Origin of the sequence: Methylobacterium sp. J-001, assembly GCF_022829565.1 — a bacterium.
Classification (GTDB): domain Bacteria; phylum Pseudomonadota; class Alphaproteobacteria; order Rhizobiales; family Beijerinckiaceae; genus Methylobacterium.
This window is the reverse complement of the sequence record NZ_JAKSYN010000200.1, coordinates 223,098-279,314: the sequence shown is the minus strand read 5'-3', so window position 1 is coordinate 279,314 and position 56,217 is coordinate 223,098. Positions and strand designations below refer to the sequence as shown.

The 56,217-nt window shown below is 68.4% G+C and carries 53 protein-coding genes (2 of these 53 running past the window's edge); 26 read left to right on the top strand and 27 right to left on the bottom strand.

Annotated features, from left to right (window positions below):
* Positions 1-555, bottom strand: the 5' portion of a protein-coding gene (locus MKK65_RS25660) for an alpha/beta fold hydrolase (RefSeq protein ID WP_243960846.1). 210 nt of this gene lie to the left of the window's left edge; 555 of the gene's 765 nt are visible here — the first part of the coding sequence; the start codon lies at positions 553-555; its stop codon lies off the left edge, out of view.
* A 116-nt stretch (positions 556-671) separates the two neighbouring features.
* Here MKK65_RS25660 and MKK65_RS25655 point away from each other — a divergent pair, with 116 nt between their 5' ends.
* A complete protein-coding gene (locus MKK65_RS25655; protein ID WP_243960845.1) occupies positions 672-1,517 on the top strand; it encodes an FkbM family methyltransferase in 846 nt (281 codons plus the stop codon).
* Here MKK65_RS25655 and sfsA read toward each other — a convergent pair.
* A complete protein-coding gene (gene sfsA, locus MKK65_RS25650) occupies positions 1,504-2,217 on the bottom strand; it encodes a DNA/RNA nuclease SfsA (protein ID WP_243960844.1) in 714 nt (237 codons plus the stop codon). The genes MKK65_RS25655 and sfsA overlap by 14 nt on opposite strands.
* Positions 2,218-2,374: 157 nt before the next feature.
* Here sfsA and MKK65_RS25645 point away from each other — a divergent pair, with 157 nt between their 5' ends.
* Both MKK65_RS25645 and MKK65_RS25640 read left to right on the top strand, forming a co-directional pair.
* A complete protein-coding gene (locus MKK65_RS25645; protein WP_243960843.1) occupies positions 2,375-3,115 on the top strand; it encodes a competence/damage-inducible protein A in 741 nt (246 codons plus the stop codon).
* 42 nt (positions 3,116-3,157) lie between these two features.
* Positions 3,158-4,027 (top strand): formate/nitrite transporter family protein, encoded by an 870-nt coding sequence (locus tag MKK65_RS25640; RefSeq protein WP_243960842.1) that lies wholly within the window; start codon positions 3,158-3,160, stop codon positions 4,025-4,027.
* A gap of 8 nt (positions 4,028-4,035) precedes the next feature.
* On the opposite strand, the gene MKK65_RS25635 is transcribed toward MKK65_RS25640, so the two are convergent.
* On the bottom strand, positions 4,036-5,316 hold the full coding sequence (locus MKK65_RS25635) for an NAD(P)/FAD-dependent oxidoreductase (protein ID WP_243960841.1): 1,281 nt from the start codon (positions 5,314-5,316) through the stop codon (positions 4,036-4,038).
* 332 nt (positions 5,317-5,648) lie between these two features.
* On the opposite strand from MKK65_RS25635, the gene MKK65_RS25630 reads away from it, so the two are divergent.
* Positions 5,649-7,571, top strand: coding sequence for a Hint domain-containing protein (locus MKK65_RS25630; protein ID WP_243960840.1), 1,923 nt, complete (start codon positions 5,649-5,651; stop codon positions 7,569-7,571).
* Between the two features lie 17 nt (positions 7,572-7,588).
* Complete coding sequence (locus tag MKK65_RS25625; protein ID WP_243960839.1) at positions 7,589-7,918, top strand: hypothetical protein; 330 nt, start codon at positions 7,589-7,591, stop codon at positions 7,916-7,918.
* Positions 7,919-8,009: 91 nt separating this feature from the next.
* On the opposite strand, the gene MKK65_RS25620 is transcribed toward MKK65_RS25625, so the two are convergent.
* The 7 genes from MKK65_RS25620 to MKK65_RS25590 all read right to left on the bottom strand — a co-directional run bounded on the left by MKK65_RS25620 (position 8,010) and on the right by MKK65_RS25590 (position 12,208).
* Complete coding sequence (locus MKK65_RS25620) at positions 8,010-8,495, bottom strand: ATP F0F1 synthase subunit B (protein ID WP_243961012.1); 486 nt, start codon at positions 8,493-8,495, stop codon at positions 8,010-8,012.
* 16 nt (positions 8,496-8,511) lie between these two features.
* The gene (locus tag MKK65_RS25615) at positions 8,512-9,090 is read right to left on the bottom strand and encodes a F0F1 ATP synthase subunit B' (protein WP_243960838.1); all 579 of its coding nucleotides are present in this window, start codon (positions 9,088-9,090) and stop codon (positions 8,512-8,514) included.
* 150 nt (positions 9,091-9,240) lie between these two features.
* On the bottom strand, positions 9,241-9,468 hold the full coding sequence (locus tag MKK65_RS25610; RefSeq protein ID WP_007566773.1) for a F0F1 ATP synthase subunit C: 228 nt from the start codon (positions 9,466-9,468) through the stop codon (positions 9,241-9,243).
* 107 nt (positions 9,469-9,575) lie between these two features.
* A complete protein-coding gene (locus MKK65_RS25605; RefSeq protein ID WP_243960836.1) occupies positions 9,576-10,331 on the bottom strand; it encodes a F0F1 ATP synthase subunit A in 756 nt (251 codons plus the stop codon).
* Positions 10,332-10,404: 73 nt separating this feature from the next.
* The gene (locus MKK65_RS25600; protein WP_243960834.1) at positions 10,405-10,779 is read right to left on the bottom strand and encodes an AtpZ/AtpI family protein; all 375 of its coding nucleotides are present in this window, start codon (positions 10,777-10,779) and stop codon (positions 10,405-10,407) included.
* Positions 10,780-10,965: 186 nt separating this feature from the next.
* A complete protein-coding gene (locus tag MKK65_RS25595; RefSeq protein WP_058194342.1) occupies positions 10,966-11,610 on the bottom strand; it encodes a DsbA family protein in 645 nt (214 codons plus the stop codon).
* Positions 11,611-11,725: 115 nt separating this feature from the next.
* Positions 11,726-12,208 carry a DUF721 domain-containing protein gene (locus tag MKK65_RS25590; protein WP_243960832.1) on the bottom strand — a complete coding sequence of 161 codons (483 nt, stop codon included), beginning with the start codon at positions 12,206-12,208 and terminating at the stop codon, positions 11,726-11,728.
* Positions 12,209-12,334: 126 nt separating this feature from the next.
* Between MKK65_RS25590 and mutY the strand changes: the two genes are divergently transcribed.
* A complete protein-coding gene (gene mutY, locus MKK65_RS25585; protein ID WP_243960830.1) occupies positions 12,335-13,675 on the top strand; it encodes an A/G-specific adenine glycosylase in 1,341 nt (446 codons plus the stop codon).
* 141 nt (positions 13,676-13,816) lie between these two features.
* Here the strand turns inward: mutY and MKK65_RS25580 are convergent, their stop codons facing one another.
* The gene (locus tag MKK65_RS25580) at positions 13,817-15,007 is read right to left on the bottom strand and encodes a site-specific DNA-methyltransferase (RefSeq protein ID WP_279596951.1); all 1,191 of its coding nucleotides are present in this window, start codon (positions 15,005-15,007) and stop codon (positions 13,817-13,819) included.
* 573 nt (positions 15,008-15,580) lie between these two features.
* On the opposite strand from MKK65_RS25580, the gene MKK65_RS25575 reads away from it, so the two are divergent.
* From MKK65_RS25575 to MKK65_RS25555, 5 genes are all read left to right on the top strand, one after another.
* Positions 15,581-15,931 (top strand): septal ring lytic transglycosylase RlpA family protein, encoded by a 351-nt coding sequence (locus tag MKK65_RS25575; protein WP_058194338.1) that lies wholly within the window; start codon positions 15,581-15,583, stop codon positions 15,929-15,931.
* A 119-nt stretch (positions 15,932-16,050) separates the two neighbouring features.
* A complete protein-coding gene (locus tag MKK65_RS25570) occupies positions 16,051-16,365 on the top strand; it encodes a polyhydroxyalkanoic acid system family protein (RefSeq protein WP_058194337.1) in 315 nt (104 codons plus the stop codon).
* 80 nt (positions 16,366-16,445) lie between these two features.
* Complete coding sequence (locus MKK65_RS25565; RefSeq protein WP_082643402.1) at positions 16,446-16,682, top strand: hypothetical protein; 237 nt, start codon at positions 16,446-16,448, stop codon at positions 16,680-16,682.
* 61 nt (positions 16,683-16,743) lie between these two features.
* On the top strand, positions 16,744-18,543 hold the full coding sequence (locus tag MKK65_RS25560; RefSeq protein ID WP_243960826.1) for an ATP-binding cassette domain-containing protein: 1,800 nt from the start codon (positions 16,744-16,746) through the stop codon (positions 18,541-18,543).
* 103 nt (positions 18,544-18,646) lie between these two features.
* Positions 18,647-20,137 carry a carboxypeptidase M32 gene (locus tag MKK65_RS25555; protein WP_243960825.1) on the top strand — a complete coding sequence of 497 codons (1,491 nt, stop codon included), beginning with the start codon at positions 18,647-18,649 and terminating at the stop codon, positions 20,135-20,137.
* A gap of 404 nt (positions 20,138-20,541) precedes the next feature.
* Here MKK65_RS25555 and MKK65_RS25550 read toward each other — a convergent pair whose 3' ends face one another.
* Positions 20,542-24,018 carry an ATP-binding protein gene (locus tag MKK65_RS25550; protein WP_243960823.1) on the bottom strand — a complete coding sequence of 1,159 codons (3,477 nt, stop codon included), beginning with the start codon at positions 24,016-24,018 and terminating at the stop codon, positions 20,542-20,544.
* Positions 24,019-24,028: 10 nt separating this feature from the next.
* Complete coding sequence (locus tag MKK65_RS25545) at positions 24,029-25,267, bottom strand: exonuclease SbcCD subunit D (RefSeq protein ID WP_243960821.1); 1,239 nt, start codon at positions 25,265-25,267, stop codon at positions 24,029-24,031.
* Between the two features lie 164 nt (positions 25,268-25,431).
* On the opposite strand from MKK65_RS25545, the gene MKK65_RS25540 reads away from it, so the two are divergent.
* Entirely contained in the window at positions 25,432-26,211 is a 780-nt protein-coding gene (locus MKK65_RS25540) for an endonuclease/exonuclease/phosphatase family protein (protein WP_243960819.1), read from the top strand.
* Here MKK65_RS25540 and MKK65_RS25535 read toward each other — a convergent pair.
* The 4 genes from MKK65_RS25535 to MKK65_RS25520 form a co-directional block, all read right to left on the bottom strand.
* A complete protein-coding gene (locus MKK65_RS25535; protein WP_243960817.1) occupies positions 26,129-27,565 on the bottom strand; it encodes a phospholipase D-like domain-containing protein in 1,437 nt (478 codons plus the stop codon). The genes MKK65_RS25540 and MKK65_RS25535 overlap by 83 nt on opposite strands.
* Positions 27,566-27,631: 66 nt before the next feature.
* Positions 27,632-27,946, bottom strand: coding sequence for a hypothetical protein (locus tag MKK65_RS25530; protein WP_058192903.1), 315 nt, complete (start codon positions 27,944-27,946; stop codon positions 27,632-27,634).
* A 120-nt stretch (positions 27,947-28,066) separates the two neighbouring features.
* A complete protein-coding gene (locus MKK65_RS25525) occupies positions 28,067-28,873 on the bottom strand; it encodes an enoyl-CoA hydratase (RefSeq protein WP_243960815.1) in 807 nt (268 codons plus the stop codon).
* Positions 28,874-28,966: 93 nt separating this feature from the next.
* Positions 28,967-29,428, bottom strand: coding sequence for an AMP-binding protein (locus MKK65_RS25520; protein WP_058192905.1), 462 nt, complete (start codon positions 29,426-29,428; stop codon positions 28,967-28,969).
* Between the two features lie 274 nt (positions 29,429-29,702).
* Here MKK65_RS25520 and MKK65_RS25515 point away from each other — a divergent pair, with 274 nt between their 5' ends.
* Positions 29,703-30,131: a hypothetical protein gene (locus MKK65_RS25515; protein ID WP_243960813.1), complete on the top strand. Its 429-nt coding sequence runs from the start codon at positions 29,703-29,705 to the stop codon at positions 30,129-30,131.
* Positions 30,132-30,135: 4 nt separating this feature from the next.
* Here the strand turns inward: MKK65_RS25515 and MKK65_RS25510 are convergent, their stop codons facing one another.
* The gene (locus MKK65_RS25510) at positions 30,136-30,825 is read right to left on the bottom strand and encodes a uracil-DNA glycosylase (RefSeq protein WP_243960811.1); all 690 of its coding nucleotides are present in this window, start codon (positions 30,823-30,825) and stop codon (positions 30,136-30,138) included.
* Between the two features lie 246 nt (positions 30,826-31,071).
* Between MKK65_RS25510 and hemH the strand changes: the two genes are divergently transcribed.
* A complete protein-coding gene (gene hemH, locus MKK65_RS25505) occupies positions 31,072-32,154 on the top strand; it encodes a ferrochelatase (RefSeq protein ID WP_058192908.1) in 1,083 nt (360 codons plus the stop codon).
* Between the two features lie 94 nt (positions 32,155-32,248).
* On the top strand, positions 32,249-32,407 hold the full coding sequence (locus MKK65_RS25500) for a hypothetical protein (RefSeq protein WP_201025772.1): 159 nt from the start codon (positions 32,249-32,251) through the stop codon (positions 32,405-32,407).
* Between the two features lie 223 nt (positions 32,408-32,630).
* Here MKK65_RS25500 and MKK65_RS25495 read toward each other — a convergent pair whose 3' ends face one another.
* Complete coding sequence (locus MKK65_RS25495) at positions 32,631-33,539, bottom strand: peptidylprolyl isomerase (protein WP_243960810.1); 909 nt, start codon at positions 33,537-33,539, stop codon at positions 32,631-32,633.
* 249 nt (positions 33,540-33,788) lie between these two features.
* Between MKK65_RS25495 and secA the strand changes: the two genes are divergently transcribed.
* The 7 genes from secA to MKK65_RS25460 all read left to right on the top strand — a co-directional run bounded on the left by secA (position 33,789) and on the right by MKK65_RS25460 (position 46,553).
* Positions 33,789-36,683 carry a preprotein translocase subunit SecA gene (gene secA, locus MKK65_RS25490; protein ID WP_243960809.1) on the top strand — a complete coding sequence of 965 codons (2,895 nt, stop codon included), beginning with the start codon at positions 33,789-33,791 and terminating at the stop codon, positions 36,681-36,683.
* Positions 36,684-36,696: 13 nt separating this feature from the next.
* On the top strand, positions 36,697-37,368 hold the full coding sequence (gene bioD, locus MKK65_RS25485; RefSeq protein ID WP_243960808.1) for a dethiobiotin synthase: 672 nt from the start codon (positions 36,697-36,699) through the stop codon (positions 37,366-37,368).
* Positions 37,369-37,633: 265 nt separating this feature from the next.
* Positions 37,634-39,580, top strand: a complete 1,947-nt coding sequence (locus MKK65_RS25480) for a potassium transporter Kup (RefSeq protein ID WP_243960807.1) — start codon at positions 37,634-37,636, stop codon at positions 39,578-39,580.
* A gap of 137 nt (positions 39,581-39,717) precedes the next feature.
* Positions 39,718-41,118: an adenosylhomocysteinase gene (gene ahcY, locus MKK65_RS25475; protein WP_058192913.1), complete on the top strand. Its 1,401-nt coding sequence runs from the start codon at positions 39,718-39,720 to the stop codon at positions 41,116-41,118.
* A 393-nt stretch (positions 41,119-41,511) separates the two neighbouring features.
* Positions 41,512-44,064, top strand: coding sequence for a sensor histidine kinase (locus tag MKK65_RS25470; RefSeq protein ID WP_243960806.1), 2,553 nt, complete (start codon positions 41,512-41,514; stop codon positions 44,062-44,064).
* A gap of 67 nt (positions 44,065-44,131) precedes the next feature.
* Entirely contained in the window at positions 44,132-45,364 is a 1,233-nt protein-coding gene (locus tag MKK65_RS25465; RefSeq protein WP_243960805.1) for an MFS transporter, read from the top strand.
* Between the two features lie 130 nt (positions 45,365-45,494).
* Complete coding sequence (locus MKK65_RS25460; RefSeq protein ID WP_243960803.1) at positions 45,495-46,553, top strand: nucleotidyltransferase domain-containing protein; 1,059 nt, start codon at positions 45,495-45,497, stop codon at positions 46,551-46,553.
* 24 nt (positions 46,554-46,577) lie between these two features.
* Here the strand turns inward: MKK65_RS25460 and tolB are convergent, their stop codons facing one another.
* The 4 genes from tolB to tolQ form a co-directional block, all read right to left on the bottom strand.
* Positions 46,578-47,924, bottom strand: a complete 1,347-nt coding sequence (gene tolB, locus MKK65_RS25455) for a Tol-Pal system beta propeller repeat protein TolB (protein WP_243960801.1) — start codon at positions 47,922-47,924, stop codon at positions 46,578-46,580.
* 65 nt (positions 47,925-47,989) lie between these two features.
* A complete protein-coding gene (tolA, locus tag MKK65_RS25450; protein WP_243960799.1) occupies positions 47,990-49,291 on the bottom strand; it encodes a cell envelope integrity protein TolA in 1,302 nt (433 codons plus the stop codon).
* Between the two features lie 10 nt (positions 49,292-49,301).
* On the bottom strand, positions 49,302-49,748 hold the full coding sequence (locus MKK65_RS25445) for an ExbD/TolR family protein (RefSeq protein WP_058192919.1): 447 nt from the start codon (positions 49,746-49,748) through the stop codon (positions 49,302-49,304).
* 25 nt (positions 49,749-49,773) lie between these two features.
* Positions 49,774-50,490, bottom strand: a complete 717-nt coding sequence (gene tolQ, locus MKK65_RS25440) for a protein TolQ (protein ID WP_007566854.1) — start codon at positions 50,488-50,490, stop codon at positions 49,774-49,776.
* Positions 50,491-50,808: 318 nt separating this feature from the next.
* On the opposite strand from tolQ, the gene MKK65_RS25435 reads away from it, so the two are divergent.
* Entirely contained in the window at positions 50,809-51,597 is a 789-nt protein-coding gene (locus MKK65_RS25435) for an HpcH/HpaI aldolase family protein (RefSeq protein ID WP_243960796.1), read from the top strand.
* Between the two features lie 10 nt (positions 51,598-51,607).
* Here MKK65_RS25435 and ybgC read toward each other — a convergent pair whose 3' ends face one another.
* The 3 genes from ybgC to ruvB all read right to left on the bottom strand — a co-directional run bounded on the left by ybgC (position 51,608) and on the right by ruvB (position 54,346).
* A complete protein-coding gene (gene ybgC, locus MKK65_RS25430) occupies positions 51,608-52,060 on the bottom strand; it encodes a tol-pal system-associated acyl-CoA thioesterase (protein ID WP_243960794.1) in 453 nt (150 codons plus the stop codon).
* Positions 52,061-52,200: 140 nt separating this feature from the next.
* A complete protein-coding gene (locus MKK65_RS25425) occupies positions 52,201-52,929 on the bottom strand; it encodes a DUF4142 domain-containing protein (RefSeq protein WP_058192922.1) in 729 nt (242 codons plus the stop codon).
* A 367-nt stretch (positions 52,930-53,296) separates the two neighbouring features.
* Positions 53,297-54,346, bottom strand: a complete 1,050-nt coding sequence (gene ruvB / locus MKK65_RS25420) for a Holliday junction branch migration DNA helicase RuvB (protein WP_243960792.1) — start codon at positions 54,344-54,346, stop codon at positions 53,297-53,299.
* Between the two features lie 254 nt (positions 54,347-54,600).
* Between ruvB and MKK65_RS25415 the strand changes: the two genes are divergently transcribed.
* Together MKK65_RS25415 and MKK65_RS25410 are read left to right on the top strand one after the other, a co-directional pair.
* Positions 54,601-54,840, top strand: coding sequence for a hypothetical protein (locus MKK65_RS25415; protein ID WP_243960790.1), 240 nt, complete (start codon positions 54,601-54,603; stop codon positions 54,838-54,840).
* A gap of 124 nt (positions 54,841-54,964) precedes the next feature.
* Entirely contained in the window at positions 54,965-55,306 is a 342-nt protein-coding gene (locus tag MKK65_RS25410; RefSeq protein WP_243960788.1) for a hypothetical protein, read from the top strand.
* On the opposite strand, the gene MKK65_RS25405 is transcribed toward MKK65_RS25410, so the two are convergent.
* Positions 55,278-55,634: a hypothetical protein gene (locus MKK65_RS25405; protein ID WP_243960786.1), complete on the bottom strand. Its 357-nt coding sequence runs from the start codon at positions 55,632-55,634 to the stop codon at positions 55,278-55,280. The two genes, MKK65_RS25410 and MKK65_RS25405, sit on opposite strands and share 29 nt — an antisense overlap.
* Positions 55,635-55,711: 77 nt before the next feature.
* Between MKK65_RS25405 and MKK65_RS25400 the strand changes: the two genes are divergently transcribed.
* Positions 55,712-56,217: the 5' portion of a GGDEF domain-containing protein gene (locus MKK65_RS25400; RefSeq protein ID WP_243960785.1), read on the top strand. It continues 391 nt past the right edge of the window; the window shows 506 of its 897 coding nt (coding positions 1-506); it begins with the start codon at positions 55,712-55,714; its stop codon lies beyond the right edge, outside the window.

The window sequence follows — 56,217 nt, the reverse complement described above, 5'->3', positions numbered from 1 at the left end:
CTGCCGCGAGCCGCGCATGCAGGCGGCGAGTGCGCGGAGATCGCTTCGGGTCTGCTCCGCAAACGTCCGGAAGGCGGCGGCGGTCGGGTTCGGGGCCGGTGTACCGGGGGGAGCCTCAAGCGCTTCCGAGATCCCGGAGGGGAGACCCTTGCCCTCGATCAGATGCATGCCGAGACCGCCGATCAGGGCGGAGCGCACCCGATCGGCATGGTCGAGGGCGATATGGGCGGTAATCCGTCCGCCCATCGAGTAGCCCATCACATGGGCGCGCTCGATCCCGAGATGGTCGAGCAGCCGCACCGCGTCCCAGGCCATGGCCTCGGAGCTATAGGCTGCCGGATCGTACAGTTTCTGGCTCTCGCCGTGGCCGCGATTGTCCAGCGCGATCGCCCGGTATCCGGCCTGGGTCAGGGCCCGAACCCATTGGGTGTTGACCCAATTGACCGCATGGTTGGAGGCAAAGCCGTGGATCAGCAGGACCGGCGTCCCGGCCGCGGCAGCCGGCGGGACATCGATATAGGCGATCCGCACCCCGTCCGAATCGAAGAAGTCCATACCACGCAACCTATGCCGTCGAAGCTCGGCCCCCGCTTAGACCAGCCAACCGCGCATGGGCAACGCGGATGCGTCCGCTTGCCGGACGGGGCACGGGCTGGCACACCGCCCCGGTTATGACCGATACCAAGCCCTACGGCACCTACGAACCGGCCGGACTCGTCGCGGCGATCACGCGTCGAACGAACCGGATCCCGGCCGAGTCCTGGTACGGGCGGCGCCTGGCACTGTTCCTGCGCCGGATCGCCATCTCGCGGCTGGGCGGCAAGCCCCTCGACGTGACCCGCTACGGGGCCCGGATGCGGCTGCACCCCTACAACAACAACTGCGAGAAGAAGGTGCTGTTCACGCCGCAATTCTTCGACCCGCAGGAGCGGGCGATGCTGCAGCAGCGGCTGGCACAGGACTGCGTGTTCCTCGATATCGGGGCGAATATCGGGGCCTACGCGCTCTGCGTAGCGGCATTCTCGGGCCCGGCGGCCCGGATCGTCGCGGTCGAACCGCAGCCCGACGTGTTCGAACGTCTGACCTACAACATCGCCCAGAACCCATTCCACACGGTGAAGGCGGTCGCCTGCGCGGTGGCCGACAAGGCCGGCGAGCTGACCCTGTTCATCGACCCGCGCAACCGCGGCGAATCGAGCCTGCGAATCGTGGGGACCAACGAGGGTGCCCGGATCACCGTGCCGGCGATGACGCTCATCGCCCTGCTGCGGGCCGAGGGCCTGACCCGCGTCGACGCGATCAAACTCGACGTGGAAGGCGCCGAAGACCTGATCCTTGAGCCGTTCCTGCGCGAGGCACCGGAAGCGCTTCTTCCACGCATCCTGCTGATCGAGAACGGGACCGGTCAGTGGCAGATCGATCTTCCGAAGCACCTTGAGGGATTTGGCTATCGCGAGATCTCGCGCTCCCGGCTGAACCTGATGTTCGAGCGCGACACCCCCATCAGCGCGGCGTGATCACAGGGATCTCGTCGGTGATCGCGACGCCCGCGGGGCTCACGGCGCAGCGATAGGCGCGGACCTCCACGCCCGCGGCGCGCGCTTCGCGGAACGCCCGGTCGAAGGCCGGGTCGATGTCCCGGGCGACGTCGAACGCCTCCGCGTGCATCTGCACCACGATGATCACCAGCGCTTGGCCGCCCTCGGCGACCACCTGAGCCAGATCGCGCATATGCCGGGCGCTGCGGGCGGCGACGCAATCGGGAAACTCGGCGAGGCCCGGGCGGCGCATCAAGTGGCAATTCTTCACCTCGACGTGGCAGGGACCGGCGGTCGCGCCGCTCGCGACGAAATCGACCCGGCTGGCCTGCGCATAGCGGACCTCCGGTCGGAAGGTGTGATGGCCGGCGAGCGAAGCGATCAGACCTAAGTGAAATGCCTCGGCCACCAGCGCGTTCGGGCGCAGGGTGTTGATGCCGACCCATTGCGGGCCGCCCGGCAGGTCGGCCTGCACCAGTTCCCAGGTCAGCGGGAGCTTCCGGGCCCGATTGGTCGAATGGGAGAGCAGCACCGGTCGGCCAGGCTGCTTCAGGCCAAGCATCGCGCCGGGATTGGGGCAATGGGCCGTAACAACTCCGTCTTCCGTCTCGACATCCGCCAGAAAACGCTTGTAGCGCTGCACGAGCCGTCCCGGTGTGAGCGGCGCGGCGAAGAGCATCGATATCTCCGGGTTCGTGTGGTCCGAGCGGGCGACCGCGCTATCTGCAGACCATCCGCCGTCGAAGGTGTCACCGCTGCGGCGGCGAGACCGATGCGCGCAGGATCGTCAGCCGGAGCCGAACCGGCCGCGGCCATCCCTCCCACCTCAGAGTCCCATGGACCAGCCTTCCGATTCGATCACGGCCGCGATCCTCGTCATCGGCGATGAGATCTTATCGGGGCGTACCAAAGACAAGAATATCGGCACCATCGCCGACTTCCTCACCGCCGCGGGCATCGACTTGCGTGAAGTGCGGGTCGTGCCGGACGAGGCCGCCATGATCGTGGAGGCGGTGAACGCCCTGCGGGCGCGCTACAGCTACCTGTTCACCACCGGCGGGATCGGCCCGACCCACGACGATATCACCGCCGATTGCGTGGCAGAGGCGTTCGGAGTCGGCATCGACATCGACGAGCGCGCGCGGGCGATGCTGCTGGAGCGTCACAAGCCCGAGGATCTGAATGCGGCGCGGCTGCGCATGGCCCGGATCCCGTTCGGTGCCGATCTGATCCCCAATGCGGTCTCGAAAGCTCCAGGCTTCCGCATCGGCAACGTCCACGTCATGGCTGGCGTGCCGAGCGTGATGCAGGCCATGCTCGACGCGATCGCGCCGACCTTGAAGGGGGGCGCCGCGATGATCTCCGAGACCGTCGAAGCGGGGGGATTGCCCGAGGGTCAATACGCTGCGGACCTTGGCGAGATCGCCAAGGCGCGGCCGGCCGTGTCGATCGGCTCTTACCCGGCAATGACGCCGGAGGGTTTTCGCAATCGGATCGTCGTTCGCAGCCGGGATACGCAGGCCCTGGCGGAAGCGCGGGAAGCGGTCGCGGCGCTGGTGGCACGGCTGTCGGCCTGAGATCCCACCGTCACGATCGGATTGCGTCACGGAGCTGAGTGAATGATCCAGGACCAGAACGACCGTGCCGATAAGGAAGCCCGGCGCAACGAGTTGCTGAAGGAAGTGTCAGAAATCGGCCGCCCGGACGCCTACGTGTTGCACGAGGTGATCCGGCTTGAAGGCGACGAAGAATTGCGCCGCCACAGCCTTGCGCTGTTCCTCTCAGCTTTCGCGGCAGGCCTGAGCATCGCCCTATCGCTGATCGTGCCCGGGGTCCTGAAGAGCCGGCTGCCCGAGGCCGACTGGGCGAAGGTCGTGACCACGATGGGCTATTCGGTTGGCTTCCTGGTTGTCGTCCTGGGTCGCCAGCAGCTGTTCACCGAGAACACCGTCACGCCGATCCTGCCGCTGCTACACGACCGCTCGATCAAGACGGCGTTGCGCGTGGTGCGGCTCTGGCTCATCGTTCTCTGCGGCAACATTCTGGGAACACTAGCCATCGCCACGGTGGTGGCCCATGCCGGTGCCTTCGAGCCGCCTGTGCTCAAGGCCTTCGCGGAGATCAGCCATGACGCGATCGCGCATGGGTTCTGGTCCACCTTCGTGAAAGGGGTGTTTGCCGGCTGGATGATTGCCCTGATGGTCTGGTTCCTGCCAGCCACCGGCAGCGCAGCCCCCTTCGTGATCCTGCTGATGACTTGGCTGGTCGCGCTCTGCGGTCTTGCCCACATCGTCGCCGGTTCAGTTGAGGCCTTCTACCTGCTGGTGACCGGCGCGGCCTCGCTGGAGGATTACGGGCTGCGCTTCTTCCTGCCGACGCTTCTCGGCAACACGATCGGCGGCGTCACCCTGGTAGCGGTGCTGAACTACGGCCAGGTCGCGCCGCAAGTCGAGGAGACCAAGGAAGTCGAGGGCGAGCGCACCGATTGACGGGCACGTCAGTCAAGACTCACCGCCGGACTGATGAGGTGGTCGAGATCGTCGAGGATCCAGGTCATCGTTCCGCGGAGAGGCCCATAAAGGCCAATCTGGTGCTGCCGGTACAGCAAGTCATGGGTGAGCCGCGCGGAAAGGCCGTTCAGCCGGCCTCCGCCAAACGTGTAGCGCCCGAGAGTGCCCCAGCCGTTGAAATCGGCCAGGGACACGATGGCCCCCTTTTCCACGTAGTGGAAGGCTGGCAGCTCCCCCGCGACCGTATCGCCCCGAGCCAGCGCGCGCCCGAGATGGGACGCGAGATACTGTGCTTGCTGTCGCGCCGCCTGGGCGGTAGCCGGGACCGCTTTGCCGGTCTTGAGGTCGACCTGACTGGCACAATCCCCAAGGGCCAAGATCGCCGGGTCCCGGGTTGTGCGTAAATCGGGACCGACCACAAGTTGGCCGGTGCGCGAGCGTTCCAGTCCCTCGACCGCGCCCAGCACGTCTGGCGCCTTCACGCCGGCCGCCCAAACCTTGAGCCCGGCCGAGATGCGGCTGCCGTCCTTCAGGGTAAAACCCGCCGCGTCGGCCCCCGTGACCATGGCGTCGGTCCGAACCTCCACGGCAAGATCTGACAGGGTCCGTGACGCCGCGCGGGAGACCCGCTCCGGAAACGCCGGCAGGAGGCGTGGTCCGCTCTCGATCAGGGTCAGGCGTAAGCGTTGCGGCAGATCGGGAGAGCCGTAGGCCGAGGCCAGGTTGATCGCGTGCTTCAATTCTGCCGCCAACTCGACGCCGGTCGCGCCACCGCCGACGATCGCGATCTCGAGGCTCTCCGGGCTGTCGAGCCGAGCCAGAAGATGGCGCCGCAAGTGCCGGTGGAACGCCTCGGCCTCGGTAAGATCGTCGATGGTCAGGCAGTGCTCGGCCACCCCGGGGGTACCAAAATCATTGGCCCGGCTACCGATGGCGAGCACCAGGAGGTCGTAGGCAAGATCGGCCTGCGGCTGTCCCTGCGCCGCCTCGACTGCGAGCCGAACCCTGCGGATCGACCGGTCGATCCCCATCAGGGTACCCGGCTGGAACCGGAAACCGTTGCGACGTGCCTGCGCAAAGAAATCGACTTTCTGCCGGTCGGGCCGGGCCGTGCCGGCCGCGAAGGTGTGCAGCATCGGTTTCCACACATGGGACAGGCTGCGATCGGCCAGCACAACGTCGGCCTTGCCGCCACGGCCGAGGCTGGTCGCCACCTCGATCCCTGCGACCCCGCCGCCAATGATCACGATCCGCGCTTTGTCCGCCATGCCGTCTCCAGGATTGCGTGTTCCCGGTGAACGCGGGGCGGAAGCCGATGTTCGTGGCGCACGGCCTGGCCCGGACTGAAATCCGGCTGGAGTTCAAAACAGTCCGTTCAGCACCGAAAATGCGCAGGGAGACCGCCGCAATAACAGCGCCCCGCTGGCAATCCGGAATGCCTGACACATGCCTTTGATTGAGGGCCTTTAAACGCGTTTTCTGGCTGCACGCACCACTGCGAGATACCAATCATTAACCATTTAATTATTGATTTAGATAAGTGTTACACGCGCGTTTCTGTCCAATTTAGCGGAATATCTGCCTAGAAGGGGCGGTTTGAATGGTCGATCTCACCGGTTACCGCCTGACGTTCGACGACGAATTTAACACGCGCAGCATTTCCCTGACCGGCGCGGGCACCACCTACGCCGACACGCGCGCCGAGTGGCGGACGACCGACGACAGGTCCGATATCGGGTTCGGACGGTCATCCTTCGTCGATTCCTCCTCAGGCTACGATCCATTCAGCCTCCAGAACGGCGCGCTGTCGATTACAGCCGTGCCGGACCGGACCGCGTACGGCTTTCCCGGCAGCTGGGAATCCGGCCTGATCACCACCCAGGGCAACTTCTCACAGACCTACGGTTACTTCGAGATCCGAGCCGACTTCTCGAACGATTCGAATGCTTGGGACGCGTTCTGGTTGCTGCCGAACCAGCAAAGCTCGAAATCGAGCAATACCAATGGTCACCAAGAGCTGGATGTCGTCGAGCATTATGGCAACAACGACAAAGGCGTCTACAGCACGATCCATACGACCGATCCGCAGAACGGCATACCTTGGCAGGCAAATCGCCAAGTTTACAGTGAGATGGCCAATCCATCCGGCTATCACACCTATGGGGTGAACTGGCAGGCGGACAAGATCAGCTTCTACGTCGACGGTCAGTTCACCGGGTCACAGGATACGCCCTCTGACCTTCACAGCCCAATGTATCTGATCGCCGACCTCGCGGTCCGCAGCGAGGGGACGGCAACGGGCAGCCCGATTACGTCGAACATCGACTACATCCGGGTCTATTCAAACAGCACGAACGCAGTCGCCGTCCCGCAGGGCCGGGTTTCGTCTCCGGATGGGTACGATCCGGGCCTCTATGGCGCCACCGCCGCCCGCCAGAACGCGACGACATCGCTTGGGTCATCACCCGTGAGGGGAGGGGCATCTGCGGCGTCAACCGCGTCCGGCGCCACCACATCGTCGCCCGCAACCGGTACAGCTGCATCCGCCCCTGCGAGCGGTGTTGCTACGGAACCGGCGGGGACAGGAGCCTCAACCGGATCGTCGTCGTCGGCCAATCCCGCACCGTGCTACTGCACCGGCACCCGAATCCTCACCGAACACGGCGCGATAGCCGTCGAAAACCTTCAGGTCGGCCAAAGGGTGGTGACCGCGTCGGGACAGCGCCGCCCCATACGGTGGATCGGGACGCGCCACTACCCGGGCCCGACCGTGCCTCGAGCCGACCGGCGGGTACGGATCCGGGCAGGAGCCCTGTCGGACGGCGCACCCGCTCGCGATCTCCGGGTCTCGCCAGACCACGCGTTCTTGCTGGACGGCATGCTCGTCGCCGCTGGTCATCTGGTCAACGGCAAAACCATTACCCGCGGAGAGGCGGCCACCGACCTGACCTACTGGCATATCGAACTGGACGCCCACGACATGCTGCTGGCCGAGGGCGTTCCGGCAGAGAGCTTTTTCGCGGCGGCCGGCTTGCGCGCGCAGTTCGACACCGCATTCGCGCAGCCGAGCACGCCATCACTGAACACACCTTATGCCGAACGCGTGGAAGAGGGCCCCGCGCTGAAAGCCCTCGTCCGCCGCCTGATTCTCCGCGCAGGCCTCTCGGTGGAAGCGCCTCGATTCGGTGCGCTGCGCGGCAACCTCGATCTCTGCGAGGTCCGCAACGGCGATGTGCGCGTCGCCGGCTGGGCGCAGGATACCGCGTATCCCACCGGCCCGGTCTGCCTCGACGTCGTGGTGGATGGGACCGTCGTCGCGATGACACTGGCTGATCTCGAGCGACCGGATCTCGGTGCGGCCGCGATCGGGCAGGGCCGGCACGGCTTCGACCTCGGGCTGGAGGAGCGTCTTGCGCCGGGGGTGACGCACACCGTCATCGTCCGCCGTTCAGCGGACGGCGCGATGATCGGCACCATGGTGCTCGATGCCGCTGGCGCATGGCACCGAGCACAGGTCGCCTGACCTCGGAGAGGGCCGCCATGACACTGCGTGGCAGTATCGACGTGCTTAGCCATCGTCGCGTCATCGGCTGGGCTTGGGAGACGGATACGCCGGACATCCCCGTGGTGGTACTGATCGCGGTCGAACGGCGCGTCCTCGGACGATGCCGGGCAGACCTCTTCCGAGAGGATCTCGCCGTGGAAGGCCTCGGAACCGGCCGTTGCGGCTTCACACTGGTCCTGCCGGTCGGCTTGCTCTCACCGCGTCAGGACTACGCGATCAGCGTCCGACGCGAGGGAGACGGGGCGCATCTGCCTGGCTCCCCCTACGTGCTGGCGGCACCGCTGAGAATTGTTCGCGCGCCGTAGCCCCGCATCGAACCTGAGGAAATTTCGCCTCAGAGCGCACGAAAAAAGCCGCCCGAAGGCGGCTTTTCATCGGCTGATCTGTTCTTAACGATCAGGATCGGAGTCGGGTCCGGACCTCACCGAGGCTGGCACGGATCAGGCCTTGTGCCGCATCCCCCTGCATGCGCTCCCGCAGGATTGTCGCGGAAACCTTCACGGCGGCATCAGCCGCCGCAGCGCGAACCTGGGCCTCAGCCTGCGCTTCAGCCTGGGAGATCTTCAGCTCAGCGGCCTTGGTGCGGCGGGCCAGGAAGTCGTCGAGCTTGCGATGACCTTCCTCGGCGGCGCGCTTGGCCTCCTCGCGGGCGCCAGCCACGATCGACTCGGCCTCCTTCTCGGCCTCGGCGCGGCGGCGCTTGTAATCCGCCAACACGGCGGCGGCCTCCTCGCGCAAGCGCTTGGCCTCGTCGAGCTCGTGACGGACGCGGTTGGCGCGGCCGTCCAGGCCCTTGGTCATGGCCGAGAAGGCGCCGGCCTTCCAGGCGATGCCCATGAAGATGACGAACGCGACGGCGACCCAGAATTCGGCTTCGAGCAGCATCGTGGGTTCCCGTCTAGTGTGCGGTGGCGTCGAGGGCGCGGTTCAGCGTCGCCGGATCGGGCGCCTGACCCGTCAGGCGCTCGACGATTGCCGTCGCGGCCTCACCGGCGATGCTACGGACATTGCCCATGGCAGCCTCAGTGCGAGTGCGGATCGTCGCCTCAGCGGTGGAGAGCTTGGTGTTCAGCTCTGCCTCAAGCGCCTTGCGCTTGGTTTCCGCCTCAGCAGCCAGCTCATTCCGGGTCGTCTGGGCGATGTCGCGGGCCTTGCCCTGCGCCTCGCGGAGAGCGGTCTCGTAGGCGAGGCCGGCAGCATCCGCTTCGGCCTTCATCGCCTGGGCCTGGTCGAGGTCGGCCCGCAGACGCTCGGACCGGGCATGCAGGATCGCCTGAATCCGCGGCAGCGCGACCTTGTCCATCAGGTAATAGAGGAGACCAAAGGCCAGCGCGAGCCAGATCAGCTGCGACAGGAACCCGGAGGTCTCGAAGGGTGGGAACGCGCCGCTATGCGCTTCCGCGTGCTCGACATGGCCGGGCACGACTTGCGTGTCGGCGCCCGGGGGCGGCGTGGTGAGGGGATTCGGCTGCGCCATGAGACCGCTACACTGACACCGTTCGCTTAGGTCACCGCCGACGCGGTGACGGAAGAAGGCGGACGCCTCGTTCGCGAAGCGTCCACCTGGTGGTCGGGCGGTAGAAGCCCGGTGGAGGCCGCGTCGACCGCGGCCCCCGAAGCGCGTCGATCAGACGGCGAAGAGCAGCAGCAGCGCGATGAGCAGCGAGAAGATGCCCAGCGCCTCGGTCAGGGCGAAGCCCAGGAGCAGAGTGGCGCGCTGGCCGTCGGCCGCGGAGGGGTTGCGAAGGGCGCCGGCGAGAAACTGACCGAACAGGTTGCCGAGGCCGATGCCCGCACCCGCCATGCCAAGGCAGGCGAGGCCGGCGCCGATGTACTTCGCAGCGACGGGATCCATGATAACTCCTGAGGTCTCTTCAGATCGAAACGTGCGGTGACGTTCGCGGCGGGTGGAGCCGGCCAAGTGCGGAGGCCGGGGTGAAGCTGAGCGGCCGGGGCGTGCGCCTAGTGGCCGGGGTGGAGAGCATCGTTGAGGTAGATCGCGGTCAGCGTCGCGAAGACGTAGGCCTGAAGCGCGGCAACGAGGAACTCGAGAGCGGTCAGCGCGATCGTCAGGAACAGCGGAAGCGGCGATAGCACGCTCCAGGCACCTGCGAGAAGAAGCTGGACCACGAAGAACGCGAAGATCTTCATCGCGATATGGCCGGCGAGCACGTTGGCGAACAGACGCACCGACAGGCTGATCGGCCGCGAGATGAAAGAGATGATCTCGATCGGGACCAGGATCGCCAGCAGCAGCTTCGGCACGCCCGACGGCACGAACAGGCCGAAGAAGTGGGTGCCGTGCTTCATGACGCCGAAGATCACCACCACCGAGATCACCAGGGCGGCGAGGCCGAACGTGATGATCAGGTGGCTGGTCACCGCGAAAGCGTAGGGGATCATCCCGAAGAGGTTCAGGATCAGCACGAACATGAACAGCGAAAACACCAGCGGCATGAACCGCTTGCCGCCATCGCCGGTCGCTTGGTGGAGCGTATCCGCGATGAATTCGTAGAAGATCTCGGCCAGAGACTGCATCCGCCCCGGCACCACCGAGCGCGAAGCCGTCGCCACCACGGTGATCAGCGCGATCACCCCGACGGCGGCGAACATGTACAAGGCAGATTGTGTGAAGGCGAGTTGCTGATGGCCGATATGGCCCAGCGACACGAGCGGCTTCAGCTCGAATTGATGGATCGGGTCGATCGTGACCGCCATTCCCGCTTCCGCCCCTCTTGATCCGGCGCATCGACAGTGTCGATCGCCTCAAACCTCTATCGACCGGCGTGCCTTATGGCTCCTGCCCGTCGTCTCGTCCGGGACGCGCGCCGGCAAAACCTGACAGCCGCATCACGTTGTAGATCCCCGCCACGAACCCTAGCATCAGGAGGACGATCAGACCCCAGGGTTTCGTCCCCAAGACATGATCGACGATCCAGCCGAGTATGCCCCCCGCGATCACGCCCGCGACGAACTCCGTGGAGATCGTCATGGCCTGGCCAAGCGAGGAGGGCCCGGTACCTCGAGGCCGCAAGGAAGGATCGGGAGCGGCCTGCGGACGCTTCCGTTCAATCTGCGTCTCGAGACGTCTGAGCCTCGCGGAGAGTTCGCTGTCCGTCGGCGTGCCTTCGGTCTCTTTCCCGTTCCTGGAATCGTCGCCGATCACGGCTGAAACTCACAGGGCGGGAGGATCTGAAACCGGCTGGACGCCCCCATCAAGCGGGCGCACCATAGTTTCGCCTATCTTGGGTGTCAAGGCGACCTCGGTGCGCAGTAAGTTGTTGATTGCGATACAGTTTTTCGGTTGCAGCCGAAGCTTGGCGGCGCTGCTTCGCGCATCGCCCAGAGACGATCAAGCGCCAAGGATCGGCTTGATCACTTTCTCCATGCCCTCGATCGTCATCTCGCCGGTGTAGCGCTCACCGTTGATGAAGAACGTCGGCGTCGAATCCACCTTCAGGATATCCAGCCCACGCTGCTTCACGGTGTTGACGGCACCGTAGACCTTCTGGTCCTTCAGGCACGCCTCGAACGTCTCCTTGGTGTAGCCAGCCTGACGGAGCATCTGCTCGAGCGCATCGACGGGCTTCTGGGTGAAGGCCCAAGCGGATTGCTGGTCGAACAGCAGATCAGTGATCGGGTAATACTTGGCATCGCCCTGACAGCGCGCCAGCATGAAGGCTGCGGTCGCCAGCGGGTCCAGCGGGAACTCGCGCAGGGTGAAGCGCACCTTGCCGGTATCGATGTACCGCTCCTTGAGCACCGGCCAGGTGGTGCGGTGGAAGGCGGCGCAGTGCGAGCAGGTCATCGAGGCGTATTCGATGATCGTGCACTTGGCGTCGGCCGGGCCGAGCCAGACATCGCCGAGCGGGCCCGGCTGCATCAGAGCTGCCAGGTCGGCGTTCTGAGCCCAAGCCGTGCGCATCAGGGAGGGGAGGACGAGGCCGGCGCCGAGCGCGAGGCCTGTGAACTTGAGAGCGTCGCGTCGCGTGGTCATGGGCAGGCTCCGCCGGATTTAGTCGGTCTTGGCATCTTGGGCTTGGCGTCCCGGTTCGGGTACTCGGGCACGGCTTTCCTGGCAAGATGACGCAATTGCCGCTGAAACCGGCCGATCATCGCTCCGGCCGCGTCGCCACGGCAGCGATACCGAGCCGATCCAGAGCGGCACGCAGACCATCATCGTCGATCGCCGCCACCGCGCGCTTCACCTCGACGGCCCGGGACGGGTCGATGCCGGTACGTGGCGTCGGTCGGCCACCGCGGCCGACCCGGTCCTGCTGCAGCACGATGCGCGAGACGCAGGCCCAGCCGTAATGCGCGTTGATACGTTGGATCACCACCGGCGCCAGATGCTGGAGTTCGATCGCGAATACACCTTCGACTCGGACGACTAGCGTCCCCGATTCCGGCGTGTCGGCATCCTTACGACGGCGCTTGGGCCACTCGAGCTTCGAAGGCCGGCAGTAGCGCGCGAGCCGCTCGCCCACGATCTCCGGCCAGGCGGCCAGGATATCGGTCGACGCGAAGCCCTGCGCCGCAAAGGCGGGCCCGATGCAACTCTCGATCAGCTCGGCCAGCGGTTTGACGCGCGCCATGGTGGTTTGGGCCTCGCCCCTGATAAGTCGCCGCACGTTAGCGCAGCTTCGTTTATGAAGGGAGCACGGCCCCGGCGTTAAGGGGCCCTATGATCGCCCGATCCCTACGGTTATGCAGCCTGGCCCATGCAGACCTGCTCAGCCACGGATCCCGGGTCCACTCCCGGACCACGCGCCGACGACCTGCTCGCCTGGTACGACCGGCACCGCCGGATTCTGCCGTGGCGCGCGCTCGCGGGGGAAGTGCCCGATCCCTACCGTGTCTGGCTGTCCGAAGTGATGCTGCAGCAGACCACGATCGCAGCAGTGCGGCCGTATTTCGAGCGCTTCCTGACGCGTTTCCCCGACGTGACCGCGTTGGCTGAAGCCCCCGAGGAGGCGGTGATGTCGGCCTGGGCCGGGCTCGGCTACTATTCCCGGGCGCGCAACCTCCATGCCTGCGCGAAAGCGGTGGCGGCTGCGGGCCGCTTCCCCGACACGGCCGAGGGCCTGCGCAAGCTTCCGGGCATCGGCGCCTACACGGCCGGGGCGATTGCCGCGATCGCATTTGAGCGGGCGGAAGCCGCGGTCGACGGCAATGTCGAGCGGGTCCTGAGCCGGGTCTTCGCCGTGGAGGCGCCGCTGCCCGGCAGCCGCCCGGAGATCCGCCGGCTGACCCAGGCCCTGGTGCCGCACGATCGGCCCGGCGACTTCGCGCAGGCGCTCATGGATCTCGGCGCGACGATCTGCACGCCCAAGCGCCCCGCCTGCGCGCTCTGCCCCTGGATGCTGCCCTGCCAGGCGCGGGCGCGCGGCACGCAGGAGACGTTTCCCCGCAAGATCAAAGTGGCGAAGGGCGCCCTGCGCCGCGGGGCCGCCTTCGTGGCGATCCGCAGCGGCGACGAGGCGGTCCTTCTACGGACCCGCCCGCCGGAAGGGCTGCTCGGCAACATGGCCGAACCACCGGGCAGTGCCTGGGAGCCAAATTATGACGCCGCCGCCGCCCTGTTGGATGCGCCCATCGACGCCCGCTGGAAGCGCCTGCCGGGGCTCGTCCGCCATGGCTTCACGCACTTCCCGCTTGAGCTGACCGTGTTCTCGGCCCGGGTCGCCCTTTCGACCCCGACGCCGCCCGGCATGCGCTTCACACCGCGCGCCGCGCTGGACGACGAGCCGCTGCCCGGCCTGATGCGCAAGGTACTGGCTCACGCCTTCGACCCGAAGCCGGAGCCCGAGAAGAAGCCCCGTGGTCGCCCGAAGAAGGATCCGCCGGCGATGCCGCTGCTCGCGGCCATGGAGGCGCCGATCTCGATCGAAGATCCGGAGCCGCGACCGAGCGTGCGCGCGGTGCCCAAGCCCCGGCCCAAACCGGCACCCGAGCCGCCGCCGGAGATGGACGATTTCCTGGACGCCGAGCCGGAGGCACCCGTCGCGCCGGGGCGCGCCCGGCCGACGCCGCGTCGACCAGGCGCCGCGCGACGTCGCTAGCTCCGAGTAGGGAACGGGTTCCCAAAGGACGAGCCCTTTGGTTGGGTTCGGGGCAAAGCCCCGAGAGTTTCGCAGGGCTCTGCCCTGCACCCGCCAAAGGGCTGAGCCCTTTCGGATCTCATGACCAACACGGAGAACGGCTCAGCCGTTCGCCATCGCCTGGCGCAGCCCAGCCCGGTAGCTGTCGATCACCAGCGGCTTGCCGGCGCGCTCGACGTGCCAGAAGGTCCAGCCGTTGCAGGCCGGCAGCCCCTGGACCAGGGCGCCGATCTTGTGGATCGAGCCGATCACCAGACCATTGTCGAGTTGGCCGTCCGGACGCACCGTGGCGCGGAAGCGGCGGCGCTCGTCCGTGACGATCTCACCCGGGCGGATATGCCCAGCCTCGATCACCGAGAGGAACGGCACCCGCGGCTCGGCCCGCTTCGTCGGCGCAACCATGAGCGCGGCCTTCGACAAAGGCTGAACGGCCGCGATCCGCTCCCGTGCAGCCTCCGCGTAGGTGGCCTCGCGCTCGATGCCGATGAACCGCCGGCCGAGACGCTTGGCGACGGCCCCGGTGGTGCCGGTGCCGAAGAACGGATCAAGCACCACGTCCCCGGGATTGGTCGCCGCCATCAGGGTACGGGCGAGCAGAGCCTCGGGCTTCTGGGTCGGGTGGACCTTGTGGCCCTCCGCATCCTTCAGCCGCTCATCGCCGGTGCAGAGCGGGATGAACCAGTCCGAGCGCATCTGAAGGTCTTCGTTGCCCCCCTTCAGCGCGTCGTAATGGAAGGTGTAGCCCTTCGAGTCCGCCGAGCGCGAAGCCCAGATCAGGGTCTCGTGGGCGTTGGTGAAGCGCTTGCCGCGGAAGTTCGGCATCGGGTTGGCCTTGCGCCAGACGATGTCGTTGAGGATCCAGTAACCGAGATCCTGCAACGCGCTCCCGACCCGGAAGATGTTATGGTATGACCCGATCACCCAGAGGGTTGCGTTCGGTTTCATCACGCGCCGGCAGGCAGCGAGCCAGTCCCGGGTGAAGGCGTCGTAGGCCTCGAAGGTCGCGAACTTGTCCCAGTCGTCGTCGACCGCGTCGACACGGCTTTGGTCCGGACGCAGAAGGCCGGCTTCGCCGAGCTGCAGGTTGTAGGGCGGGTCGGCAAAGACGCAGTCGACGCTGGAGGCCGGCAGCGCGTTCATGGCCGCAATGCAATCCCCGACCAGCACTTGGTCGAGGGGGAGGGGACGCTGGGTGGGTACGAGACCCATCCGTGGCGCCGACGCGGGCCGCCCGGCACGCGAGACTTGTTTCCGGGCGACGGCGTCGGCAGCCACGGTACGCGGGGAAGCCATGGCAAACACCGGTTACGCGACTGACCGGCAGACCATGCGTCGGACACGGTAAAGGTCGCGTTGTCGAAATTGCCGGGCCGTCGTCCCGTTCTGGGGCTGCACTTTTTGCCTAGCACCAGCTCCACCAACCGTTCATCAGACAAAGTGCGTGTCGGGCACGGCCTTTACGCAGGCCAACTCTCGTAGCGCGGCGGCTGATCTCGCCGCCGAAGCGGATTGGAGCGGCCAATCTTTTCCCTCCGCACAAAACGACACGTTCCGGCCGACGAAGCCTCCTGCATCCAGCTGAGCGGGATGCTGGGTCACACCCAGCGCACAACTTAGGTAAATATGCCGATCGAAGGAATGGCGGCGAGCCGGAGAAGAAGACTTGCCCAGCACCATACAAGACTGTCGGCCATACACATCGCAGTAAGGACGAAAATAGATCGAAATAGAATACCAAGTATTCCGCACGATCAGAACAAAAACGGCCAAAATGTGACCTGAACTCCCCTAAAACGCTCGCCATATTCCGGCCGATTTCTGAAACGACTGGCGCCGTCCCGGAAACAACAAGGGAATGCGGGAAGAATGACATCTGGTTTCGGTAAGTTCGTGGCCACCGTTGGAATGCTATCTGCCTTCGTCGGAACGACCCTCCCGGCTGTTGCCCAAAGCGGCGCTGCCTCTTGGTACGGGAGCGGCCAGCGCACCGCGAACGGTGAGCGTTTCAACCCCAACGGACTGACCGCTGCCCATCGCAGCCTGCCGTTCGGAACCCGCGTCCGCGTCGAGAACCGCCGGACCGGCCGCTCGGTGGTGGTGCGCATCAATGACCGCGGCCCCTTCGTGCGCGGCCGCATCATCGATCTTTCGAAGGGTTCGGCCCGCGCGCTCGGCATGGGCGGCACGAGCTACGTCTCGCTCCAGGTCTTGAACTGAAGATCCCGCACTGAGGGCTTTCAGGCCGAAGAGCTTCTGAAGCCGTCCGACCTCCCGACGTTGTCTGCAGCATCGGGAGGCCCCATGTGGTGGATGAGCAGACCGGATCCAGCCGCCCCATGCCCAAACCCCTGATCGTTGATATCCCGCACGACCTCGGCCGCGACGAGGCGAAGCGGCGCCTCGAGCATGGCACTGACCAAGCGCGGGCCTTCCTGGCCAAAAGCGGCGTCACGGTCGACCAGCTTGCCTGGACCGGCGACCGCCTTGATTTCGGCGTTTCCGCGATGACCCAGAAGATCGGCGGTACGATCGATGTCGGCCCTGAGAGCGTGAGGCTCGAGGTGAAACTGCCGTTCCTGCTCGCCCTGTTCGCCGAGAAGATCCAGAAGGTGGCGAGCAAGGAGGGGAACCTCTTGCTCACCAAGAAATAGCGCGCCGGAACTCCAGCCGCAGGCCCTCGTTGCTGCCCGAACGGTGCGGGACAGCACCGCGAGCCCTCTGGAGGATATCCGTGCCAGACTTCACTCTCGCCGACCCGGGGCAAGTGCCGGAAGTTCCGCCCCAACCCGCTCCGGCGCCCGAGACCCCATACGATCCGCCGCAGGCGCCGACGCAGCCCCCCGGCCCCGAGATCCCCGGTAATACGCCCGCCGAGGCGCCTGGCATCCAACCCCCGGAGATCCCGGTCAACGATCCCGGCCCGCCAGAGATCAGCCCGCCCACCGGGCCGGCCAATCCGATCGCCTGAGGCTTGAACGGCGGGGGCGACCCGGTTTGAACCGAAAGCCCGGCGCTGCCATAAGCCCGGTATGGCCGCTCCCCCCCTTCTGACCCTCCAGGACATCGCGCTCACCTTCGGTGGCACGCCGCTGATCAACCGTGCCGACCTGACCATCTCGCCCGGCGAGCGCACCTGCCTCGTCGGGCGAAACGGCTCGGGCAAGTCGACCTTGATGAAGATCGCCGCCGGCCTGGTCGAGCCAGACAAGGGGCGGTTGTTCGTCCAGCCGGGCACCACGATCCGCTACCTGGCGCAGGAGCCGGATTTCTCCGGCTTTTCCAATACCTTGGACTTCGTCGAGGCCGGCCTGCCGCCGGGTGAATCCGCCCATCGCGCCCGGTACTTGCTCGAAAGCTTGGGCATGACCGGCGTCGAGGATCCCACGAAACTCTCGGGCGGCGAGGGACGGCGGGCGGCGCTGGCCCAGGCGCTTGCCCCCGAACCCGACGTGCTACTTCTGGATGAGCCGACCAACCATCTCGACCTGCCGGCGATCGAGTGGCTGGAAGCGGAACTGCGCGGAACCCGCGCAGCGATGGTCCTGATCAGCCACGACCGGCGGTTTCTCTCCGCGTTATCCCGCGCCACGATCTGGCTGGATCGCGGAGAAACGCGAAGAATTGAGCAGGGCTTCTCGAATTTCGAGGCTTGGCGCGACGCGTTCTTCGAAGAGGAGGAACGCGACCAGCACAAGCTCGACCGCAAGATCGCCGCCGAGGAGCATTGGCTGCGCTACGGCGTCACGGCTCGCCGCAAGCGAAATGTCCGCCGTCTCGGCAACTTGCACGAGTTGCGCCAGAATCGCCGCGATGTCCGCCGTCCGGTGGGCAGCGTCAGCATGAACGCCTCCGATGCCGAGTCCTCGGGCAGCCTCGTGGTCGAGGCCCGGGATATCGCCAAGGCCTATGGCGAGCGGACCATCGTGGATGGGCTGTCGCTGCGGGTGATGCGCGGCGACCGGCTGGGGATCGTCGGGGCCAACGGCGCCGGCAAGTCGACGCTGATCAATCTGCTGATGGGCCGGCTCGCCCCCGATTCGGGGCAGGTCGTGCTCGGCACGAACCTGATGCCGGTGGTGCTGGATCAGGCCCGGGCGACGCTGGAGCCCGGGATGACCGTCACGGAAGTGCTCACCGGCGGCAGCGGCGACAGTGTCACGGTGAACGGGCAAAGCCGCCACGTGATCGGTTATCTCAAGGACTTCCTATTCAGCCCGGAGCAGGCCCGGACCCCGGTCTCGGTACTCTCCGGCGGCGAGCGCAACCGGCTGTTGATCGCCCGTGCGCTGGCGCAACCGGCCAACCTGCTGGTTCTCGACGAGCCGACCAACGATCTCGACCTTGAAACCCTCGATCTGCTCCAGGAAATGCTCGGCGACTACCAGGGCACCCTGATCCTGGTGAGCCACGACCGCGACTTCCTCGACCGGGTGGCCAGCAGCGTTCTAGTCTCGGAGGGGGCCGGCCGCTGGGTGGAGTATGCCGGCGGCTACAGCGACATGCTGGTCCAGCGCGGGCAGGGGGTCGAGGCGCGCACGGTCGCCCCGACCAAGAAGGAACCGCGCGAGCGCACGGCCTCGGCCGCCCAGCCCGCCGGAAAGCCGAAGCTCGGCTTCAAGGACCAGCACGAGCTGAAGACGCTGCCCGCCCGCATCGCGAAGCTGGAGGCGGCCATCGCCCAGCTCAAGGTGATGCTGGCGGATGCCGACCTCTACGCCCGCGACCCGGCCCGGTTCGACAAGGCCACCGCCATGCTGGCCCAGGCCGAGACTGAGCTGTCCCAGGCGGAGGACCGGTGGCTGGAGCTGGAGATGCTGCAGGCGGGGTGACGCCCGCCCTTGACATATTATAGGAAATATGTCTTATAAGACCTCCGCGGGCCTGATCCCGCGGGGCCGCAACGATCGCGAACCGACCGGAACGGATGATCGCATGACCGCCTATCAGACCCTCGAACAGCGCTTCTCCCGCCTCGCGGCCCTGGAAGGCGCGGCCGGGATCCTCGGCTGGGATGCGCAGACGCTGATGCCGGACGGGGCCGCAGAGGCGCGGGGCGACCAGCTGGCGATCCTGCGCGGGCTGGCCCACGAGATGCTAACGGCCCCCGAGACGCGGGACGAGCTCGCCGCCGCCGAGCGGCAGGGCGGCCTGGATGCCTGGAATGCGGCCAACTTGCGGGAGATGCGGCGGGCCCAGGCCCATGCCGGCGCCGTGCCCCGGGACTTGGTGGAAGCCAGCTCCCGGGCCGTGTCCCGGTCCGAGATGGTCTGGCGCGAGGCGCGCCGGGACTCCGATTTCGCCCGGCTGGCGCCGTACCTCGCCGAGGTGCTGCGGCTCCAGCGGGAGATCGGGCAGGCCAAGGGCGCGGCGCTCGGGCTCGACCCCTACGACGCCCTGCTCGACAGCTACGATCCCGGCATGCGCCGGGCCGTGATCGACCCGCTGTTTGCCGACCTCACCAGTTGGCTGCCGGACCTGATCGCCCGCGCCCGGGAAATCCAGGCCTCGCGCCCGGCGCCGCTGCCCCTGGAGGGGCCGTTCGACACGGGCACGCAGCGCGCCCTCGGCCTCAAGCTGATGACCGCGCTCGGGTTCGACTTCACCCGCGGCCGTCTCGATATCAGCCTGCATCCGTTCTGCGGCGGCGCCACCGACGACGTGCGCATCACCACCCGCTACGACGAGGCCGATTTCGGCCGCGCCCTGATGGGCGTGCTGCACGAGACCGGCCACGCCCTCTACGAGCAGGGCCGCCCCGCCGCCTGGCGCCACCAGCCCGTCGGCGCCGCCCGGGGCATGAGCCTGCACGAGAGCCAGTCGCTCATCGTCGAGATGCAAGCCTGCCGCAGCCGGGCGTTCTTCACCTATCTGGCGCCGCTGCTGCGCGAGGCGTTCGGCCGGTCCGGGCCGGAATGGTCGCCGGAGAACCTGCACGCCCTGAACACCCAGGTCCGGCCGGGCTTCATCCGGGTCGATGCCGACGAGGCGACCTACCCGGCCCATATCCTGCTGCGCTACCGGCTGGAGACCGCGATGATCGCGGGCGACCTCGCCGTCGCCGACCTGCCCGGCGCCTTCAACGACGGCCTGCGCGACCTGCTGGGCCTCACCGTGCCGGAGGACCGCCTCGGCTGCCTGCAGGACATCCACTGGCCGAGCGGTGCCTTCGGCTACTTCCCGACCTACACGCTGGGCGCGCTCGCCGCGGCCCAGCTGTTCCGCGCCGCCCGGGCGGCCGAGCCGGCCCTGCCGGGCTGCCTCGCCGCGGGCGATTTCGCGCCGCTGCGCACCTGGCTTCGGGCCAACGTGCACGAGGTCGGCAGCCTGCTCGGGACGGATGAGCTGCTCGTCCGGGCAACCGGGGCGCCCCTGGGGACGGCGGCGTTCCGGGCGCATCTGGAGGGGCGGTATCTGGGGGGCTGAATGCCGGACGCGGCACAGGTCCCTGTTTCCCCACCGGCGAGGAAGGTCCCGTCCCGGCCTGTGTTAGGCGCGACGTGCCCCTCTCCCGTGCGGGCTAGCGGATTCACACTTCAACAAGCTTTATCGCAAGTCTCTGAAACACAACGCGTTTCTCCTCCCCCTTGCGGGGAGGGGTCAGGGGTGGGGGTGGTACCGGACAAGGCGCAGTGGTGCCTTCTGAGCGACCCCCACCTCCAGCTCCTCCCCGCAAGGGGGAGGAGAGCGCGCCGCGCTTTCCGCAAGCCGTTGTGTGAATATTGTAGCCCGTGCGGGAGAGGGGATCCGTGCCTCGTGCGGTCAACGATGAGGCAGTGCGTTAGCCGGCAGGGCAAAAAGCGTTCGTCCGCGCCCGCGCAAACCGCCCCCTACAGCTCCAGCACATCCACCGCATCCCCCAGCCGATCCCGGGCGATCTCGGCCACATGGCGGTGGTGGGTGAACAGGATCGGCTGGACGCTGGCGCCGATCTCGGCGAGCGCGTCGAGGCCGTAGCCGGTGCGGGCCTCGTCGAAGGTGGAAAACAAGTCGTCACCGATGAACGGCGCCGGCTCGGCGCGGCCGGCGTAATCCTCTAGATAGGCCAGGCGCAGGGCGAGGTAGAGCTGGTCGCGAGTGCCCTCGCTGAGCGCCTCGATCCCGACAAGCCCGCCGCCCGCGCGTTGGCCCGCGAGCTTGGGGGTGTCGGCCTCGTCGTAAGTCTGGGCGAGGCCGGTGAAGGCGCCGCCGGTGAGGGCCCGGAACAGGGCGCCGGCCCGGGCCACCAGGGGGTCCTGCTGCCCGGCGCGGTGCCGGGCCACCGCTTGGCCCAGCATCAGGCCGGCGAGCCGCAGCACCGCCCAGGAGCGGGACGCGGCCTGGAGGTCGGCTTCCGCCGCCTTGCGCTCGGCGGCGGCCAACTCGGCACCGCTGCCGCCTTCGAGCTCAGCCCGGCGCCTTTCCGCCCGGTCCCGCTCGGCGAAGATGACCTGACCGCGCTCGGCCTGCTCCTCGGCCTCCAAGGCGAGGCGAGCGAGTTCCGCTTCCACGGCCTCGGGGGGGAGGGCGTCGAGACCGGCGCGGATCTCGGATTCGGGCAGGCCGTCGGCGGCGCCCGCGAGGCTGCCGCGCAGGCGCAAGCGCTCGGCCCGCAGCATCTCCCGGGCGTTCAGCCGGCCGAACACCTCTGCGATGGCGGGGGTCGGGGCCTCGGCCAGATCCGGCATGGTGTCGGCGACCTGGCGGGTCAGGTCCGACCGGGCGACGTCGCGCAGGCCGACGGCGTGGCGCAGGGCCGTTTCCGCCTCCTCCAGGCGGCGGTCCAGCTCGGCCCGGCGGGCCTCCCGGGCCTGGGCAGCGACCAGGCGGGCCTGAAGCGTGCGGATCGCGCCGGTGGGCGGCGTATCGGCGAGGTCAGGCGCCAAAGCCTCGACCAGGGCGGCCGCACTAACCCGGAACGCCTCCATGTCCCGCCGCAGCCCCGCCGCCCGGCGCTGCAGGGCGGCTCGCTCGGCGAGCCGGTCCGGCACCGTGCGCCAGGCTTCCAGCGCACCCTCGGCCTCCTCGGGCCGGGCGGTGGCAGGCAGACCGAGGGGACGCAGCGCCTCCGTCCAGTCCGACTGCCAGGCGGCGCGGCGTGACGTGGTCTCGGCCAGAGCCGCCTCCAGCTTCTCCGCCGTCGCGGCGGCGGCGCGCAGCCGCCCGCCGGTCTCGAGATTGGCCTCCCAGCGGCTCGCGAGCGTCGCGACCCGGGCCTCGAGCCGTTCGAGCGCCTGGCCGATATCGCCATCCGGCGCCGGATCGAGCCCGGCCCGGGTGAACAGGTCGGCCAGCGGCGCCCGGGCGGATTCGATACGGGCCTGCAGATGGTCCCGCTCGATCCGCTGCTCGGCCAGCTGCTGCTCCCCGTCGATCAGGCTCTCGGTCTCGGCGAGCCAGGCCGCCATCTCGGCCGGGGGGCCGGGGACGAGGCCGGGGGGCTGCCAGGCCTCGCACCAGGCTGCCTCGCCGTCGGCGATCTCGTCCGCGATCCCGGCCAGCACCCGTTCGGCCGCGGCCAGTGCCGCATCCTCGGCGGCGAGGCGGTCGAGATCGGCCGCGTGGGCCGCAACCCGTGCGGCGTCGGTGGCGCGCTCGTCGGCGAGGCGGTCCGCCTCGAACAAAGCACGCTCGTAGGCGGCGAGCGTGCCAGGCTCGCTGGTCCGGCCGGCCGCGAGGGCGTCGCGCAGGGGTGCGAAGGCGGCGTCGCGCGCCGCCCGCACGGAGTCGAGCCGCTCCTGCGTGGCGATCGGCCGGCCGGCCTCGCGCTCGCGCAGGCGGGTGCGGGTGGCGTCGGCCTGAGCCCGCGCCGCGTCCCGGCGGTCGGCGGCGCGTTCCTGCTCGCGACGCTTGCCATCGAGCAGGCCGCGATAGCGCGCGATGGTGTCGGCGCTGGGCAGGGGCATGCGGGCGAGGGCGGCGGTGTCGGCCACCGGCGGCGACAGACGCGCCGCCTGGTTGCGCAGCAATGCCGTCTCCCGCCGGATCGCGGTGTCCAGCGCCTCGTGGGCGGCAAGGCGCTCGTGCAGCTTGGCGAGCGGCTTCAGCGCCTCGCGCAAAGGCGTGGGATCGTGGGTGGCGCCGGCGGCCTCGACCTCCCGGGCCAGACGGTCGCGCTCGGCCCGGGCGGCGGCTGCGTCCCGGGCGAGCTGGTCCTCCGTGGCGGCGAGCGTCCGTCCGTCGCGGATCAGCCGCTCGACCCGGGCGCGGGCGGCGTCGGTGGGCTGGTTAGATTCCAGGGACGCGAGATCCGGGGCGCCGATCCGGGCGCGCAGGCGCTCCAGGTCGAGCCCGACCTTGTAGGCGTCGCCCTCGATCCGGGGCAGGTCGGTGCCGCCCTTCTCGAATTCCTTGGTGCCGCTGAACGCCGCCAGGATCTCGTCGGCGCGCAGGATCAACGCCGGCTCCACCGGCACCGATTCGGCTTCGCCGCGCGCCCGGGCGAGGGCAGCGTCGGCGCGGGCCGCCTCGGCCTCGGCGGTGCGGCAGTGGTCGAGGGCAGCGCCCAGGCGCTCGATCCAAGCGGCATCCGCCTCGGCGAGGCCGGCATAGGCGGCGATGCGGTGGTCCAGCACGTCGATCTCGGCGACGATCGGCCGGGCGCGCTTCAGGCGTTCCAGCCGAGCGCGCTCGGTCGCCACGCGCTGATTGTCGGCCCGGAGCGCGTCGAGCTGCTCGGCGGCGGCCGCAATCTCGTCGTTCAGCGCCCGCCAATCGCCCGCGCGGAGGCCCTTCTCGCGGATCGCCTTGCGGGCGGTCTCGTGCCGCTCCAGCGCCTGATAGAAGGTCCGGTGCTTGGCCTGGCGGGGCGCGAAGATGCCCTCGGCCTCCGCGTCGAGGGCGGCCTGCAGCTCGGTGAGGCCGCGCAGGCCCGACCCCGCCGCGAACAGGCTGGCCCCGACCTCGCCCTCGACATCGACCATCTCGCGCCCCCCCGCCCGCAGGCTGCCGGCGTCGAGGCCGAAGGCACGGCAGAACACGGGGCGGGAGATGCCGCCGAGGAACGGCGCCAAAGCGTCGTCGGGGAGCGGCGCCTCGGCGGCGTCGATCAGGGTCCGGGCGTTGCCCTTGCGGCGGCGGAAGGCCAGGCGGCGCCCGTCGGCGGCCTCCACCTCCGCGCCGAGGCGCAAGAGGGGCATGTCGTGCAGGAAGGCGTAGCGTGTGGTCTTCTCGAAACCGAACAGCAGGTCGGTGACCGCCGCGAGCGCCGTGCTCTTGCCGGCCTCGTTGGCGCCCAGCACGACGTGCAAGCGGGCATCGGGCCGGAAGGTCACGGTCCGGTCGGTGAAGGCGCCGTAGCGCTCCAGGGCGAGGCGGATCAGCCGCATTGTGCGCGCCTCAGCAGTGCCGGCCGCCGAGGCGGCCCAGGATTAGCGCCTCGGCCTCGGCGCAGAGCGCGTCGAACTCGGCCTCCAGGTCGGCCTCCGCGGCGGCGGATGCCGGCATGCGGGCGCCGATCTCGGCGAGCACCGCCTTGGCCCGGGTGCGGAAATCCGGATCGCGGTCGAGATCGGCGAGGAGCGCCGCCGGGTCGATCGCCGCCCCGGAGGCCTCGACCGGCGCGCGGGGCCTCCGGGTCTCGATCTTCAGGCGCTCCAGCCAGATATCCTCGTGCAGCCGGTGGGCGGCGGCCTGGATCTCGGCGGTGACGTTGTCTCTGTCTGCCGAGAGCGCATCATGGGCCGCGGTCGTGCCGGCCAGATGCACCCGCACCAGGACGAGGCGCTGCGCCGCCACCTCCGCCAGGGGCCGCAGGGCCGCCTCCACAGTCTCGAAGGCGGCGCGGGTGTCGGCGGCTTCGCTCAGGTCGACGGTGACCTGCTCGAAGCGCGCCCGGTCGAGGGGAAAGCGGCTGACCCCCGTCACCCGCCCGTCGGCGACCTCGACCAGGACCGCGCCCTTCGCGCCGCATTCGCGCACGCTCCGGCCCTGGATGTTGCCGGGGAACACGATCCAGGGATCCCGGGACAGTTCCGCGTACTCGTGGATGTGGCCCAGTGCCCAGTAATCGTAGCCCCGGGCGGTGAGGTCGGCCACCGAGCAGGGGGCGTAGGTCTCGTGGGCGGCGTGGCCGGTGCAGGAGGTGTGGAGCACGCCGAGGTTGAACCAGCCGGGCAGGGCGGCCGGGTAGGTGAGCGACAGGTTCTCCTCCACGGCCCGGGCCTGGAAGCTCCGGCCGTGCACGGCGACCCGCAGGGATTCGAGGCGCAGCGTCTCGGCCCGGGCCGCCGGGAAGACGTGCACCGAGGGCGGCAGGGTGATCGCGCGGGTGATCACGCTCTCGGCGTCGTGGTTGCCGCGGACCAGGATCGTCGGGATGCCGGCCCGATTGAGGCGGGCCACCTGCCGCGCGAAGAACAGCCCGATCGTGTTGTCGGCCCAGTCGCCGTCATAGATGTCCCCGGCCACCACCACGAAGGCGACCTGCCGCTCGATCGCCTGGGTGACGAGATCCTCGAAGGCCTGCCGCCCGGCGGTGGCAAGGCGGCGGGCGAGCTCCGCGTCGCGGGTGGCGAGGCCCGAGAGCGGGCTGCCGAGATGCAGATCCGCCGCGTGGATGAAGCTGAAGCCCGACATCGGTCTCCGGTGAGCGATCGGTGAGCGGGGGTCTTAGGCCGCCGGGGCGTGCGGCCTCAAGCGCCATGCCCCGATTGCTGCACAGGAGCGAACGTCCCGGGCTCCGACGCGTTGAAGCGCGGCGGTGGCGTCAGAACCACCCGGTGAGGTACGAGCCCGGCCCGATGAACAGCTTCGCCCCTCCGGACCGGTCCGGCCTCGCCTCGGCGCTCCCGATCCGGCCGACAGAGCGCGCGCATGCGCCGTTCAAGATCGTGAGCTGGAACCTGCTGCGGCGCACCGGCGCGGCGGTGGACGACGTGGTCGCCCTGGTCGCGCGGGAGAAACCGGATCTGTTGCTCATGCAGGAGGCGACCCGGGGGATCGGTTTCCTGCGGGACCGGATCGGCGGCCATTACGCCTGGGCGCCGCTGCCGGGGCGGATCCACGGGCTGGCCATGTGGAGCCCGACTCCGTTCCCGAACGCGCCGCGGGTGATCACGCTTCCCGCCGGCGCCGTGGTGCATCGGGTCTGCCAGGTGCTCGACCTGGGCGAGTTCGGCATCGCCAACGTCCACCTGTCCCACGGGCAGATGCTGAACCGCCGCCAGCTGCGCTGCATCGTCGGCGAATTGCCGCCGCGGGCCGCGGTGCTGGGCGACTACAACATCGTCGGCCCGGCGCTGATCCCGGGGTTTCGCGATGTCGGCCCGCGCCGGCCGACCCACGCCATGGTGGACGTCCTGCCGCTCCGGCTCGACCGCTGCCTCGCCCGCGGGCTGATCTGCCACGAGCACGCCGTGCTGCCGCGCGGGCCCTCCGACCATCGGCCGATCGTGGTCCATCTCGGGCCGGCCCCGGAGGCGCACGCCCCCGCGCGCTTCAAAGGTATGGCAGCAGCAGTCGCACGCCTGCGTCGCGCAGACGGATCGGCAAGGCGCGCGCGGCGAGATCCTCCCGGCTGAGGCGTGCCTCCATCTTGCCCTGCATGAATCGGTCGAGCTGGGCGGCGAGATCCGCGTCGATGATCTCGACGTTTAGCTCGAAATTCAACCGGAAGCTGCGCATGTCCCAGTTCGCACTGCCGACGAAACACCAGATGTCGTCTACCACCATCGCCTTGGAATGGTCGAAGGGCGGCTCGTCGAGCCAGACCCGCACGCCGGCTTTCAGCAGCGGGTCGAGATGCGCCCGCGTCGCCCAGTCGATGAACGGATGGTCGCTCACCCGCGGGATGATCACATCCACGGCGATCCCCCGGATCGCGGCCTGGGCCAGGGCGCCGGTCACCAGCTCGTCGGGCAGGAAGTAGGGGGTGACGAACCGGACCGTCCGACGGGCGCAGGCGAGCGCCTGAAGGACCACCTGCTCGATCTTCTCGACATCCGCGTCCGGCCCCGAGGTGACCACCCGGGCGACGCTGTCTCCGACCGGTTCCAGGCTGGCGAGCCACGGCTCCGCATCGAGGATCTCGCCGTCGACGAAGGCCCAGTCGGCTGCAAACGCCACGGCGAGTTGCTCCACCACGGGGCCCCGCAGGCGGAAATGCGTGTCGCGGATCGGATGCTCAGGCTTCAGCGCCACGCGGTTCGGCTGCGAGATGTTGAGGCCGCCCGTGAAGGCAATGCGCCCGTCGATGATCAGCAGCTTCTTGTGCGAGCGCAGGTTCAGGAACGGCATCCGCCAGGGCAGGGCAGAGTGCATGAACAGGGCCGCCGGCACCCCGAGGCTTTTCAGCCGGTGGTAGATCGGCGCGCGAAAATACCCACCGCCGATCCCGTCGATGATGACCCGGACCATGACGCCCCGGGCCTTGGCCTCGGCCAGGGCATCGCAGAACGCGCGGCCGGTGGGATCATCGCGAAAGATGTAGCTCGACAGGCCGATGCTGGCTTTAGCCTCGCGGATCGCCGCCAGCATGACCGGGTAGGCGGCGTCGCCGTTGCGGAACATCTGCACGTCGTTGCCGGCAAACGCCGGCAATCCGGTGATACGCCTAATCGCCCGATCCAGCGGCCAGAGCGTTTCGGGCACCACCGCATCGTCGGTGTCGGGAAGGTTCGTCGCGTCGGAGGGCTTGGTGCGCAACTTCCGGGCGCGACGCGAGACGCGATTGATGCCGAAGGTCAGATAGAGCGCGGTGCCGAAGATCGGCGAGAGCCAGGCCAGCCCGATCCACCCGACCGCGACGCTGACCCGGCGCTTGCGCAGCAGGGCGTGCAGGGTGACGCCGAGTGCCAGGGTGATGCCGATGAGCGCGGAGACATCCGACCGCAACAGGGCGGTGGATTGCAGCCATCGATACAGCGCGTCTTCCAAGGTCTCGGCATCCGGTTCGCGTCAGACGGCGCCGGATATAGACGAATGAGCGGGCGAGGCGCGGATTTAATACGCCCGCAGGGCCGGCTGTCTGCCAGGCTCCGAGGCGCCGAGGGGCCGCGCGCAGCGATAGGGACCGCTGCCGTCGAGCGCCGCGTACAGGATCCGGCCGCCATCGGCGATGCAGCGCGCCTTGGCCTCGGCATAGGGCCGGTGAAAGCTCCAGATCGTGATCATCGGCCCGACGGTGCCCAGGCAGATTCCGCCGAACAGCAGGGCGGCGGCCCAGGTCGCCCGGTCCGGCCGCGGGCGCGGCGGCCGGGGCGGTGGCATGGCGCCGACGAAGGCAAGGGTCAGTCCGAACAGGTCGATGCTGCTCATCAGCCGTTCCGTGGGGAGGCGCCGAGCCCGGCAGGACAGGACATTCTTGCACCCTAGGGCAGGGCGGCCCCGGAACCTACGCATCCCGGCGCATGGGGCCTGCGTCGTATCGCGCGGGGCTCAGGGCTCCCAGCGCGGGGGGCGCTTGCCGATGAACGCATCGATGCCCTCGTGGGCGTCGGCCATCATCATGTTCCGGGTCATCACCTCGGCGGCGTAGCCGTAGGCCTCCTCCAGGCCCATCTCGATCTGCCGGCCGAAAGCCGCCTTGCCGATCGCGACGACTTGCCGGGCCTTCCCGGCGATCTTCTCAGCCATGGCGGCCACCGCGCCATCCAATTCCGCCGCCGATACCACGCGGTTGACCAGGCCGATCCGCAGCGCCTCCCGAGCGTCGACCGGTTCGCCGACCAGCAGCATCTCCAGGGCGGCCTTGCGCGACACCGCCCGCGACAGCGCGACCATCGGGGTCGAGCAGAACAGGCCGATCTGCACCCCCGGCGTGGCGAACCGGGCGTCCTCGGCGCAGATGGCGAGGTCACAGGTGGCAACGAGCTGGCAGCCGGCCGCCGTGGCGATGCCGTTGACCTGGGCGATCACTGGTTGCGGCAGCCGGGTGATGCTCAGCATCAGGCGGGCGCAGGTACGGAACACCGCTTCGGTCGCCGCCCGGGAGGGGTCGGCCCGCATCTCCTTGAGGTCGTGGCCGGCGCAGAAGGCCGGGCCGGCCCCGCGCAGGATGACGACGCGCACCGAAGGATCCTTACGGATCGCGTCGAGCGCATCCTGGAGCGCCTTCATGAGCGCCATCGACAGGGCGTTGCGCGCCTGCGGACGGTTCAGGGTCAGGGTCGCAACGCCGTCGGCATCGTGGCGCAGCAGAACGGAATCATCCGCGATGCTGGAGGCGGCGAGGGCTGCGGACATGGCGGTATCTCCCGGTTCCGGCCCCTTGATCGTGCGGGACCGGCTTATGACCAAGAGGCTACCACGCCGGCGGCGCAGTGCAGAGAGCTGTCCTCAGCCCTGCTCGGCCAGGGCCAGATCCAGGCTCGCGAAATCGGCGCCCGGGCCGTTCCACCACACGCTGGGATAGGAGGCGAGGCGACCCATCACGCCGGCATACGCCTCGGCCAGGGTGGTATCGACGATTACCAGCGTCGCGCCGGACAGAGCCAGGCTGTCGGCGAGCGCCTCACCGCGGCGGCCGCCGTCGAGCGCGACGACGCGGACCCCGATTCGGGCCAAGCCGAGATGCATCGCCTCCGCCTGGCCGATGTCGCGGACCAGCAGGGCGACGGTCTCGCCGGCACGCAGGCCCTCGCCGAAGGCCCAGTGGGCGACGCGGTTGGGGCAGATCGCCGGAGCCGCGCGCCGGTCGCCGGAGGCGATACCGAGTCCGGCTCGGAAGCGCCGATCGGCATCACGGGGAGCCGGCGCCGGGGCCGGAATGTCTGCGACAGTGGAGTTCACGCCAAACATACGCTGCGAACCGCCTGGATCTGGATAAACGGTGGACCTTGGCGTGACGCGGGCAGGTTAACACTCTCTCTCACGTTCGCAGATCATCGGAACACTGAGCGGTTTTCACGGTCCGACGGGGCCGGGACTGCGCCTATGCCGAATCGGAGGTGAACGCCGAGCGGCAATTTGCAGGCGAATTCGGTCGCATTGGCCCCCGGCCCGGTCCGGCCTATGTCCCGCTCGACGCGGGCGGCCCGGAAGAGGTCGTCCCGGATCGAGGAAACGCCGCCCCATGCGCCAGACCGTCCCCTACGCCGCCGCCATCGCCCTGACGCTCGCGACCGTGCCGGCGCAGGCGCAGATCCGGAACGCACCGTCGCCCCGCGCCCTGGAATTTGCCGCCTACATCTTCGCGGCCTCCAATGTCTGCGGTTACCGGATCGGCAACGAGGCGTTCGAGGCCTTGCTGGCGAAGCAGAACGTGCGGGCGGAGGACGTCCAGCCGCGGGGGCCGTTCGGCAATCGGGTGCAGACGATGTTCACGCTGATGTCGAACCAGATGGCCCAGAATCGCGACCAGGCCTGCATCGCCGTGGCTGGTGAGTACGGGCCGGAGGGGGCGGTCGCCAAGAACGTCCTGCTTCCGGCCGGACAGATCACCGGCACGCCGGCCCCTGCTCCTGCTCCTGCTCCTGCGGAACCTGCCAAGCCGGCGCAGTGACCCCTTAACCGAGACGCCAGTCGATCGGCCGAACCCCGCGCTCGGCCAGCCAGTCGTTCGCACGGCCGAACGGGTCCGAGCCCGGGAAATCCCGGGCGCGGTTGAGCGGCGAGGGATGCCCGCTCTCGAACACGCCATGGCGGGTGGAATCGATCAGCGCCGTCCGGGCGCGGGCCTGGGCGCCCCAGAGCAGGAAGACGGCCGGCTCCGGCCGCGCCGAGACCGCGGCGACGGCCTCGTCGGTGAGCGCCGACCAGCCGTAGCGCAGATGCGCCCCGGCCTTGCCCGCCTCCACGGTGAGCGCGCTGTTCAACAGAAGCACGCCCTGCCGGGCCCAGGGCGTCAGGTCGCCGCCGGCGGATCGGTCGGAGCCGGCCTCCGCCAGGATCACCCGCAGGGAGGCCGGGATCCGGCCGGAGCCGACATACGAGAAGGCGAGGCCGTTGGCGTCGCCGGGCGTCGGATAGGGGTCCTGACCGAGGATGACCGCGCGGACCGCCGGCAGCGGCGTTTCGGCGAGCGCCCGGAAGATGTCGGCGGGCGCGGGCAGCACCTGCGCGCCTTCGGAGATCCGGGCATCGACCCGGGCCGCGACCGCGTCCGCCGCCTCCCCGGCGAAGAACGGCAGCGCCAGCCAGGGCGATCCGGAAGCGCGGAAGGCGGCCAGGGCGGCAGCCACGGGAGTATCGGTCATCGGGTCTCGCAAAGGTCGAATGATGCGGTCCGCGGTTGCAGGGCACCGTCGCCGTGATTAGGGAGGATGGGCCAGCCGCGCGCCAGCGCGTCCGGTGCGGCATGTCGCAGCCGGCCTTCGCTGAGCGGGCGGACACCCTACATGGGGTGCACGTAAGACCGAAAACGTCCGGCCCAAGCGCGTGCGCCGGCTGCCGGGTATCTGAAGCCAGAAGAAGGACTCGGCGCGCGGCGCCGGAACGCTGCCATGAACGAACGCGTCGAACCCGCCGCGCTGGCGGATGGCCGGCCCCTCGCATCCCTGGTCCCAGCCGCGGGCGGCCTGCCGGCCGACCACCCGAAGGTGGCCTGGGGCCGCGTCGGCGTGCTGCTGATGAACCTCGGTACCCCCGAGGGCACCAGCTACTGGCCGATGCGGCGCTACCTCAAGGAATTCCTGTCGGACCGCCGCGTCATCGAGGTGCCGCGGCTGATCTGGTGGCCGCTGCTGAACCTGATCATCCTGACCAAGCGCCCGGGGCCGAAGGGCCGCGACTACGCCAGTGTCTGGAACAACGCCCGCAACGAGGGCCCGCTCAAGACCACCACCCGCGGCCAGAGCGAGCGCCTTCAGGCCGCGATGGGCGAGTCTGTCGTGGTCGACTGGGCGATGCGCTACGGCAAGCCGGAGGTCGCCGACCGGCTCCAGGCGCTGCTCGACCAGGGCTGCGACCGGATCCTGCTGGTGCCGCTCTATCCGCAATACGCGGCGGCCACCTCGGCCACCGCCTGCGACCAGGCGTTCCGCGCGCTGATGGACATGCGTTGGCAGCCGACGGTGCGGGTGTCGCCGCCCTATCACGACGACCCGGTCTACATCGCCGCCATGGCCGATTCGATCCGGGAGGGCCTGGCCAAGCTCGATTTCGAGCCCGAGGTGATCCTGACCTCGTTCCATGGCGTCCCGCGCAGCTACCTGCTCAAGGGCGATCCCTATCATTGTCAGTGCCACAAGACCGGACGCCTGATCCGGGAGGCTCTGGGGATGTCGCCCGAGCGCATGCGGGTCACCTTCCAGTCGCGCTTCGGCAACGAGGAGTGGCTGAAGCCCTACACGGACGAGACCGTGACGGAACTGGCGAAATCCGGCGTCAAGCGCATGGCGATCGTCGCCCCCGGCTTCACGGCGGATTGCCTGGAGACGCTGGAAGAGCTCGACGGCGAGAATCGCCACTATTTCGAGGGCAACGGCGGCGAGCGCTTCGCCTATATCCCGTGCCTCAACGATTCCGATCTCGGCATGAAAGTGATCGAGCACGTGGTGCGCCGCGAGCTTCAGGGCTGGCTCTGACGCAAAAGCGCCGGGGCGCCGCTTGCGGACGGCCCCGGCCGGCCTATCATCGTCCGAAGCTGGACAATTGTCAGATCCGGCGTCGGAGGATCACATGGCGTTCTTCATCGGGATCGCGTGTCCCTGGCTGCTGATCGCGGTGCTCGATCGGATCGCCGAAGGCCGCCGCACGGCCGAACTCGCCGCGCTCGGCGTCACGACACCGTCGCCGGCCGCCCGTTCGTCGTACCTGCATCCCGACCGGCCGTATTGAGAGGCTGAGAGCGGCCGTGACGCGGGCCGACCCGACGCTCTCGTCGAAAGACGCTGAAATCGGATGCCTTCTCCAACCCAAACGCTCATCCTGAGGTGCTGCGAAGCAGCCTCGAAGGTGGCTTCTAGGAGTCGCTGAGACACCTGAAGGGCTCCTTCGAGGCGTCCGCTACGCGAACGCACCTCGGCATGCGGCCGTGGTTGGGACGTTCGTCCCTATCCGATCACGGCTTCTTCGTCTCAGGCGCCGGCTGAGCCGCAGCAGGCGCAGCGTCGGTGCGGTCGATCTTGGCCTCGGCGCGCAGCTTCAGGATCAGGTCCTGCTGCGCCTTGCGGACGATGTGCTGGTCGATCTGGTCCTTCAGCTCGTCGAAGCTCGGCTGCGGCTTGGTGCGCTTCTCCTCGACCTTGATCACGTGCCAGCCGAACTGGCTCTTGACCGGGTCGGAGACCTGGCCGGGCTTCATCGCGAAAGCGGCATTGGCGAAATCCGGGACCATCCGCTCCTTGGTGAACCAGCCGAGATCGCCGCCCTCGGCCTTGGAGCCGGGATCCTTCGAGGTCTCGGCCGCCACCTTCGCGAAATCCTCGCCGCCCTTGATCCGCGCGGCGATCTTCTTCGCATCGCCCTCGTTGTCCACCAGGATGTGGCGCGCGTGCACCTCCTCCTCGGGCTTCATCAGCTTGACCGTCTGATCGAAGATCGCGTGCTCGGCCTCGGGCGTGACCGCGCGCTTGGCCTCCTGCTCCAGGTAGTCGTCGAGCAGGAGCTTGTCGCGGAAATAGGCGAGCTTGCGCTTGAACTCCGGCGAGTCGCCGATCTTGGCGGCCTCAGCGGCCTGCGCGCCGACCCGCAGGTCGACCATGTAATCCACCAGCAGGCTCTTCTTCTGCGCCTCGTCCACCCCCGGCAGCGATAGGGCAGGGTCATCCGCCGCGATCGCGAGATCACCCTGCGTGATCGGCTTGCCGTTGACGGTGGCCACGACGGTATCGGGACTCGGGGCGGGAGCCGCCGTGTTCGCCGCGGGCGTCGATGGGGTCGCCTGAGGCGCCTGGGCCAGCGCGAATCCTGGCATCGCGAGCATCAGGGCGAGCGCGCTCGCGCGCCGGAGAAAGGCGGTATTCGGCATGCTGGCGTAGTCCTCGGCTGACGTCTCGTCGCCGCCCCTGATCACAGGCGGGCGGCCGGCCGCGGACAGGTGGCGCGCGTCGCGCGAGAAGGCAAGCGCTGCCGTTTTCGCCTTCCGGAGCCCGCCGTGTCGGAGGCCACCTCTTTCAGGTGCGTCGGCGGATGTTTACCTCTATAAGCCCGGCCAACTCCGCCAAGGCCGGCCCGCCACGCTCACCCGTCGGCGGGCTCGCGCGTCTGCAGGTCAACGATGCTCGGCTCGATCGCCAAGAAGATTTTCGGCTCCTCCAACGACCGCCGGGTCAAGGGCTACCGCCCGCGGGTGGCGCAGATCAATGCGCTGGAACCGGAGATCCAGGCCCTGTCGGACGACGCGCTGAAGGCGCGCACCGACATGCTGAAGGCGGAACTCGCCGCCGGCAAGAGCCTCGACGACATCCTGGTCCCGGCCTTCGCGACGGTGCGCGAGGCGGCCAAACGGGTCTTCGGCCAGCGCCATTTCGACGTGCAGTTGATCGGCGGCATGGTCCTCCACGAGGGCGCCATCGCCGAGATGAAGACCGGAGAGGGCAAGACCCTGGTGGCGACGCTGCCGGTCTACCTGAACGCCCTGGAGGGCAAGGGCGTCCACGTCGTCACGGTGAACGACTACCTGGCTTCGCGCGACGCGGAGTGGATGGGCCAGCTCTACCGGTTCCTCGGCCTCACCGTCGGCACCATCGTGCACGGGCTCGACGACGAGCAGCGCAAGGCGGCCTATGCCTGCGACATCACCTACGGCACCAACAACGAGTACGGCTTCGACTACCTGCGCGACAACATGAAGTACGAGCTGTCGCAGCTCGCGCAGCGTGGACACAACTTCGCGATCGTCGACGAAGTCGACTCGATCCTGATCGACGAGGCCCGGACGCCGCTGATCATCTCGGGCCCGGTGGACGACCGGTCCGAGCTCTACGTCTCGGTCGACGCGATCATGCCCCGGCTGGTGCGCGAGCATTACGACCTCGACGAGAAGCAGCGCACGGTCTCCCTGACGGAAGCCGGCAACGAGTTCGTCGAGGTGACGCTGCGCGAGGTCGGCCTGCTCAAGGACGGCGACCTCTACGACGCGCACAACGTCAGCCTGGTCCACCACGTGAACCAGGCCCTGCGCGCCCACACGCTGTTCACCCGGGACAAGGACTACATCGTCAAGAACGACGAGGTGGTGATCATCGACGAGTTCACCGGCCGCATGATGCAGGGTCGGCGCTACTCGGAGGGCCTGCACCAGGCCCTCGAGGCCAAGGAGCGGGTAACGATCCAGCCCGAGAACCAGACCCTCGCCTCGATCACCTTCCAGAATTACTTCAGGCTCTACAACAAGCTCGCCGGCATGACCGGCACGGCCTCGACGGAAGCCGACGAGTTCGCCGAGATCTACAAGCTCGACGTGGTCGACATCCCGACCAACAAGGAGGTCGAGCGCGTCGACGAGGACGACGAGGTCTACCGGACGGTGGCCGAGAAGTACGAGGGCATCATCGCGGAGATCGACAAGGCGCATAGCCGTCACCAGCCGATCCTGGTCGGCACCGGCTCGATCGAGAAGTCCGAGCACTTGGCCGAGATGCTCAAGAAGGCCGGCTACACCCTGCTCGACTATTCCGATCCGAACGCGCTCACCGACGTCTACAAGGCCGCCCGCGAGGGCCGGGTCACCAAGCGCTTCGCCGTGCTGAACGCCCGCTTCCACGAGCAGGAAGCCTACATCGTGGCCGAGGCGGGCGTGCCGGGCGCGATCACCATCGCCACCAACATGGCCGGCCGCGGCACCGACATCAAACTCGGCGGCAATCTCGAGATGCGTATCGAGAAGGAGTTGGGGCAGCTCCCGGACGGGCCGGAGCGCGACGCCGCCATCGAGGCCATCAAGGCGGAGATCGCCGACAACCGCGCCAAGGTGCTGGCCTCGGGTGAGCCGGCCGATGCCGCCGCCGGCCGCAAGAAGGCCCTGCCGGGCGGCCTGTACATCATCGGCACCGAGCGCCACGAATCCCGGCGTATCGACAACCAGCTTCGCGGCCGCTCCGGCCGCCAGGGCGATCCCGGGCGCTCGAAATTCTACCTGTCCCTTCAGGACGACCTGATGCGGATCTTCGGCTCGGACCGCATGGACGGGATGCTGCAGAAGCTCGGCCTGGAGCAGGGCGAGGCGATCATCCACCCCTGGATCAACAAGGCGATCGAGAAGGCGCAGCAGAAGGTCGAAGCGCGCAACTTCGACATGCGCAAGAACGTGCTGAAATACGACAACGTCATGAACGACCAGCGCAAGGTCGTGTTCGAGCAGCGCCGGGACTTCATGGCCCAGGAGAGCGTGCGCGAGACCGTGGACGAGATGCGCGAGGGCGTGATCGACGACCTGGTCGCCCGCTACATCCCGCAGAACGCCTATGCCGAGCAGTGGGACGTCGCGGCCTTACGCGAGCAGGTCCGGGATGTGCTCAACCTGGACGAGCCGGTGGAGGATTGGGCCAAGGAGGAGGGCATCGCCGACGAGGAGATGCGCGAGCGCCTGCTCAAGGCCGCCGAGACCGCCTACGCCGCCCGGGCCGAGAAGAACGGCACCGAGATCACCGCCTATATCGAGAAGCAGGTCCTGCTTCAGACCCTGGACCACCTGTGGCGCGAGCACCTCGTGACCCTCGACCATCTGCGGCAGGTCATCGGCTGGCGCGGCTTCGCCCAGCGCGACCCGCTCAACGAGTACAAGTCGGAGGCGTTCGACCTCTTCAACAACCTGGTCACGGCGTTGCGCGAGCAGGTGACGGCGCAGCTCTCGCGCGTCGAGATCATGCATCAGCAGCCCGACCAGCAAGCCTTCCCGGGCGGCCCGCCGGAACTGCCGCAGATGTTCGCCCAGCATCTCGACCCGGTCACCGGTGAGAACGAGATGGATTACGAGGGGCGCGGCTCGGGCAGCGATGGCGGCGGCGGGCCTGCCTACGGCTACGCCGCACAGGGCCTGGCGGTCGACGGCGCCGTGCTGGAGCGCGACCCCAACGATTCCGCCACCTGGGGCCGGGTCGGTCGCAACGAGCCATGTCCGTGCGGTTCGGGCAAGAAGTACAAGCACTGCCACGGCACCTTCCAGGCCTGAGGCGGCCCATCTCATGGCCGCTCGCACGGTCTTCGTCGCCGGTGCCGGTACCGAGATCGGTAAGACCTACGTCACCGCGGCGCTGACCCGGCGCCTGCGGGGGCAGGGCCGACCGGTGCGGACGCTGAAGCCGCTCGCGAGCGGCGTGCCGCCGCTCAGCGATCCAGCCTTTGCGGAGAGCGACACCGCCCGGCTGCTCGACGCACAGGGGCTCTCCGTCGAGGCCGATGCCGTCGAGGCCTGCTCACCCTGGCGGTTCGCAGCCCCGCTCGCCCCCGATCAGGCTGCGGTCCTGGAGGGCCGGTCCGTAGCGCTGGCCGACCTCGTCGGCTGGTGCCGGGCGCAGGTCGCCTGCAGCGAGGGGACCCTGATCATCGAGGGCGTGGGCGGGCTCATGAGTCCGATCACGGAGGCAGCCACCGGACTCGACTGGCTCAAGGCGCTGGCCGTGCCGACGATCCTCGTCTCCGGCAGCTATCTCGGGGCGATCAGCCACGCGCTCACCGCCCGCGAGACCCTGCGCCTGCACGGCATCACGCTCCGCGCCGTCGTGGTGAGCGAGAGCGCGGGAGCGCCGGCGCCGCTCGCAACCGTGGCGGCGTCGATCGCCCGCCATGCCGGCGTACCGGTCTTCGGCTTGCGGCGCGGCGAAGCCTGTCCGGAGGCTTTGGCCGATCTGGTGTGAGCGGGTCGGGGCTCAACTCAGCGACAGTCTGATCGATTCGACCAATACTCCACCGTCACTGCGAGCGCAGCCAAGCAACCCCGTGTGGCGCGCGGTTTCCGGGCGTAGCGGATCCCTGGGTTGGATCGCTGCCCTCGCAAAGCCGTGAGGGCCGATGGCAAGCTCTTCGGTCGCAAGCGGATCCGGCCGCATCGGCTTCCACTTCGACGGCGAGCGCTCTACCTGTCCCGGCAGGGAAAAAATTGAATCCCGCGGGAGCCGTGCGTTGAGTCAGTCCCTTGCCCCCGCGGCGGCGCCCGGTTCCAAGGCCGGTGCCAGCGACGACATCGCGTCCCCAAAAGCCAAGCTCAAGCCGGCGCTGGTCTTCGGCGCGCTCGGCGTCGTCTACGGCGACATCGGCACCAGCCCGCTCTACGCCTTCAAGGAGGCCGTGAAGGCCGCCACCGCGGGCGGCGCATCGGTGCCGGAAGCCGCCACCGGCGCGGTGTCGCTGATCCTGTGGTCGCTCATCCTGATCGTGTCGCTGAAATACGCGGTGCTGATCCTGCGGGCCGACAACAAGGGCGAGGGCGGCATCGTCGCCATGCTCGCCCTCTTGGGGGCCCGTCAGGCCCGGCACGGGACCTGGAAGGCCGCCCTGCTGGTCGTCGGGCTGATCGGTGCGGCCCTGCTCTACGGCGACGGGGCGATCACGCCGGCGATCTCGGTCCTGTCGGCCATCGAGGGTTTGAAGGTCGACGCCCCGGCCCTCGGGCACTTCGTCGTGCCGATCACCATCGCGATCCTGGTCGGTCTGTTCGCGGTCCAGCACAAGGGCGTGGCCGCGATCGGCCGGGTGTTCGGCCCGGTGATGCTGGTCTGGTTCGTGGTGCTGGCCACGCTCGGGATCCTCGGCATTCTCGACAAGCCGGAGATCCTCACCGCGGTCAATCCGCTGCGCGCCGTCGAGTTCATGCTGCATGCCGGCTGGCACGCGAGCTTCGCCATGCTCGGTGCAGCGTTCCTCGCGGTCACCGGCGGCGAGGCGATGTACGCCGATCTCGGACATTTCGGCGCGATGCCGATCCGGGCGGCCTGGTTCGTCCTGGTTCTTCCGGCGCTCGTCCTCAATTATTTCGGTCAGGGGGCCCTGCTGCTGGCATCACCGGACGCGATCGAGAACCCGTTCTTTCGCCTGTGCCCGGATTGGGGCCATTACCCGCTGATCGCGCTGGCGACGCTGGCTACGATCATCGCCTCGCAGGCGATCATCTCCGGCGTGTTCTCCCTGACCCAGCAATCGGTGCAGCTCGGCTTCCTGCCGGCCATGCGCATCGTCCAGACGGCCAAGGAGGAGCGCGGGCAGATCTACGTGCCGATGGTGAATTGGCTGCTCGCCGTCGCGACCCTGGTGGCGGTGGTGATGTTCGGCTCCTCGGACGCGCTGGCCGGTGCCTACGGCATCGCGGTGTCGATGCTGATGGCGATCACCACCCTGCTCGCCGCACTCATCGCCCTGCGCTGGGGCTACAACCCGATCCTGGTCTTCGCGGTCAACGGCTTGTTCCTGACCATCGACGCCGTGTTCTTCGCGGCCAACAGCGTGAAGATCCTGGAAGGCGGCTGGTTTCCCCTTGTGCTCGCCGGCCTCGTCGCGCTGATGATGCTCACTTGGAAGAAGGGGAACGAGCTGGTCGAGGAGGCGCGGGTCGCACTGCGCCTGCCGGAGGATGCCTTCCTGGCCGGGCTCCAGCACCGCGATCTGCTGCGCCTGCCCGGTACCGCGGCGTTCCTGTCGGCGGCCGTGCACGGGATCCCGCTCCACCTGTCGCGCTTCGTCGAGCGCAACCGCGCGCTGACGGAACGGATCCTGATCATCACCGCGCTCTACGAAGAGACCCCGACGGTTCCGGCGGAGCAGCGCGCCCACGTGACGATCCTGGCACCGGACTTCTACCGGGTGATCCTGCGCTACGGCTTCATGGAGGAAGCCTCGATCCCGGAGGGGCTCGCCTGCGCGGTCGCGGCCCGCCATCTGCCGGCGCATGTGATCGCGGACATGACCGTGTTCGTCGGCCACGAGACCATCATCCCCAAGAACGACAAGCGCGGCATGGCGCCCTGGCGGGAGAACCTGTTCGCCTTCATGCAGCGCAACGCCGAGCGCACCGGCGCCTTCTTCGGTGTGCCGACGCGGCAGGTGGTGGAGGTCGGCACCGAGATCGAGATCTGAGGCCTCGGCGCGCCACGGGCAGCCGGTCCGCAGCTTGGAACGCATAAAGACATGTTTATGTCTTGATTGCTTCGTATCTTGCGAAGTGGTACGGGCTTGCCTCGAACCGCAACGCGAACACACGGAGCCGCCGACTCATGGCCAAGGATTACATCGTCAAGGACATCGGGCTGGCCGATTACGGCCGCAAGGAAATCTCGATCGCCGAGACGGAGATGCCGGGCCTGATGGCGGTCCGCGAGGAATACGGCGCGGCGCAGCCCCTGAAGGGCGCCAAGATCGCCGGCTCGCTGCACATGACGATCCAGACCGCGGTGCTGATCGAGACCCTCAAGGCGCTCGGCGCCGACATCCGCTGGGTCTCCTGCAACATCTATTCGACCCAGGACCACGCCGCCGCCGCCATCGCGGCCGCCGGCATCCCGGTCTTCGCCGTGAAGGGCGAGACCCTGGAGGAGTACTGGGACTACACCTCGCGCCTGTTCGACTGGCATGACGGCGGCATGCCGAACATGATCCTCGACGACGGCGGCGACGCCACCATGTTCGTCCACCTCGGCCTGCGCGCCGAGAACGGCGACACCGCCTTCCTCGACAAGCCCGAGAGCGAGGAGGAGGAGGTGTTCTTCGCGCTTCTGAAGAAGAAGCTCGCCGAGAAGCCGAAGGGCTGGTTCGCCGGTCTCGCCGACAGCATCAAGGGCGTCTCCGAGGAGACCACCACGGGCGTCCACCGCCTGTACGTGCTGGCCAAGGAGGGCAAGCTGCTCTTCCCGGCGATCAACGTGAACGACTCGGTCACCAAGTCGAAGTTCGACAACCTCTACGGCTGCAAGGAGTCGCTGGTCGACGGCATCCGCCGCGGCACCGACGTCATGATGGCCGGCAAGGTCGCCATGGTCGCGGGCTTCGGCGATGTCGGCAAGGGTTCGGCCGCGTCGCTGCGCAACGCCGGCTGCCGCGTGCTCGTGTCGGAGATCGACCCGATCTGCGCGCTCCAGGCCGCCATGGAGGGCTACGAGGTCGTGACGATGGAGGACGCCGCCCCGCGCGCCGACATCTTCGTCACCGCCACGGGCAACAAGGACATCATCACCCTCGACCACATGCGGGCGATGAAGGACCGGGCGATCGTCTGCAACATCGGCCACTTCGACAACGAGATTCAGGTTGCCGGCCTGAAGAACCTGAAGTGGTCGAACATCAAGCCGCAGGTGGACGAGATCACCTTCGCGGACGGTCACCGCATCATCCTCCTGTCGGAGGGCCGCCTTGTGAACCTCGGCAACGCGACCGGTCACCCGTCCTTCGTGATGTCGGCCTCGTTCACCAACCAGACCCTGGCGCAGATCGAGCTCTGGACCAACACGACCAAGTACCAGAAGCAGGTCTACACCCTGCCCAAGACCCTCGACGAGAAAGTCGCGGCGCTGCACCTCGAGAAGATCGGCGTGAAGCTGTCCAAGCTGCGCCCCGACCAGGCCGCCTATATCGGCGTGTCCGAGTCCGGCCCGTTCAAGTCCGAGCATTACCGCTACTGAGCCGGCGGCGGTCGGGCAGCAATCCGGTTCGGCGTGTGTGCCGAACCGGAGGTTGAGGTTCTGACCCCCGACGCGGTCTCCGTACGGATCCGGACGCAGCGACAGACAACCAGAAAAGGGCCCGGCGCGCTGCGTCGGGCCCTTTCGTTTGTCAATCCGTTTCAGGGCAACCGCACTGTGTCTTCTGAGTGTCGTTAACGGATGATTGTGACGGGCGGGCGTATAGCCACGCTTCGTTCCCCTTCCGGGTCGATTCCGCCGCACGGTAAGGTGCGGGCGAATCTTTGATCGGTGGATCCGCGACGGTTCGAGAGAATCATCTGCGGGAACGGTGCGTTCTGCACCGCGCGGTTGCACGCGCATTCGGATCGCCAAGGTGGGGGCAGGGCTATCATGGGTGTCGGTCGTGCCGCGCACGTTCGAATCTGCGTGGGTACGCTCACATTGACCGCGGCGAGCGCAGCGCTCGCCGAACTGCCCGAGACCGCGACTGCGCACGCGCCGCGGGAAATGCATGGGGTTGCGGCCCTGGCGATCTTCGGCGGCCTCGTCGCCTTCGCGGTGATCCTGTCGCTGCTCCATCTCTACGAGCGCGGGCGCTGGACCCGCCGGGAGCGCGAGCTCGCCGCCGCCCTCGACGTGCTGCGCGGTGCTCATGACCGCGCCGAGATACTGCTCAACGCCGAGCGCCAGATCATCGTCACCTGGGACCGCCGCAGCGAGCCTGTGGTCGAGGGCGATATCAGTCTCGCGATCTACGGCGAGCGGCCGACCTCGGGCTATGCCCGCCGGGTCCTGGCCTTCGGCACCTGGCTGGTCGCCGCCGACGCCGCCGCGGTCGAGGCCGCGGTCGAAACCCTGCGGGCCCGAGGCACGAGCTTCACCCTCAGCCTGCGCACCCAGACCGGGCGCAGCATCGACGCGCACGGGCAGGCCGTGGCTGGCCGGGCACTCCTGCGGCTGCGCGAGACCAGTCAGGAGCGCTGCGAGATTGCCGACCTGCGTGCGACCCTGGACGAATCCCGCCGCGGCCTGTCGGCCCTCGCAGGACTCCTCGACGCGATCCCCCAGCCGGTCTGGCGGCGCAACCGCGAGGGCGGCCTGAGCTGGGTCAACGCCGCCTACGTGGCGGCCGTCGAGGCCGCGACCCGCGAAGCCGCGCTGGATGGCGGCATCGAATTGTTCGACCGACCGGCGCGGGAGGCGATCATCCGCGACGAGGCGGCGCGCGCCGCCGGCCTGACCCGGACCGTCCCGCGGCTCTCGGCCGTGGTGGCGGGCAGCCGGCGCATGCTCGACGTGTTCGAGACCACCCTGGACAGCGGCCGTGTCGGGATCGCCATCGACGTGTCCGAGCTGGAGAGCGTCCGCGCCGACCTGCAGCGCCAGATGAACGCCAATGTCCGCACTCTCGACCAGCTCCCCACCGCGGTGGCGATGTTCGACGTTTCGCAGCGGCTGATCTTCCACAACGCTGCCTATCGCGAGCTCTGGGACCTCGATCAGGCCTTCCTCGACAGCCGCCCCTCCGACGGCGAGATCCTCGACCATCTCCGGGCCGAGCGGAAGCTGGAGGAGCATGCGGATTTCCGCGGCTGGAAGCAGGGGGTTGTGGCCGCCTACCGGGCCGCCGAGGCGAACCAGAGCTGGTGGTACCTGCCCGACGGCCGGACGCTGCGCGTGGTCGCCGACCCGAATCCGCAGGGCGGCCTGACCTATCTGTTCGACGACGTGTCCGACAGCCTGAACGCCGAGTCGCGCTACAACGCCCTGCGTCGCCTCCAGGCCGAGACCCTCGACACCTTGGCCGAGCCGGTGGCGGTGTTCGGCGCCGACGGGCGCATGACTCTGGCCAACCGGGCGTTCTGCACCGTCTGGCGGCTCGATCCGGCGACCGTTGAGGAGCGCCCTCACGTCGATGCCGTCATCGAGGCCTGCCGGTCCCTGGCGCCCGCCGAGGAGCCCTGGCTCGACATCCGCGACGCGGTGGTCGGCCTCGAATCGCGCACCGCCCGATCCTGCCGCCTGGAAGTGGTGGACGGCACCGTCCTCGATTGCGCCGCGCAGCCGCTGCCGGAGGGCGCGACCCTGCTCACCCTGATCGACGTCACCGCGAGCGTGAACGTCGAGCGGGCGCTGACCGAGAAGAACGACGCCCTGGAGAAGGCCGCGCAGCTGCGCGACACCTTCGTCCACCACGTCTCCTACGAGTTGCGCTCGCCGCTCACCAACATCATCGGCTTCACCCAGCTGCTCGGCGACGAGACGGTCGGCGCGCTCAACGACCGGCAGCGCGAATATTCAGACCACATCATGCGCTCCTCGGCGGCGCTGCTCGTGATCATCAACGACATCCTCGACCTCGCCTCGATCGATGCCGGCTCTCTGGAGCTTCAGCGGGAGGAGGTCGACGTCCAGACCACGATCGAGGCCGCCGTGCGTGGCATCGAGGATCGGCTGGCCGAATCCCACATCACCCTCGCGCTGGACGTGCCGGAGGATATCGGCAGCGTCCACGCGGACGGGAAGCGGGTCCGCCAGATCCTGTTCAACCTGCTTTCCAACGCCGTCGGTTTCTCGGATGCCGGGCAGCGCGTCGAGGTCCGGGCCCGCCGGGAAACGCACGACTTGGTCCTGAGCGTGCGCGACCACGGCCGCGGCATGCCGCCGGAGATTGCCGATTCGGTCTTCAACCGCTTCGAGAGCCACACGCTGGGGACCCGCCACCGCGGGGTCGGGCTCGGCCTGTCGATCGTGCGGTCCTTCGTCGAACTCCATGGCGGGCGGGTCCATCTCGAGACAGCGCCCGGGGCGGGGACCCAGGTGACCTGCACCTTCCCGCTTTTCTCTTCTGACGGGCCGCATCTCGACCAGCGCGAGGCGAGCCGGCCTTTCATGACCGCGCCCGCAACCGCGACACGGAAGCCGGGTATCGCGCTCCATTAGCAACCCGCGGCCGCATCGGCCGCCCCGCCGGGCTTGATTAATCCCCCAGCCGGGATCAGCAGGAGGCATGTCCGACACAGATCGTTCCGGCTGGGCCGTCTTCGGTATCGGCGACTTCCGCCTGTTCGGCTCGGCCCGCTTCCTGACGGGCCTCGCTTACCAAATGCAGGCGGTGGCGATCGGCTGGTTCGTCTACGACCTGACGCATTCCGCCCTGGCGCTCGGCCTAGTCGGGCTGGCGGGTTTCCTGCCCGCAGTGCTTTGCGCCCTGATCACCGGCCATGTGGCCGATACCTATGATCGGCGTCTGGTCGGGGCCTCGGCCTTCGGGCTCCAGAGTCTGGCGAGCTTCGGCCTGCTCGCCTACGCGCATGCCGGCCTTCAGGCGGTCTGGCCGATCTATGCCCTGGTGATCGTCGTCGGCACCGCCCGGGCCTTCGCCAACCCAGCCCTGCAGGCGCTGCTGCCGACCCTCGTGCCGGGTCCGCAATTCGGTTCCGCCATCGCCTGGAACGCCTCGCTCTGGCAGAGCGCCTCGGTGATGGGTCCGGCGCTCGGCGGCCTGCTCTACGCCCTTGGGCCGTCGGTGGTGTTCGGCGGCGCGGCGGCGAGCTTCGCCCTGGCGAGCGTCCTGACCGGGCTGATCCGCTTCCGCCCGGCGGCGGTGACGGAGCGGCCACCGATAACCTGGGCGGCGCTCTCGGCCGGCATCGGCTACATCCGCTCGCAGCCGGTGGTTCTGGGCGCCATCAGCCTCGACCTGTTCACGGTCCTGCTCGGAGGCGCCACGGCGCTCTTGCCGATCTATGCCGGCGAGGTGCTGCATGTCGGTCCCCTCGGCCTCGGGGCTTTGCGGAGCATGCCGGCCTTCGGGGCGGTCGCCATGGCGGTGCTGCTGGCCTATCGCCCGCTCCGGCGGCATGCCGGACTCCGTATGCTCCGGGCGTGCGCCGTATTCGGCGCGGCCACGGTGGCGTTCGGGCTCTCGACCTCGCTGCCCCTGTCGATGGCCTGCCTGTTCGTCACCGGCGCCGCCGACATGATCTCGGTCTATGTCCGCCAGACCTTCGTGCAGGGCGAGACCCCGGATGCCATGCGCGGGCGGGTCTCGGCGGTGAACACGGTGTTCATCGGTGCCTCGAACGAGCTCGGCGAGTTCGAATCCGGCGTGCTCGCCGCCGCGATCGGGGCGGTCCCGGCAGTGGTGATGGGCGGCGCCGCGACCATCGCAGTGGCGCTGCTCTGGGGCCGGTTCTTCCCGGCCCTGCGAGCGCGGGACCGGTTGCTGGGGCAGGGGTAGCAGCCGACATTATCCCTCCGCGAACGCTTTCGTCCCCTGAAAGGGATAACTCTTTTTCTTACAACTATTTGCGACAAACGCAGCGCATGCTATCGAGTCGAGTCCCTGATGAGGGGCCTGGAATCGAGCCATGCTGTTCACCGACTTGAATGGCGATCAAGCCCGACAAATGATCGATACCGAGCAGGTCTTCGCGGCCTACGCCGCGGCCCGCACAGAACTCGATCACCGCTATGCCGGCTCTATGGCTTGGAAAACGGTGGGCTCGCACACGTACCTGTATCGGAAGCGCCAAGGCGTCTGGAAGTCTCTCGGTGCCCGTTCGTCCGCCACGGAGGAGATCCACAGCGGGTTCCATCAGGGCCGCGAGCGTGTGCAGGACCGGATCACAAACCTTGCCGCTCGGTTGGACGAGATGGCTCCGGTCAACCGAGCGCTCCGCATTGGGAGAATGCCCATCATCGCGGCCCGCGTGCTGCGCCGCCTCACCGAGGCGCGCCTGTATGGTCCCGTGGTCGGGGTTGTTGGGACCAATGCCCTGTATGCCTATGAACGGCTTGGGGGCGTTCAGATCGCAGGCCCCCAGCTCGCAACCGGAGACATCGACCTCCTGTATGATGCCCGTAAAAGCTTGCGCCTCGTCGCGCCGGAGGCAGCGGCAGGCGGATTGCTGGCCGAACTGCAGAAAGTCGACCGCTCGTTCACGGCCGTTGGAAATCCCGGATTCCGCGCCGTCAACCGGGACGGGTATCTGGTCGATCTGATCATGCCGGCCGGAACGGATCCGATACGGCGGCCGCCCCGCAATCGAATCGGATCGGCCGCGGACGATTTACAGGCGGTCGAGATCGAGGGGCTTGGGTGGTTGGTCAACAGCCCGAAGACTGCCGTCACGGCGATCGATGCCAGGGGCTATCCGGTGCAGATGTGGGTCATCGACCCGCGCGCCTTCGCGCTCCACAAAGCATGGCTTTCAACCAGGGGCGACCGCGATCCTCTGAAACGCTCACGCGATGCCGCACAGGCGGATCTCGTCGCATCGCTCGTACGGACACGACTGCCACGATTGCGGTTCGACGATCCGGCGCTCAATGCCTTGCCGCGCGCCCTGCGCGATCTGGCCGATACGATCGGAAGGCCCCAGGCTTCAGAAACGACGGCCGTGAAACGATCGGAGCCCGACTGGTAGCCGAGCTCCAAAGTCCGAAACGAGTCAGCGTCCCGCCAGCAGCGGCGACCAGGTCGGGTCGGAGGCGTAGGAGGGGGTCGGGATCGACTGCTCCACCTTGCCGGTGATGTCGACCATGAACAGCTTGCCGCCGCCCTGGCCGCCCGGATCGCGGAAGAACAGCACGTACTGGCCGTTCGGCGCGAAGGTCGGCCCCTCGTTGTGGTAGCCCTCGGTGAGGACGCGCTCGCCGGTACCGTCGGGCTTCGACACGCAGATGGCGAAGCCGCCGTTGCGCTGGCGGGTATAGGCGATCAGGTCACCGCGCGGCGACCAAGCCGGCTGCGAGGCCGAGCCGGCCCCGAAGGTGATGCGGTGTGGGTTCGAGCCGTCCGCACCCATGACATAGACCTGCTGCGAGCCGCCCCGGTCCGACTCGAACGCGATCTGCGTGCCGTCCGGCGCATAGGTCGGCGAGGTGTCGATCGCCATGCCGTTGGTGATCGCATGCTGAGCCTTGGAGGCGATGTCCATGGTCACGATGTCGGCGTTGCCGCCCTGCTGCACGCTCATGACGAGCTTGCGCCCGTCCGGCGAGAAGCGCGGGCTCGCGCTCATGGAATCGACGTTGCCGAGCGCCTGGCGCGCGCCGGTCTCGAGGTTGATCACCTGGACCCGGGGCTGGTGCCCGTTGGCCTGGGCCATGAAGGCGATGTCCTGTGTGGCCGGCGAGTAGCGCGGCGCGACGATCGACATCTCGCCGCTGGTGATCGCCCGGACATTGGCCCCGTCCTGATCCATCACCATCAGGCGCTTGCGGCGATTCTCCTTGGGGCCGCTCTCGTCCACGAAGGCGATGCGGCTGTCGAACCAGGGGCCGAGGCCGGTGATCTTGGTATAGACCGCGTCCGAGATCAGGTGGCCGGTGCGCCGGGCGTTGGCGGTGTCGGTGCCGTATTGCTGGCCGGTCATCTGCTGGCCGGAGGTCACGTCCCAGAGCCGGAACTCGACTTTAAGCTTGCCGGAAGCGTCCCTGGAGACGCGGCCCGTGACCAAGCCCTGGATGCCGGTGGCGCGCCACTTCTCGAAGTTCGGCGCCGCATCGAAGTTCGGCTGCTCGGGGAAGCGGGCATGGTCGAGGGGCGTGAAGTACCCTGAGCGGCGCAGGTTGTTGGTCACGACCCCGGAGACGAGTCCACCGAGGCTCGGGTCGCCGCCGAAATCGGCGATGGCGATCGGCATCGGCTGGAAGTTGCCGCCGCCGATGCGCAGCTGCAGCTGCGCGTGGGCCGGCGCTGCGAAGCCGAGGGCGACCGCGAGGAACGCCAGGAATGCGATCAGGCGCGCAGCTGAGGACGCCGGAAGAGGCCCGGCGGAGGGGAGGTTCTGCATGGGTCGGATCCGAAGTGGCGATCAGACGGGGAGGCGGATGAGGGCAGGCGGCGCGGACGGCGACCTCAGGTCGCCGTGAATTCGAACTCCGCGTTGATGGCCTTCCAGTCGTTGTAATACGGCGCGTAGGTGGCCGGAATGTTATACGGCGCGCAGCGGCGTACCGCCCGGAGCGCGGCTTGCGCGATCGACTGGTCCACAGAGCTCGAACCGCCCCGCATGATCCGCGGCTCGGTGCTGAGCGAACCGTTCGGGTTCAGGCGGATGTCGAGCACCGGCAGGATCACGCCCTGGGCGGCACCGGGGGGCGCGGAGTAGCAGCGCTCGATCTGCTGCTGCAGCAGACCGACCAGGGCGTCGCGCAGGGACGGCGACAGGCGCTGCGCCGTGCCGGTTGCGGCACCCAAGGCGGCGACCTTCTGCACCGTGTGGCCGGTGGCGCCGGTGGATTGCGATGGCGCCTTCGACGCGAGCATCGAGCGGATGTCGCCGGCGTTGAACTTGTCGGCGAGCTCGGCCTGCTTGCGCGCCTTGGCCTCGCCATCGGCCTTGGCCTTGGCGTCCGCCATCGCCTTGGATTTCGCCTTGGCGGCGGCCTCGGCCTTGGCGGCGGCTTCCGCCTTCTCGTGCGCGGCCTTGGCCTCGGCCATTTCCTTCTGACGCTCGGCTTCCGCCTCGGCCTTGGCTTCGGCGGCTTTCCGGGCAGCGTCCCGAGCAGCCTCGGCCTTGGCGGCATCCGCTTTGGCCTTGGCCTCGGCCTTCGCGGCGGCGGCCTTCGCGGCCGCAGCCGCCGCTTCGGCCTCCTGGCGCTCAATGAGCTTGTCGAGCTGCTCGCGCTTCTCGGCTTCGGCCTTCGCAGCCGCCTTCGCCTCGGCCTTGGCCGCAGCCGCCTTCTCGGCGGCGGCAGCCTTATCGGCCGCGGCTTTCTCGGCGGCCTTTTCCGCGGCCTTGGCGGCAGCCTTCTCGGCCTCGCGCTTCTCCTCGGCGGCCTTGGCGGCTTTCGCGACCTCCTGCGAATCCTGCTCGGCGCGCAGGGGCATCTCCTCCGCGTTGGCGAGCTTCATCTCGGCCGTGCGCTTGGGCGCGGTCGGCGCGTCGGTCTTGGCGTTCTCGGGCTCGCGATCCTCGACCTTCTCGGCCTGACGGTCGGCGCGCGGCTGGGCGTTGGGCATCGGCTTGTCGGCCTGACGCTCGCCCTTGGTGATCTCGGAGAACTGGTTCTCAGTGATCACCTCGACGGGCACGCCCTCCTGCGCCTCGGGCAGGGCCGGGGCCGCCACGCTGAACAGCGCGAAGGCCAGCAGCGCCACGTGGGTGCCGGCGGAGATCCAGACACCCGGTTCCTTGCGGTCGAAGTGGAACTCCACGGTCCAGGCCCTACTGATGCTCAGGCTCGGTCACGAGGGCGACCTTCTTGAAGCCGCCGCCGGTCACGATCGCCATCACTTGCGCGACGCGGCCGTAATCGACCCGCTTGTCGCCACGCACGAACACGCGCTCCTCGGTGCCGGTCTTGGCGGTCTCGAGGAGCTTCGGGATGATCGTCTCGTCGGTCAGCTCGTCCTCGCCGAGGAAGACCTGGCCGGTCTGCCGAATCGAGATCGTCACCGGCTTCACGTCGGAATTGAGCGGCGAGGCCTTGGATTGCGGCAGGTCGAGGGGCACGCCCACCGTCATCATCGGCGCCGCGACCATGAAGATGATCAGCAGCACCAGCACGACGTCGATGAACGGCGTCATGTTGATCTCGTTGATCGGCCCGCCGCGCCGGCCCCTGCGCCGCCGCCGCTTGCCGCCGTGGGATGCCCCCGCCGCCATGCTCATGGATGGATCTCCTGGATCGGCGCGGTCAGGCGGCGAGCGAGAGGCGCTCGTCGATCTGGCGAGAGAGGATCGCGGAGAACTCGTCGGCGAAACCCTCCAGCCGCGATTGCGACTTCGAGACCTCGGCCTGGAGTTTGTTGTAGGCCAGCACCGCCGGGATCGCGGCGAACAGGCCGATCGCGGTGGCGAACAGGGCCTCGGCGATGCCGGGCGCCACGACGGCGAGCGAGGTGTTCTTCGAGGCCGCGATCGAGGTGAACGCGGTCATGATGCCCCAGACCGTGCCGAACAGGCCGATATACGGGCCGGCCGAGCCGATCGAGGCCAGGAACAGAAGGCGCGACTCGAGCCGCTCGACCTCGCGCTGAATGGTGACGTCGAGCTGCTTCTCGATGCGCTGGGACAGGGACTGGACCTGACGGCCCGACCCCTCGAACGAGCGCTTCCACTCGCGCATGGCGGCCACGAACACCGCCGCGAGCCCGGTGGCCGGGCGATCGTTGAACGAGCGGAACAGCTCCTCCAGGGAGCGGCCGGACCAGAACGCGTCCTCGAACGCATCCATCTCGGCCTTGGTGCGCCGGAACAGCAGCGTCTTGTCGACGATGATCGACCAGCACCAGATCGATGCGCTGAGCAGCCCGATCATCACGATCTTCACGACGAAGTGGGCCTGCAGGAACAGCCCGAGCAGCGTCATGTCGGCGACAGGCGCGGCCTGCATCGCGTCGGCTGGGTTCATCCGTCGAGGTCTCCTGCTCCGGATCGCGATGCGCCGGGCGAGGCCCGCGTCCGCCGGATCCGTGAGCGATATCAATGCTATCGTCCGCGAATCTGTCGAAAGTAAGGGCCGTCTTCGCGCCCGGACTCGGCCGGCTTGCACCGACCTCGTTAAGGGCGCGACAGGGTTAAGGATCGGTTTCGATCCCGGCGATCCAAAGGCATTCCGAAGTCTCGGCCGCACGGTTCTGCCAAGAGGCTGGACCTCGTGAAACCGGCTCCTTTATCCTGATGCGGTCAAAGTACCGCGTGCACCGCGAGTCTCAGTACAGGAAGCGTCATGACCCTGCCCGTCCCGAGCCTCCACGGCCTGCTGCCCGCCGAGCCCGCCCGTTTCCTCGGCTGGTCCTGTATCGGCGACCCGGCCATCGCCGGCGCCCTCGCACGGTCGGGCTTCGACGCCGTGCTCCTCGACCAGCAGCATGGCGCGCACGATTACCATTCGTGCTGCGCGGCGATCACCGAGGTAGCGCTCGCCGGCAAGCCGAGCCTGGTCCGGATCCCGGTGGGCGACTTCGCGATGGCGTCGCGGATGCTGGATGCCGGCGCCGCGGGCATCGTCGCGCCGATGATCAACAGTGTGGCCGACGCGCAGGCGCTGGTGGCCGCCACCAAATACCCGCCGGTCGGCCAGCGGAGCTGGGGGCCGGACCGCGCCATGTGGATGTCGGGCCAGAGCGACGCGTCCGAGTATCTTGCGGGCGCCAATGCCCGAGCCCTGACCATTGCCATGTGCGAGACCGCGGAAGCGATCGACGCTCTGGAGCCGATCCTGGCCCTGCCGGGCATCGACGGCATCCTGGTCGGCCCCGCCGACCTGTCGATCGCGCTCTCCAAGGGTACGGCCATCGACCCGGCCGGCGCAGCGGTCACGGCCGCGCTCGGCGAGATCGTGCGCAAGACCCGGGCGGCCGGCAAACTGCCCTGCGCCTTCTCGCCGTCCCCGGCACGGGCCCGGGAGATGGTCGCGATGGGCTTCCAGCTGGTCTCGGTCGAGTACGACGCGATGACCATCGTCAACGCCTTCGCCAAGCTGCTTCGGGACACCGACCCGACGCGGGTCGCCTGAAACCCGTGCCTTACTCGGCTCCAGCCGGGGCCAGGAGCCGACGCAGGGCCTCCGGCAGGCGGATGGCACGGCCGTCGCGCACGCAGGCGACCGTGACCTCGGCGGCGACAAGCCGTTCATGGCCCCGGCGCACTTCCTGGGCGAGCTGCATCGAGGCGCCGCGCAGATGCTGCGTGCGGGTCACGATGGTGAGTTGATCGTCCATGCGGGCGGGGCGGATGAAATCCAGCGTCATCCGCCGCACGACGAAGACGAGGCCGCGCGCTTCCCGGTGCAACTCGGACTGATCCCCCGCCAAGCCGCGCAGCAATTCCGTCCGGCCGCGCTCGAGGAAGCGCAGATAGCTCGCGTGATAGACGAAGCCCGAGAAATCGGTGTCCTCGTAGTAGACCCGCACGCCCAAGAGGTGGGGCGCGATGCTGTCGTTCGTCGTCACGAGGTCGGTCGAGTTCGGTCGGCTCATCGGTGTCGTCTACGGCATGGTGCGGAGGCGGGGAAACCCGCCCGCTGAGACCGTCGCGGCAACGTGCCGCTTGGCAGGCCTCCGACATGACGAGGGCCGCCTTGGGGCGGCCCTCGCGTAGTCAGGTCTGGGCTGACGGATCAGCCGCCGATGCGGGCGGCCAGGCTCGCCGAGTGGGCGTGCTCGTCGGCGATGTAAGGCAGCGCCTCGCTGGCGAAGCGGCGGCCTTGGGCGCTGTCGCCCGACTTAGCGTAGGCGTCGTAGAGGGCCAAGGTCTGCGCGTCGGACCGGGCCTGCTGGTCGATGTAGGTGCGGTCGAAGGACCGGCCGTTCGGGGCCGACTTGAGCTGCGACAGGCGGGCCTGGCCGCGCTCGCCGAGCGCCACGCGACGGCCCGGCTCGGTCGGGCTGTTGTCGACGATACCGACCGCGCCCAGCGCGCCGCCGACGATGCTGGTGCCGAGATTCGCGGCAATGGTCACTGGCGCCAGCACGAAGCCGACCGGGTTGCTCAGATCGGTCTGGATGCCCTGGTTGTCAGAGACCACCGTGCCGTTACGCGACAGGGAGGTGTTCGCCGGCAGGAGCGCGTCGGTGGTGGCCTTGCGCTCGACCAGAACGCGGTTGGCGTAGTTGCGAACCCGCGGGTTGCGCGAGCGCTCCAGGGCGATCCGGCTCGCTTCGATGCTGGTGGCATCCGAACGCAGCGCCTCGGCTCGGAACGCGGGGGTCTCGGTGGCGGCAGCGCCGACGCCCTGCTGCTGGTTGGCGAAGGGCAGGATCCGGATCGGCAGCGCGTCCTGTGCGAATGCCGGCGTCGTGAGCGCAGCGGCGGAAAGGCCGAGGACGGCGAGGGTGATGTTCTTCATGTCGAAAGATAGTCCCTGGTGTTCTTATTGAGGGCTCAAAGATCTTTCGGGATACCGCGACCGAAGCCACAGTCCCACGATCCTGCCAGCGCCACGCAGACTAGGCGCGGTTGCCACCACAACTGCCGCGTTTTTCCACTGTTCCAATCGACCGATCGCTTTTGCGTGATCGGACCAGGGGGTTCGAGTACGCAAAAGCTTGGCTGTATTGGAAGCGTAGGCGGCCCAAAATCAGAGACCGCTCAGAGGCTTGCCAATTGTGCGGCGCACCGAAAAGGCGGCACCGCCCCGAAACATAGCAGCGGTTGCCCATGAAGCAGGCGTGAACCAGCCCCGTACCAACCGCATGGAGCCGCCGATCAGTGGCTCAGGCCGCGTCGCCGTCGTCGAATAGCCTGTCCTGCTCGCGCCGCGGCTCGGCAAAGCCCATGTGCCGGAAGGCGTGCTTCGTCAGCACCCGGCCGCGCGGGGTGCGCTGCACGAATCCGCGTTGGATCAGGTAGGGCTCGATGATGTCTTCGATGGCGTCGCGCGACTCGGACAAAGCCGCCCCGATCGTCTCGATTCCCACCGGACCGCCGCCGAACGAGGTCGCGATCAGCGTCAGGTACTTGCGGTCCATCACGTCGAGGCCGACCGAGTCCACGTCGAGCAGCTTCAGCGCCCGGTCGGCGATGGCGCGCGTCACCGTCTCGGCCTCAGCCACGATGGCGAAGTCGCGGACCCGCCGCAGCAGCCGGCCGGCGATACGCGGCGTGCCCCGGGCCCGCCGGGCAATCTCGTTGGCGCCTTCCGGCGACATGCCGAGCCCGAGCACCCGGGCGCCGCGGGCCACGATCTTCTCGAGCTCGTCGATCTCGTAGAATTCGAGCCGGATCGGGATGCCGAACCGGTCGCGCAGCGGCGTCGTCAGCAGCCCCGCCCGGGTGGTCGCCCCGACAAGGGTGAATTTCGGCAGCTCGATCTTCACCGAGCGGGCCGCCGGACCCTCGCCGATGATCAGGTCGAGCTGATAATCCTCCATCGCCGGATAGAGGATTTCCTCCACGGCCGGGTTGAGGCGGTGGATCTCGTCGATGAAGAGCACGTCACGCTCTTCGAGATTGGTCAGTTGCGCGGCCAGGTCGCCCGCCTTGGCGATGACCGGGCCCGAGGTCGAGCGGAAATTCACCCCGAGCTCGCGTGCCACGATCTGGGCCAGCGTGGTCTTGCCCAGGCCCGGCGGCCCGACGAACAGCACGTGGTCGAGGGCTTGGCCGGTCATCTTGGCCGCCTCGATGAAGATCTGCATGTTGGCGCGCGCCGCCTTCTGCCCGATGAACTCGGCCAGGCTCAGCGGCCGGATCGTCTGGTCCACGTCCTCGGCGCGCTTCTCCGGCGTGAGGAGGACGTTGGTCGGGGGCTTCGGCTTGCTCATGGACCTTCGCTCGTGGACCGGCCCGCCCGGACCGCTGGTTGAGGGTCCACGGAAGACGTCGCGTCCGGGCCGCTTCTCCTAATACGCGGCGCCTGCGAAGTCTAAGCGCGCGGTGCGGCCGGTGCCGCAGCACACCGTCACGCCCGCCGGCTGCGGGGCCGTGCCGATAACGGCCGCAATCGATGAAACCGAATTGCTGCGCCGCGCATTCCACTGGCAACTTCGTAAACTCGGCCGCAGGGCGCTGTTCCACCATGACCATCCGATCGACCGCAGCCAGCGCGGCCAGTGCCCTCCTGCTTCTTGTCGGCTTGGCGAATGCCCAGGCCGCGCCGGCCGGAACCGAGACCAAAGTGGCCGAGGCCGCTCCGTCTCAGGTCCATCCGGTCGCCGCCGTCGAGCGCGACGACGACGCCACCTGCAGCCGGGCACGGCGGCGCCTGTGGATCGAGGGCGAGGGCTGGGTGGTACGCCGGATCACGACCTGCCGCTGACCCTGTGGGGGACGGCGCCCATACGCAGTCCCCGCGGCTCGCAGCCCGGAACGGCCGGTGATCGGGTCGGTTGCACAGGTTCACGCCTGACGCGTTCCTTCCGCCGAAATTCGGAGCCGGCTGCATGATGTCCCGGACATTGCTCACGCTCTCAGCCATCCTTCTGGCTGCTCCGGCTGCAGCACAGGGTATTTATCCTTCCGCACCCGTGACGACCGGGGATGCCGATTTCGCCGGCCCCTTCGTACGCGGTACCTATATCGGCGCCCCGCTGACCCGCGTGCCCCGGCCAAGCCAGATCGTGCCGTCGCCCTGGAGCTACGGGACCTACGGGATCCCGACCGTCACCGGCATCGCGGCCGCTCCGGCGCAGCCGCCAACCATCACGGTCATCAACGCGACAAACCCCGCGGCGAGCCGCGCGGCCGGCGCGCGGGTCATTTCGGTCCAGGTTCCCCGCCGTTGAGCGCCGCGAACCAACTGGCATAGGGCGTGTTCCGGACCATGTGACGGTTCAAGTCCGGCGCATCGTCGTCCCACCAGACAGGACCGCGCTCGCCGAGTTCCGTCTTGGCGGCGTCGACCGCGGCACGGGCGGCCTTCATCGCGGTACCCGCTTCCGGCCGCCCCTCATGCTCGGCAGCCTTGGCCGCCTTCACCGCTCGGCGCCCATCCATCAGCCGGGACACCAGAGATGCGCGGTGCTCCGCCGAAAGTCCGGGATTGGCCCGCCGCCACAATCGGCCACGCACCACGATATAGCGCAAGTCGGGCGTGGTGATGACCTCGCTCATGCTGGAATTCGGCTCCGCTGTTGGGTCGAAATTAAGTCTTGTTGTGCAGAAACCGGAGATCGAGTCCGGGTCATGCCATGCAGATCGTTATCGTCGATTCGAGCCGCGTCGTGCTGCAGATCATCGCCTCGCTGATCGAACCGCGCGGCCATGATGTGCACGCCTTCACGGATTCCGCCCAGGCCCTGCAATTCCTCGCAGCGACCCCCTCGGTCCGAGTCCTGATCACCAGCGTCGAAGTCCGACCGCTCTGCGGGCTCGAACTCTGCTGGTCCGCGCGCCTCCTCGCCGAGGAACGCCGGCCGCTGCACGTCATCACCATGTCGTCCGCCCGCAACGTCCGGAGCCTCGCCGAGGCCCTCGACAGCGGCGCCGATGACTTCATCGAGAAGCCGCCGAGCGCCGAGGAGCTGAACGCACGGTTGCGCGCGGCCGAGCGCCTGATCACCATGCAGGAGGAGTTGATCCGGCTGGCCGAAACCGATCCGCTCACCGGTGCCTATAACCGCCGTGCGTTCTTCGACCGGGCGCGCATGGCCGCGGAGCAGGGCGGTCGCCCGGGCCGGATCTCCGCGATCCTGGC

Bases quoted from the DNA above. Each gene is read 5' to 3' on its own strand.
- MKK65_RS25550 (WP_243960823.1), bottom strand. From the start codon at position 24,018: ATGCGGCTGATCCGCCTCGCCCTGGAGCGCTACGGCGCCTTCACCGAC.
- MKK65_RS25415 (WP_243960790.1), top strand. From the start codon at position 54,601: ATGACCATCCGATCGACCGCAGCCAGCGCGGCCAGTGCCCTCCTGCTT.
- MKK65_RS25575 (WP_058194338.1), top strand. From the start codon at position 15,581: ATGACATCTGGTTTCGGTAAGTTCGTGGCCACCGTTGGAATGCTATCT.
- ahcY (WP_058192913.1), top strand. From the start codon at position 39,718: ATGGCCAAGGATTACATCGTCAAGGACATCGGGCTGGCCGATTACGGC.
- tolQ (WP_007566854.1), bottom strand. From the start codon at position 50,490: ATGAACCCAGCCGACGCGATGCAGGCCGCGCCTGTCGCCGACATGACG.
- ybgC (WP_243960794.1), bottom strand. From the start codon at position 52,060: ATGAGCCGACCGAACTCGACCGACCTCGTGACGACGAACGACAGCATC.
- MKK65_RS25470 (WP_243960806.1), top strand. From the start codon at position 41,512: ATGGGTGTCGGTCGTGCCGCGCACGTTCGAATCTGCGTGGGTACGCTC.
- MKK65_RS25545 (WP_243960821.1), bottom strand. From the start codon at position 25,267: ATGTCGGGCTTCAGCTTCATCCACGCGGCGGATCTGCATCTCGGCAGC.
- MKK65_RS25645 (WP_243960843.1), top strand. From the start codon at position 2,375: ATGGACCAGCCTTCCGATTCGATCACGGCCGCGATCCTCGTCATCGGC.
- MKK65_RS25410 (WP_243960788.1), top strand. From the start codon at position 54,965: ATGATGTCCCGGACATTGCTCACGCTCTCAGCCATCCTTCTGGCTGCT.
- MKK65_RS25635 (WP_243960841.1), bottom strand. From the start codon at position 5,316: ATGGCGGACAAAGCGCGGATCGTGATCATTGGCGGCGGGGTCGCAGGG.
- sfsA (WP_243960844.1), bottom strand. From the start codon at position 2,217: ATGCTCTTCGCCGCGCCGCTCACACCGGGACGGCTCGTGCAGCGCTAC.
- MKK65_RS25630 (WP_243960840.1), top strand. From the start codon at position 5,649: ATGGTCGATCTCACCGGTTACCGCCTGACGTTCGACGACGAATTTAAC.
- secA (WP_243960809.1), top strand. From the start codon at position 33,789: ATGCTCGGCTCGATCGCCAAGAAGATTTTCGGCTCCTCCAACGACCGC.
- MKK65_RS25495 (WP_243960810.1), bottom strand. From the start codon at position 33,539: ATGCCGAATACCGCCTTTCTCCGGCGCGCGAGCGCGCTCGCCCTGATG.
- MKK65_RS25610 (WP_007566773.1), bottom strand. From the start codon at position 9,468: ATGGATCCCGTCGCTGCGAAGTACATCGGCGCCGGCCTCGCCTGCCTT.
- MKK65_RS25605 (WP_243960836.1), bottom strand. From the start codon at position 10,331: ATGGCGGTCACGATCGACCCGATCCATCAATTCGAGCTGAAGCCGCTC.
- MKK65_RS25590 (WP_243960832.1), bottom strand. From the start codon at position 12,208: ATGGCGCGCGTCAAACCGCTGGCCGAGCTGATCGAGAGTTGCATCGGG.
- MKK65_RS25555 (WP_243960825.1), top strand. From the start codon at position 18,647: ATGACCGCCTATCAGACCCTCGAACAGCGCTTCTCCCGCCTCGCGGCC.
- MKK65_RS25580 (WP_279596951.1), bottom strand. From the start codon at position 15,007: ATGGCTTCCCCGCGTACCGTGGCTGCCGACGCCGTCGCCCGGAAACAA.
- MKK65_RS25510 (WP_243960811.1), bottom strand. From the start codon at position 30,825: ATGACCGATACTCCCGTGGCTGCCGCCCTGGCCGCCTTCCGCGCTTCC.
- mutY (WP_243960830.1), top strand. From the start codon at position 12,335: ATGCAGACCTGCTCAGCCACGGATCCCGGGTCCACTCCCGGACCACGC.
- MKK65_RS25435 (WP_243960796.1), top strand. From the start codon at position 50,809: ATGACCCTGCCCGTCCCGAGCCTCCACGGCCTGCTGCCCGCCGAGCCC.
- MKK65_RS25520 (WP_058192905.1), bottom strand. From the start codon at position 29,428: ATGTTTGGCGTGAACTCCACTGTCGCAGACATTCCGGCCCCGGCGCCG.
- MKK65_RS25640 (WP_243960842.1), top strand. From the start codon at position 3,158: ATGATCCAGGACCAGAACGACCGTGCCGATAAGGAAGCCCGGCGCAAC.
- MKK65_RS25570 (WP_058194337.1), top strand. From the start codon at position 16,051: ATGCCCAAACCCCTGATCGTTGATATCCCGCACGACCTCGGCCGCGAC.
- MKK65_RS25655 (WP_243960845.1), top strand. From the start codon at position 672: ATGACCGATACCAAGCCCTACGGCACCTACGAACCGGCCGGACTCGTC.
- MKK65_RS25540 (WP_243960819.1), top strand. From the start codon at position 25,432: ATGAACAGCTTCGCCCCTCCGGACCGGTCCGGCCTCGCCTCGGCGCTC.
- MKK65_RS25500 (WP_201025772.1), top strand. From the start codon at position 32,249: ATGGCGTTCTTCATCGGGATCGCGTGTCCCTGGCTGCTGATCGCGGTG.
- MKK65_RS25445 (WP_058192919.1), bottom strand. From the start codon at position 49,748: ATGAGCATGGCGGCGGGGGCATCCCACGGCGGCAAGCGGCGGCGGCGC.
- MKK65_RS25425 (WP_058192922.1), bottom strand. From the start codon at position 52,929: ATGAAGAACATCACCCTCGCCGTCCTCGGCCTTTCCGCCGCTGCGCTC.
- MKK65_RS25595 (WP_058194342.1), bottom strand. From the start codon at position 11,610: ATGACCACGCGACGCGACGCTCTCAAGTTCACAGGCCTCGCGCTCGGC.
- MKK65_RS25560 (WP_243960826.1), top strand. From the start codon at position 16,744: ATGGCCGCTCCCCCCCTTCTGACCCTCCAGGACATCGCGCTCACCTTC.
- hemH (WP_058192908.1), top strand. From the start codon at position 31,072: ATGAACGAACGCGTCGAACCCGCCGCGCTGGCGGATGGCCGGCCCCTC.
- MKK65_RS25525 (WP_243960815.1), bottom strand. From the start codon at position 28,873: ATGTCCGCAGCCCTCGCCGCCTCCAGCATCGCGGATGATTCCGTTCTG.
- tolB (WP_243960801.1), bottom strand. From the start codon at position 47,924: ATGCAGAACCTCCCCTCCGCCGGGCCTCTTCCGGCGTCCTCAGCTGCG.
- MKK65_RS25530 (WP_058192903.1), bottom strand. From the start codon at position 27,946: ATGAGCAGCATCGACCTGTTCGGACTGACCCTTGCCTTCGTCGGCGCC.
- ruvB (WP_243960792.1), bottom strand. From the start codon at position 54,346: ATGAGCAAGCCGAAGCCCCCGACCAACGTCCTCCTCACGCCGGAGAAG.
- MKK65_RS25460 (WP_243960803.1), top strand. From the start codon at position 45,495: ATGCTGTTCACCGACTTGAATGGCGATCAAGCCCGACAAATGATCGAT.
- MKK65_RS25405 (WP_243960786.1), bottom strand. From the start codon at position 55,634: ATGAGCGAGGTCATCACCACGCCCGACTTGCGCTATATCGTGGTGCGT.
- MKK65_RS25465 (WP_243960805.1), top strand. From the start codon at position 44,132: ATGTCCGACACAGATCGTTCCGGCTGGGCCGTCTTCGGTATCGGCGAC.
- MKK65_RS25615 (WP_243960838.1), bottom strand. From the start codon at position 9,090: ATGGCGCAGCCGAATCCCCTCACCACGCCGCCCCCGGGCGCCGACACG.
- bioD (WP_243960808.1), top strand. From the start codon at position 36,697: ATGGCCGCTCGCACGGTCTTCGTCGCCGGTGCCGGTACCGAGATCGGT.
- MKK65_RS25625 (WP_243960839.1), top strand. From the start codon at position 7,589: ATGACACTGCGTGGCAGTATCGACGTGCTTAGCCATCGTCGCGTCATC.
- MKK65_RS25515 (WP_243960813.1), top strand. From the start codon at position 29,703: ATGCGCCAGACCGTCCCCTACGCCGCCGCCATCGCCCTGACGCTCGCG.